We start from the raw sequence: 57,671 nt of genomic DNA on the forward strand, positions 1-57,671 counted from the left end.
GTAATTTTGGTTACTGGGACGAGCACAATTCCAGCTTTGACAGACGCGGTTATCCGACACTATTTAACTGAGTTTAAAACGCTTCAATCAGTTGAGTATGGAATTTCACCCGGAAACCATACTGAGCGGGGTAAAGGAACGGTCGGCTCGATCTTATCCTACACCGGTCGACCTTTTGAAACACTGTCCGAGGGGCAATGGAAATCAGTATTTGGTTGGCAAGATATCAAGCGGTATGACTTTGGTTCGCCGATAGGTAAGCGCTGGATGAGTAATTGTGAGATCCCGGATCTGAAACTACTGCCGGCTATCTATCCTCAAGTAGAAACCGTTCGTTTTCAAGCGGGTTTGGAGCTGGGCATTCTACACATCGGTTTGTGGGTTCTGTCTTGGTTAAGACGAATAAATTTAATCAAAAATTTGTCTCGTTATGCCCATCAGTTACTTCAAATGAGTTATTGGTTTTATCGTTGGGGTAGTGATGTTGGTGGAATGTATCTTAATCTAAAAGGTCTAGATAAAAATGGTAAAGAGAAAGCTATCTATTGGCAATTAGTCGCCGAGAAAGGAACCGGACCTAATGTACCAACGATTGCGGCGGAGTTATTAGTCGAAAAAATTCAGACTGGTCAGTTGAGTGCTGGCGCTCGGCCTTGTATCAACCTGTTTTCGTTAGAGGAATTTTTTCAAGTTGCCCGACGCTGGGAAATTTACCAAAAGGAGGTGAATTATGAGTCTTAATCCGCCTCGAAAAATCCCCAACACAAAAATTAGTTACCGGGCATTACTTGGAGAATCACAATGGCATAAACTTCACCCGCTGGTGCAGAAACGATTTGGTGATGACCAAAACAAAGCAGTGGTATACCAAGGCGTAATGAGTGAAATTTACTTGTCGACGATGGGCAAGTTGTTTGCACAAGTGTGCAGACTAATCGGTCAGCCGCTTGCACTCTATGAAGGAATGAATGTTCCTATGAAGGTCCATGTTTACGAAAATAGCATATTAGGTGGAATGACTTGGGACCGTTTTTATCAATACCAGAACAAACCAGTCAACCGAGTGAAATCAACTAAAGTTATTCAGGCCAATGGTGTATTAGTTGAAGTTGTGGGTTGCGGATTTGGAATGAAACTCAATCCTTCAGAAAGTGCGGGCGCAATCGTATTTGAGAGCGATTACTTTTTTCTTCAGTTAGGCAAAAAGCGAATAAAGATTCCGGATTGGTTAACGCCAGGTAAAATGACCGTTTCCCAGCGGGCATTGTCGGATGAATGGTTTGAATTTAAGTTGGATGTTACCCATAAGCTATTGGGTCGCACTTATTATCAAATCGGTCAATTTTCAGAGTCACAATAGAGCTATTAGGAAAAACGAAGTGATGAATGTTAAAGCAGAGAAGAATCAAATTTTATTGGTTTATGATAAAGAGTGCCCTTTGTGTGATAACTACTGCCGGATGGTTAGGATTCGTGAAGATATCGGCGAGTTAGTTTTAGTTAATGCACGCGAAAATTCAGAAGTGATGGCTCAGATTACGCAAATGGGGCTCGATATAGACCAAGGTATGGTATTGCAAATGAATGGTAATATTTTCTATGGCTCGGATGCTATTCATGCACTCGCAATGATCAGTAGCCGGTCAACATTCTTCAATCGTGTAAATTATTGGATGTTTAATTCGAAAAAGCTTTCAATGATTTTGTATCCGCTCTGTCGATTTTTTAGAAACTTATTATTGAAAGTTTTAGGGGTGAAAAAGATTAATAATTTAGCGCTAAAAAGTAATCAGAAGTTTTAAAAAATAGGATTCGCCTTTTATGCTCAACGAGTTAACTCAAGTTAACTGTTTGAATTGTGTTTTCTAAATTATGTAGGATCTATCTTTGAGAATGCGGGTTCTCGAAATCATTTCAAAAGTTTTATCATACACGCTGAAAGATTATTTTTTATAACTTAATCTTATCAAAAGCGTTAAAAATATTTGCCTCCTTTGACGATTTCAAAATTTAAAAAATTTTTCGGTTTAACCAAGTTAGGCAAGAGTTAAGTGTCTAATGCTTTGCCTAAGATACTCAAGAGCGCTTCTTAAAAAGCAGTTTAAAATAGAGTTATCAACCCAAAAGAATAGAAATGTTAAGTAAATTTTTTCGAGCAATTGTTCGGTTGTAACGAACTGTTGAGAAGAATTTTAGGCGAAACTGTTTTGCCTAAAAATAATTTTAAAATTCCGTTCAAATTATAGTGATCTTCGGACCTTTTTCATATAGGATCGCCGCTGTTTGAACCTAGGGTAATGAGAATCATTACTAAAAGTGTGGTTATTGCTGTCACTAACCCAATAGGATGAAGTAAAAGCGAATGGTTAATCTAGCCAAGACTCTTGTAGTCGTCTCTCTCACTGTGCTTTTAAGTGCTTGTGACTTTAAACTGTTTGATCCAAAAGGGCCGATCGCCGAGGGTCAGATGGACCTCTTAATAATTTCTGCGTTGGTCATGTTAATAGTCGTTATTCCGGTAACGATCATGGGCGTGTGGTTTCCGATACGTTATCGAAAGAACAATACCAAGCAAGAATACAAACCTGATTGGGAGCATTCTAACGTTATCGAAGCTATCGTGTGGACGATTCCTATCCTGATCATCATTGCATTAGGAATCATTACCTACACTACCAGTTACTCAATGGATCCGCGTAAACCGATAGAATCTGACAAAGAGCCTATGGTCGTTCAAGTTGTGGCCATGGATTGGAAATGGTTATTCATTTACCCAGAGCATGAGATCGCTACAGTGAACGAAATGGCGATCCCCGTCGATAGACCCATCGAATTTTTAGTGACGTCAGATACCGTGATGAACTCGTTCTTTATTCCGCGATTGGGTTCGCAAATCTACGCAATGTCAGGCATGGAAAATCGAGTTCACTTGATGGCGAGCGAAGAAGGGACATACGAAGGTCTGTCGGCAAATTACAGTGGTTTCGGATTTTCTGGAATGCGGTTTAAAGCAATTGCCACTTCAGAAGTGGGATTTGATGAATGGGTCAAGAAAGTGAAGTCTTCGGCAAACCCACTAGATGAAGCCACGTTAAAACAGTTACGAGTTAAGTCGCGTGACGTCAAACCAATTCACTATTCATCTGTTAACCCATTGTTATTTAGTGAAATAATCGAGCAGTACGCAGGAGCGTTAGATGGCCAGTAATTATACTCTCGTTACCGATCCTCATCCGTTATACGGCAAGCTAACATTAGATTCATTCCCGTACCATGACCCTGTCTTGGTGACCACTTTTGCTGCGGTTGTTATTGGCAGCATCGGAATTTTAGGTGCGATCACCTATTTCGGTAAATGGAAGTACCTGTGGAAAGAGTGGTTTACTACTGTCGATCACAAAAAGATTGGCATCATGTATATCATTACCTCTCTGATCATGCTTATCCGCGGATTTTCTGACGCATTGTTAATGCGCTCTCAACAAGCCATGGCGGTTGCGAGCGAATCCGGTGCCGGATATCTACCGCCGGAACATTACGACCAAATTTTTACGGCGCACGGCGTAATCATGATCTTTTTTGTGGCGATGCCGTTTATTGTTGGTCTGATGAATATCATTGTGCCACTTCAGATTGGCGCGCGTGATGTTGCTTTCCCATTCTTGAATAGTTTGAGCTTTTGGTTGTTTGTGGTTGGCGCATTATTGATTAACGTTTCATTGTTTGTTGGAGAGTTTGCGGCTACCGGATGGTTAGCCTATCCACCACTCTCGGGGGTTGACTATAGTCCCTGGGTCGGGGTCGATTATTGGCTCTGGAGTCTGCAGATCTCTGGGATAGGGACGCTGTTAACCGGGGTCAACTTTGTTGTCACGATTTTAAGAATGCGTGCACCAGGCATGACGCTAATGAAAATGCCAGTATTTACTTGGACATCTTTCTGTGCCAACGGACTTATCGTTGTTGCTTTCCCAATCTTAACGGTCACCTTAACGTTATTAACACTCGATCGTTATATGGGTACTCATTTCTTTACCAGCGATATGGGTGGTAATCAAATGATGTATGTGAATCTGATCTGGGCTTGGGGACATCCTGAAGTTTATATTTTGATTCTTCCTGCGTTTGGTATTTTCTCGGAGATAACAGCGACCTTCTCGCGAAAACGGCTCTTCGGTTATACCTCGTTAATTTGGGCAACAGTGGTCATTATGTTGTTGTCTTTTGTAGTTTGGTTACATCACTTTTTCACCATGGGGGCAGGGGCAAGTGTTAACGCTTTCTTTGGAATTGCGACGATGGTGATAGCAATCCCTACGGGGGTAAAATTGTTCAATTGGCTTTTCACCATGTACAAGGGGCGAGTCGAATATACCTCACCCATGTGGTGGACAGTGGCTTTCTTCTTAACCTTCTCGATCGGCGGAATGACGGGCGTGATGTTGGCCATTCCAGCGGCAAACTATGTATTACATAACAGCTTGTTCTTGGTTGCTCACTTCCACAATGTAATCATTGGTGGTGCGCTCTTTGGATATTTTGCTGGTCTCACTTACTGGTTCCCGAAAGCGACCGGGTTTAAGCTCGATGAGACCCTAGGGAAGTGGGCTTGTGGTTTCTGGACCGTTGGATTCTTCCTCGCGTTTATGCCGCTTTACGTACTTGGCTTTATGGGGATGACTCGTCGTCTTAATTACTATGACAACCCAGTCTGGAATGATTGGTTGATGGTTGCCGGTTTAGGTGCGGTGATTATTTTGTTTGGTATCTTGACTCAGTTCTATCAAATTTTTGCAAGTATTCGTGACCACAAGAAAAACCGTGATTTAACCGGCGATCCTTGGGATGCACGAACCCTTGAGTGGACGACTTCTTCGCCACCACCATTTTATAACTTTGCAAAAATTCCTCATGTGAGAGACAGAGATCACTTCCATGACTTGAAAAAGTATGGCTTGGCTCACAAGCGTCCTGAGAGCTATGAACGAATTCACATGCCGAAGAATACTTGGGCAGGAATTGTCATCAGTGGTTTCTCCCTAGTGATGGGTTTTGCCATGGTTTGGCATATCTGGTGGATGGCTATCGCCGGTACTTTAGGTATGTTGGTTTCTTGGATTGTTTACGCTTTCGAGAGAAAGAAAGACTACTACGTTGAAGTAGCGGAAATCGAAGCAATTGAAGAAAAGCGATATGGCAAATTGAAAAAAGGCCAAGAGCTTGAACGTACAGGTCAACAGCCTGGAAAAGATGGTGCAGCAGATGATGCTGTAGCAATCAGTATTTAAGGTAGGGTGGTAATAATGAGTACAGAACTTTCAGCACCGCCAGCAGATTACACAGGGTATGTCGAAAAAGAGCAGCATCATGATTATGGCGGCGATACTGTTTTTGGCTTTTGGATCTACGTCTTATCCGATGTGATTTTATTTGCAACATTGTTTGCAGTGTTTGCAGTACTCGGTGGCAATTATGCGGGTACACCAGAACTGAAAGATTTAGTAGAACTGGATTATGTTTTAAAGGGCACGGCGCTACTTTTATTCAGTAGTTTCACTTTCGGTATTGCTATCCTCGAAGCGAATAAAGGTAACATCAAAGGACTCTTTAGTTGGCTCGGTGCAACTTGGGTTTTGGGTGCTGGTTTCCTTGCAATGGAAATTAATGAATTTATTCATTTTACTGAAGCCGGCGCGGCAGCTTGGTCAAGCGGCGCATGGTCAGCTTTTTATGCGCTAACGGGTACCCATGGACTCCACGTTTTAGCCGGTTTAATTTGGTTAATTGTTTTAGTTTTTTTAATTCAAAAAGAAGGCCTCACTGAGAACAATAAGGTTCGTTTGATGTGCTTAAGTTTGTTTTGGCACTTCTTGGATATCATTTGGGTTTGTGTATTTAGTGTTGTTTATTTAATGGGAGTACTGTAAATGGCCTCAACAGAAAAACATCACGGCGGAGCGGCCCATGGTAGTCTAAAAGAATATACGATTGGTTTGTTACTTTGCATTGTGCTAACGGCGTTTTCTTTTGGGATCGTCATGACTGAAGCGGTCAGTGGTACCACAGCGGTAATTGTTATTTTGATAACTGCTGTGGCACAAATTATGGTGCAGCTGGTTTTCTTTTTGCACATGAATACATCCTCCGATCAAATCTGGAATAACACGTCAGCCGTTTTTGTGGTCGTGTTGGTGGCGATATTGATTGTTGGATCAATTTGGATCATGGCGCACCTCAATCACAATATGATGATGGGTCACTAGATGGAAACGACGCATAATTATTCTAAAAGAATTACTTATGCTGCAATGGTGATCGGCGCGGCGATTGTCGTGATTTTATCCTATGTCTTACTGACCTCTGACGATTTACCTTCTCGCAATGTTGGTGGTGAAGATGGCGTTTTGGGTGGTGAGTTTACACTGAACAGTTTGCATGGTGATGTATCACTGAGTGACTATCGTGGCAAATTAGTGATTGTCTATTTCGGCTTTATCCAATGCTCTCAAGTGTGTCCAGTTTCAATGCGAACTATCCAGCGAACTCTTGAATCGATGGAGCCACAAGAAGTCGACAATATTCAAGTGATTTTAGTGAGTGTTGACGCCGACGACACCTATGAAGCGTTGGATGCGTACGCGAAAAAATATCATCCAAATGTTGTGGGTGTGACCGGTACGCTCGATCAAATCCGTGATGTGATCGATGAATACGGCTCTTATTATGCGCCCAATGATTTAGAAGAATTTGATAAAGGCAGAGCGTTTCGTCATAGCTCTCGCTATTATCTCGTTAATCAAAAAGGTGAGTTGGTCGATGCAATGCGGCATAGTTCAACCCCTAATGAAATCCGCGCGCGATTACGCGAGCTGATTAAAGAAGGAGAAAGTCTTTGATTAAAGCAACTCGTTTTTCGGTATTGTTTTCCGGAATTTGTGCTCTGATTTTGAGTATGGGTATTGCTCGTTATAGCTTGACCCCGATGATCCCGAATTTGCAAGAACAGTTAGGCATCACGCCAAGTGAGGCTGGTTTTCTTGCTGGGATAAATTACTGGGGCTATCTAACTGGTTTGTTTATCGTGTGGTTAGTGAGTGATTTAAGAGCCAAGGACTTCTTTTATCGTTATGGCCTTTTTGTCGCTGCGTTTGCCACGGTAATTATGGCTGCTCATGAACATCAAATCGTGTGGTATGCCAGTCGATTTTTTGCCGGCGTGGCAACAGCGACAGGATTTATGTTGGGTACAGGATTAATCCTTAACTGGTTGCATCACAATGGTTATCGCCAAGAGCTGGGCATCCATTTTGCTGGACTCGGCGTTGGCATTATTGTGAGTGCATTGGTTGTTGAAGCAACGTCGTTAGATTCGTTATTCGAATTAAATTGGCGATGGCAATGGGTGGTGTTATCTACGGTCGGTTTTTTGTTTTTTATTCCTGCGGTGGCATTGCTTCCTATGCCAAAGGAAAATGAAATTGAAATGTCGCGGATGGATCATGCCAATCATGAAGGGAAACTTCCTTCTAAGCGTTGGTTAATGTTAATGTCAGCAGCCTATTTTTGTGCCGGGTTTAGTAATACAGCGAATGTTACTTTCACCTCGCTAATCACTGAGCTTCAACCGCTTGAAGGTTTAGGCGAGCGGATGTGGTTATTGGTTGGTATTAGCGCGACGATCGCTGCCCTGTTGTGGGATCGCATCGCGAGAAAAGTCGGTCGTTTAACGACATTAAAAGTTGTTTTCGGTCTCAATGTTGTCGGGAATATTGTACTTGCAACCTCTACCAGCGTTTATACAACCGCTTTAGCATCCATCCTTTTTGGTGCGACCTTTATCGGTATTATTTCATTAACCCTAAGTACGGTTGGTAAGCTCTATGGTCTTAAAGCGACTCAGGTGATGGCGCAATTGACGCTGGGTTATTGTATTGCGCAAATTATTTCGCCGGTTATGGCGGGCATTGTCGCCGAGCTGACCGGTAGTTTCCGACTGCCCTTATATATCGTTAGCGGCATAATGGTCGTCGGCATGCTCTGTTTACTTGCGCTTCGCGAAGAAAGCAAAGAGTTGTATCCCTACTACAAAAGTTAATCAAAAAGCTAACCATGAAGCGATACTGGCTAATAGCAAGTTTTATGCAAAGCAAAGTGATTGCGCTTATGCTGCTTGCTGTTAGCTTTTCGCTCTACAGTGTTCAAGCAGTTCGGGCGAACGAAAGTTTTGAAGTAACGGATTCTTTTGGCAAACATCAACTCACAGAGTCACCCAAACGCATTGTGGTTACTGATTGGACCCTTTTGGAACAATTACTGGAACTTGGAGTTGAACCGGTAGGCGCGCCAGAATTAGCGTTGTATCGCAAGTTTGTTCAGCAACCGGCGTTACCTCAATCGATAATCGATATCGGTTTACGGCGCTCACCTAAGCTATCGACGATTCGCTCGCTTAAACCGGATGTGATCATTATTGGTACCGATCAAAAAAAATTGGCGCGGCCTTTCTCGAGAATTGCTCCGGTGATGTATTACAACAGTTTCAGTGATAAGTACCGCACTAATGGAAAGAAAAGTCGAGAACGATATTTACAAATATCAGAACTTTTTCAAAAGCGCCAATTCGCAAAATCCAAACTCGCTGAGCGAGACGCTGAGATCGAATCAATCAAACGACAAATTAATCAGCATTTTAATAATCAGCCGCCTAAAGTCACAATCGCTCGTTTTAGCACATTAAACAAAAGCTTAGTGTATGGAGAAAATAGTATTCCTATGCACACCCTTAAATTATTAGGGCTCAAAACCGGTCTACCGATCGGTCGCTCCAAGTGGGGTGAAAAAGATATTACTAACCGCGAACTGATGGCGTTACCAGATGGTATCGTGCTTTATGTCGAACCGAGTGACATAGTAAAGGATTTAAGAAAATCGTCGCGTTGGCAAGATTCGCTAATCGTTAGAGAAAATCGACTATTTGCTATGTCGCCTGCTTGGTCTTATGGCGGTGCAATGTCGGTGCTGTACAATGCGAGAGCAATTCGCGATGCTTTACTTGAAAACACCAGTCCTCAGTAGTTTTCAATTGGCAACGTTAGGCTAGCGCGGGCTAATCTGTGGTCGATAGCTTATAGCCGCTTGTATAAAGTTTTCTCTAACGTGTTTATCGGCTAGTTGATCTTCCTCAATGACCGGCAGCTCTGGGTATCGTCTCATCAATTCTGTTGCAAATATACCTTGTCCATCAGCGACTAAAGCGTTCCCGCGACGAGTTTTCACTTTACTTACACCGCAGCTCGGCGATTTAGTTTTAAAAACATATCCGCAAATTTGCTCAAGCCATGAACTTTGTGAGTCACAGCAAGCGGCTAACTTTTGGGTGTAATCGAGGGTTTCAGTGGCTTGATCCAAACAAATGATTTGACGGTTTCTTTCAACTAGCTGAATTTTGGGACGCGGCACACCGAGTCCAATAGCCATTTCGGGGCAAAAAGTCATCACATTAAAAGTCGTTGTAAGATATTGATGGATTAAGGGCTGATACTGATGTTCACCATCATATCTAACTTTTTGTCCCATCAAGCAACTGCTAATGCCAATCAAAGGTCTCGGTTTTTGAGAATAATCTTGGTGCACTCGGTATCCTGTCGATGAAATTATCAATCTATCATACGACGAAAAAAACGATTATAAAATCGTTCAGCCAAAATAACTTTTAACGAGCAGGAATAATAATTTAACGAGTTATACTAATTTTGATTGGAACTAATCGCAACTAACACTGCCATGCTACAACCACTTGCAATCAAGCCGAAGCTCGTTAGTACGCCATTAACAAGCACTTGATTAACCGTTAACAAAGCTGATGAACCTTCGGCAGTTAAATAAACGATTCCAGCGATGGCAAGCGTAATGTAAAAGCCATAAATTCCCAACTTAGTTGCTAATCTCGCAGTTCGTAGGGTTTTTACATATCGAGTTGACGCGAGTGACGTGAACGGTGTGTATTTCATTTTTCTTTTCCCACATTTTTATAATATTGTTTTATATCGAGCGTTAACTTGAGTTTTTATTAGTGTGCGTTGTTGCAGATTACACAATTTAGACCACGTTATTGTGGCGATGTTAAGCTCGCTATTTGTTGATCAGCGTATTCTTTGACACGCTTTAAAATCAAGGGATCGTTATTATTATTTTTTTGTAGCTGCTCGAGTGTAGCCAAAAAATCCTTGTAGAGTAAAGCAGATCCTGCCTTTTCATCGAAAAAATTCTCATGGCGAAATACTTGCCAGCGATTTTTTTCTGCACTACTGAGTGTCTCTGGCGCATTTCGGGCGCGGTAACGAAATAGCATCTCCGCTAATCGTTCATCAATAAACTGAAACTGGGTATTTGCTAGCTCCTCCCAGGAGGAACGTCTGATCTGGTCCATTTTTTGTTTATCAGCGGGTTTAAAGAAGCCGCCGGAATAAAGGGCATGATCTGGATTCGTAATCGGCTCAAAAGACTTTTGCTGATACACGGTTAACAGTTTCCCGCGAATCTCTGCGATTGAAGATTTTAACTGGGAGGCTGTTGTTTGGCATTGCTTAAGGTTGATACCGAGGCGAGTTTGCGCTTCAGAATTTAACACACCAAGCGGTGCGACTGCCGGGCATTTGTTGTAATGAATTTCTTTAATTGGCAAGCGAGATTCACCTTCAGGTAACTCGTCTTGTCGTGTAAAAATCAACTTCTCTATCTCCTCGGGTTCCAAGCTGGAAAAATCCCCAAAAGGTTTACTTAAATCTATACAAATGACACTATTTTTATTCGTTGGATGGGCGACCAAGGGCATCATCACACCGCAATATTGATGTTCCGGACCTAACATACCTGAGCAGTGTATAAATGGTTTATTGGTGACAAGATCGATCTCCGCCATGACCATTCGTTTATCGCGTAAACCAAATAGAAAGTTGAATAAGCGAGGTTGTTTTTCTTTGACCAGTTTGGCCATGGCGATTGTTGCATACACATCAGACAATGCATCATGGGCGTTTTCATGTTCGATGTGATTTGCGGTGGATAATAACTCTAACTTAAAACTCGGTTTTCCCTCATCATTGATTGGCCAGTTAATACCCTGCGGACGAAGTGCATGGGTCATTCGCAACATGTCGAGGATATCCCAGCGAGAATTTCCATCTTGCCATTCTCTTGCGTAAGCATCATAGAAATTTCGGTAAAGGCCGAAACGTACGACTTCATCATCAAAGCGGATATTGTTATAACCCACTGCGCAGGTGTTGGCTGCCGCGAGTTCCAAATGAATGCGACGAAAAAAATCTCGCTCGCACAGGCCGTTCTCAAGGGCTTGTTGCGGGGTTATCCCCGTGATTAGACAAGCTTCAGGGTGAGGTAAAAAATCATCTGCCGGTTTGCAGAAAATATTCAAAGGCTCATCGATAACGTTAAAGTCGTAATCGGTTCTAATTCCAGCGAACTGTGATGGTCGGTCTTTGGCTGGATTAGCACCAAAAGTCTCAAAGTCAAACCAGTAAAAAGATTGCATTAAGCGGCCTTATATTCATTGCGTTGTTGCACCTTATCGAGGAAAGGTAAAAATTTCAAATATCTCGAGCGCTTTATCTACGTCATAGGCTCTGTTAATAGGTTTTTGGCGTATTAACTGTTATCTTAAGGATTAAAACAAAAATCAAACGCGGAATTTTCGATGGAAGCTCACAGCCCTCTCGGCGCTATTCTTTTCTTTTTAATTGCTGCAGTGATTGCAGTACCGCTATTTCGTAAATTTAAGCTCGGGGCGATTCTTGGTTATTTGGTGGCTGGCATTTTGATTGGGCCGCAGGGTTTTAATTTTATTGATAAACCAGAAAGTATTTTGCACTTTTCTGAAATTGGGGTGGTTTTGCTGTTGTTTGTCATCGGTCTAGAACTCAACCCCGACAAACTCTGGTCAATGCGGCGACATATTTTAGGGCTTGGTCTGGGTCAACTTTTAATTTCAGCGGCGGCGATCGGCGTTTTCATCCTTTTATTTGTCGGCGATATGTCTACCGGCGTTGTCATTGGCTTGGCGTTAGGACTGTCTTCTACCGCCTTTGCGATTCAGCTGATGGCTGAGAAAGGTATTTTAGGGACGCCCATTGGTCGACGTGGCTTTTCCATTCTGCTGTTGCAAGATCTAGCCGTAATTCCTATTCTATTTTTAGTTCAGTCACTCGCAACCGTTTCTACTGGTGAGGCAAAGCCTTGGTGGCTGGGTCTAGGTGCACTTGTTGTTTTATTACTCATTGGCCGATTTGCGCTTAATCCAATGCTGACAATCGTATCAAGATATGGCAGCCGAGAAAGCATGACTGCATCGAGCTTATTGATAGTCGTGGGTGCCGCATACATTATGCAAGAGTCTGGCTTATCCATGGGAATGGGCGCTTTTATTGCTGGAATCATGCTGGCTAATTCGCATTTTAGACATCAGTTGGAAAGTGATATTGAGCCTTTCAAAGGGCTAACCCTGGGGCTATTTTTTATCGCTATCGGAATGACGCTTGATTTGCGATTGTTTATGCAAAGTCCTTTGGTAATCCTCGGTTTAGCTGTGGGGTTAATGATAGTCAAAACGTTTATCATTGCCGGCCTGATGCGGATGGCGCAGGTTGAGTGGCGACAAGGATTAACGATTGGCTTGATGCTGAGTCAGGGTGGCGAGTTTGCGTTTGTTGTAATGGGCACTGCGACCGCCGGTAGTATTCTCTCTCTGGAAACCGCAGGTCAAGTCAACCTGGTCGTAGGACTATCCATGGCATTAACGTCTCCCTTGGTTTCCCTGATTAGTCGACTTCTTAAGTCGAAACCACAAACGACAACAGAATCCGGAAGGATAGAATATTCTGAAGAACCTGAAGTCATGATTATGGGATTTGGTCGTTTTGGTCAGACGACTGGCCGTATTCTTGGGGCGAATAAAATCCCCTTTATTGCTTTAGATAAAGATGCCGAGCATATCGACTTTGTTAAGCGGTTCGGGAATCAAGTGCATTTTGGCGATGCTTCGCGGCTCGATGTTTTAGAAGCTGCTGGTATTGATCATGTTCGAGTCGTTTTAATTGCGATTGATGATTCGAATGTTGCCAAGCATGTCATCGAGCTAGTGAAGCAGCACTATCCAAAAATAAAAATCATTGCTCGAGCACATAACCGTGCTGATTTTTGGGAGCTACAAGCAGCAGGTGCAGATAAAGTGATTCGCGAAGTGTTTAAAGGAAGTCTAGAAGCTGCTACGGATACTTTGGCCTTTATGGGATTCACCAGCGGTGAGGCACTTAAAAGCGCTGATCGTTTTGAGGTTCATGATGAGTTCTTATTACAGGACGCGCTTGAACACCGTGACGATACAGAAAAACTCATTGAGATTGGTCGCAAAGGCCGGGCTGATTTGGAGCGTATCTTTAGCGCCGATCGTTCAAACTAACTTGAGGACAAAACATGGCAATTTTATTGAGTTCGACTTCAAAAGATCTGGGCGGCTTTTCGGTAAAACGAATTTTGCCACATGCCGATAAGCGTACGGTTGGTCCCTTTATCTTTTTAGACCATATGGGACCGGCCGAATTTCCTGCGGGAACTGGCATCAACGTAAGGCCTCATCCTCATATTGGATTAGCAACGCTCTCTTACCTGTTCAAAGGCAGTATGCTTCATCGAGATAGTTTGGGGTCTATCCAAGAGATATTTCCGGGTGATGTTAATTGGATGACCGCAGGTAAAGGTATCGTCCATTCAGAGAGAGAAACGATCGAAACGCGCGGTAGTCATCATCAATTAGATGGCTTACAGTGTTGGATAGCATTACCTGAAGCCAAGGCTGAGATTGAACCCAGTTTTTTGCATGTCCCGAAAACCCAATTACCTTATATCCATAAAGAAAAGTTGTTAATGCGCTTAATTGCTGGAGAAGCCTATAATCGAACGTCGCCAGTCAAAACTTATTCACCCATGTTTTATCTGGATGTGATCGCTGAGCAGGGAGCAAAACTCGGCAGACCTTGTGGTTCATTAGAAACTGCGATGTACCTTCAAATGGGTAAAGTAAAACTTGAAGGCGTTGAGTACAGTGCTGGCGACTTTGTGGTTTATGATGACGCAGACTGTGAACTAGAAGTTGTAGAGAACGCGAGGTTTATGCTTTTAGGTGGAGAGCCATTCGAGCGACCGCCACATATGTTTTGGAACTTTGTGTCTTTTGACAAAACCAAAATTGAAGAAGCCAAACGCCGTTGGAATGAGGGGCTATTCCCCAAGATTCCTGGTGACGATGAAGAGTTTATCCCGCTACCTTGATTCTCAAGCAATTAACCTTTAACGTAAAACGTCGAATGACAATAGATAAACCAAAAGGTCAAAGTTAATTTATGGCGAAGCTTATTTCAGGTGCAATCGGTACGGTTTTCTTAATTATTATTGCGGTTACTTTACCGGTTGCTGTTGGCTTGGGCTTGGTAAAAGCTTATCGCCATTTCTTTCCTATCGAGCAAACCGATTCCGTAGGAATTGATGATATCATTGAACCGAATACCGATAGCTTTTTTAAAGTGTTGATTATTGGTTGGATTGTTTGTGCGCCGTTTTACTACTGGGTTTATTCGGCGGGGCTTTTAAACTAGTCCGAACCACATAAAAAATATTACAAAATGAGCAACGCCCAGACTATCTATCTTTAGCCGCAAGGTCGACGATGGGTCGACTAAAAACCCGATGCTCATCCTGATCTACCGGTTTAAGAACACGCTTTTCGCTTGCAGGATGATGGATAACCGAAACGCCTTCGCGCCACGCCTTTTTAGGACGAATAGGGCGACGAACAAACCCGCCGCCACAATTTGGACACACGTTATTTAAGACATTATCAACACAGTCGCAGCAAAAGGTGCACTCATAACTGCAAATCATCGCTTCGATTGATTCCGCTGGTAAATCTTTATCGCAGTTTTCACAATTTGGTTTCAGTTTAAGCATGATAAACTCCTGTAACACGGATTAAGCCTATTAATCCGTGGATGACTTGGTTCTCCTCCCAACTTTCAAGGGAGATTTGATGAAATGTCGCAAACTCCAATATGCCAAAGTAAATTTCATCGGCAGACTATTATTCGAAAAACATTGGTGCCCTTTTCTTTGGGTGATTGCCAATCTCATTCATTGTTTGGCTGTCATACAAACGTCCGTTCTTCATGACCATATTAACTTTATCTGTCTCATAAATGGATTCGATAGGGTCGATATCCAACACGACCAAGTCAGCAAGTTTACCGACTTCCAAGGATCCCAGGTGTTGCTCCATTCCGAGGTAACGCGCACCATCAATGGTTGATGCACGAATCACTTCTAAAGGTGTCATACCGCCCTGGGCAAACATCCACATTTCCCAGTGTGCCCCCAAACCTTCACGCTGACCGTGAGCGCCGATATGGACTTTGACACCCAGGTCTTGGAGTTCGGCTGCAACTGTCGCATTGTTGATATGGTTGTAGTCTTCTTTAGGGGCCATGGTACGGCGAATTGAGCGGGGATATAAAACGCTTTTGGGGACGAGTTTGGACAGTAAAGGGTGTTTCCAGACTTCACTGTGTTGGTACCAATAATTTTCGCCCCAGATTCCGCCAAACGCGACGGTTAAAGTTGGCGTATAAGCGGTTTCACTCTGTGACCATAGTTGTTTCACATCATCGTATATTTTAGCCACCGGAATAGAATGCTCAATCCCCGTGTGTCCGTCGACTATCATCGTTAAATTATGTTGAAACGTGGAGCCTCCTTCTGGCATAACCATCATTTGATTATTGCGAGCGGCTTGCAAGACTTGTTGTCGTTGATCACGCCTTGGTTGGTTATAGCTTTTAACTGAAAAAGCGCCTTGTGCTTTTAATCTTTTTAAGTGATCGTCCGCATCTTCAAGGCTATTAATTTCTGCAGTAATAGAAGCTTCCGCACCATAAAGAATTGTCCCAGTAGAGAAAATTCTGGGGGCGACAATCTTGCCACTTTCTGCAAGCTCGGCAGCGGAAAAAATTTGTTGGGTATTGTTCGATGGATCATGAAGAGTCGTAACACCGAATGCTAAAGTTGCCAGGTTATACCAGTTTTGTTGCGGCGTTATCTGGTTGGTGCCTTGTCTGCCATGCCAATGAACATCAACCAAGCCGGGGATGATCGTTTTACCGCGAGCGTTTATTCGTTTGGCATTATCCGGCACCGAAAGTGTTCCCGTTTCACCGATAGCTTTAATCCGATTACCGGTGATCAAAATATCTCCCTCGTTAATGACTTCATAGCCTTTCATCGTGATAATTTTCGCGCCAATAAATAGAGTAGAGCCTCTTGGGATGTCACTGTTAACTTTAAAGCCAAGCTCAATGCTTCGGCGATTTGCTGATTGGTCATCTTTCCAATTTTTCGGATCGGGTAAGGTTAAGCGGTAAAGGGTCGAACCGAGGGACCAATTAAGCGCTGCGTCTTGATTGCTCCAAGAAACGTATTGGCCGCCTTCTGTACTGACCTTAAGCAGCGGTAGATTAGTCGATTTGGGTGATAGTTCAATCGCCTGAGCCGCGTGAGTAAAAGGTGTAACATACAGTTGGTAGCGCTCTCTAAACACTAAATATTTTTGATTCGCAGACAATGAAAATTCATTCGCATACTGAGTGGTCGCATGGGTGATCGGATCTTGGCCATTAAGATCGACGCTCACTAAGCTAATTTTTTGTCCCTGACTTCGCGTTAAATAGATGCGATCCATCGAATTGGCGAAGAAAGGCGCGCGACCGTTCTTGGTTACCAGTTGATTATTGCCACCTTTGGCGTCCATTCGATAGACCGCAGGATCGATATCGTAGAGAGGTGAATTTATCCAGCCGCCGGTAATTTTTTGATAAATCACTTGTTTACCATCAGGAGAAAATTTTGGGGCGATGTACTTTCCTTTGGATTTAGTGAGTTTGGTTCCTTTGCCACCTCTTGCTCGAACTTTTTTGATCGCTCCTTGCTGTTGATCATTCCAAGTCGCATAGATTATGTAGTCGCCATCAGGTGAGTAAGATGGATAGAATTCAAATTCATTATCGGCCTTAGTGAGGCGCTTGGGTTTGCCGTTGGGTAGTTTGCGCGTATATAGCTGCCCGAGCGCTTGAAAAACTACCTGATCGCCATCTGGACTCACTTGAACCCAGCGCAGCATGCGGGTATCAAACTTATCAGGTGATGGGTTTACGGGAGATTTAACGGCTTTACGCATTGCTTTACTGGTGGTTATTTGAAAAGGAATTTCTTCAGCCACTTGTGTAGTTATATTCAATTTGCGGATTTTTCCGCCCGCCCAAAAAATAAGGTTTTCGCTATCCGGGGTCCAAGCTAAGGTGGGGTAAACACCATGAATAGCCCAAGTTTCCTGCATATCTCGATCAAGCTTTTGGTAAATTGGAAACTCTTCGCCGGTATTTAAATCTTTTAAGAACAAGCTAGATTGGTTGCGGATCCGTCGTACAAAAGCAATGAGATTGCCATCGGGTGATGGTGTTGGGCGAACGCTCCCACCAAATCCAGAAATTTCCTTCTTGATTTCACCTGTTAGTCGGTCGATAGAAAAGATCTCATAAATTACTTGATTGGAGTCTTTACTATATTCAAATATTTTTCCTGGGGTTGAATCTCGAGAAAAGAAAACCTTTTTACCATTCGCAGAAAATGCCGGTTCTCCGAGATCCTTTTGGTCGTTGGGGCGCTTGTTTAGTTGTAAACCTTTGCCCCCTGCAGTGTGGTACAACCAAATTTCACCGGCACCGAGCGAGCGGCGAGAAGTAAAGTGTTTACGTGCGGCAATATACTGTCCATCTGGACTCCAAGTGGGACTATTGAGAAGCCTAAAAGACTCTTTGGTTAATTGTCGTTGATTAGTACCATCGCGATCCATTAACCAAATATTGTCACCGCCTCCCGCATCAGAGGTGAATACGATTTGTTTTCCGTCTGGACTAAATTGAGGCTGCATTTCCCAAGCGATTGTTTTTGTCAGAGCCTTGGCTTTGCCCCCTTTAATGGGTAGCGTATAGATATCCCCCAATAAGTCGAAGGCAATCGTCTCGCCATCGGGACTCACAGAGATGTTCATCCAAGTGCCTTCATTGACTTCAATATTGGCTTGATACGCTTCTCCAGGCGGATTGTTGACATCCCATTTATTGCCCTCATGCTTTTCGCTTGCTGCGGTAGCCGTTGCAAGCGAGACAAGGCATGCAGTAATCAATGATTTAAAGTTCATAGTCACTCCGTCAGTGGGATTGTTACTTTTATGATGCACAGACTTTACGCTTTTTAGTTTGTTTTGGCTAATGGATCAACCTAAAGGTCGTGTGCTTGAGAAAAAATATCGACCAAGTCTTAATCTGGCCTGCAAAAAGTTGCGTTGAATAAAGGCGAGCTTCTTAGTATCCGCTTATGCATTAAAAACGCCACTAAGTCAGGTTACCGATGTCTTCGAGTGCTTCTTTTTGCGGCTTTGTGTTATGGTCTGCTATAGTTAAGCCGTTGATTTGGATTATAAAAAGTAAAACTCCCGGCTGGCTTCAACATAGTGCCTAGCAACATCTAATTAAAAGAAAGTTATAACGAGTATGCTTCCAGTTAAAAAAGCGAAAGATGCCCAAGAGTTTTTCCTGCCAGACTTTTGTCAGCCGCAGTCGCTATTTTTAGTCGTTCTGGTTGGTGAGCTTTTAGCGGTCATCTTTACCTTGTTGAATTTCCAACCGCAAGCTAACCTATGGAATCTACTTGGTATCTATTCGATTTCAATTCAAATTATTGCATTAATTTCTGTCAGTCTGCTTTGTTGGTTAAGACCGTGGCTCGCGAAATATAGTGATTGGGTTTCAGGGGCGCTCAGCTTGAGTGTGATATTGTTTGCGACGCTCGTATTTACCTATGTTGTTATCCGTTATTATTGGCAAATTCCAATTGACCTGACACAGCAAGCACAAAGCAACATTTTTTTACGTCATGTATTAATCGCTGGCTTGATTGGTGCGGTAGCACTTCGTTACTTTTATTTACAACAACAGTACCGACAAAAACTCGCGTCAGAGGCATCAGCCAGACTTGAAGCGTTGCAAGCGAGAATCAGACCGCATTTTCTTTTCAATAGCATGAATGTTATCGCCAGTTTAACTCGGATCGATCCAGCCAAAGCCGAAGCGGCAATTGAGGACCTGAGTGACTTGTTTAGAGCGACGCTCGAAAACAAACAAGACTTAATCCCTTTTTCCGAAGAGTTACAAAATGCTGAGCGCTATCTTGCCATCGAGAAAATTCGTTTGGGTGATAGGATGCAAGTGAAAAAAAGTGTGAGCGCCGACTGTTTACAAGTTTTAGTACCGCCCTTGTCGGTTCAGCCTTTAGTAGAAAATGCTGTTTATCATGGTATTCAAATGCTTCCCGATGGGGGAACAGTTGATATAACTGCTGAGCTTGAGGGGGACTTGATGAAAATTTGTGTTGCTAACCCGCGTGCACGCGAACCGAGTCACAAAGGTCACGGTATTGCTTTAAAAAATATTGGACAGCGGCTCGAAGTGATCTATTCTGGTAAAGCTAATCTGCATAGGCGATCTGATGAAGATTTTTATAAAGTCACCATGAGTATCCCGCTTAAGCAGGCAGATGAATCAAAGTGATCGAATTTAGAAATCAACTCAAAGCAACCTATCACTTCAGGAGTTTGTGAATGAAAGTATTAGTCGTTGATGATGAACCGCTTGCGCAACAGCGGTTGGAGCAACTGCTGGCACAAATGTCACGAGTTGAGACAATACTCAAGGCCAACAATGGCCAACAAGCAATCGAGGTTTGTCAAACTGAAAAACCCGATCTTGTGTTGCTGGATATTCGCATGCCAGGGATCGATGGATTAGAGACTGCTCAGCATTTAAGTCAAATGGAAAAAAGTCCTGCGATTATTTTTACCACGGCCTATGACGAGTATGCGCTAGATGCTTTTAAAGTTAATGCAGTTGATTATTTATTAAAACCGGTTCGTCAGGAAAAGCTTGCTGAATCGATTGAACGTGCTTCCCAGCTAAACCGGATACAACTCCAGGCGATTAAATCTCAGCCTGAAGGTCGAACCAATATAACGGCTAAGATTAGCGGTAACATTAAACTTATTCCTATCGCCGATATTTTTTATTTTCAAGCGGATCAGAAATATGTCACCGTTAAACATGTAAACGGTGAGACAATTATCGAAGACACCTTAAAAGAGTTGCAAGCGGAGTTTGAAGCAGATTTTATCCGCGTGCATCGGAATGCGTTAGTAGCAAAAAAATATATTACCGGGATTCATAAAAACGCTGCGGGTCACAATTTTGTGACCATGAATGATTGTGACAGTATGGTTGAAATTAGTCGTCGACACTTGTCCGGCGTTAAAAAACTTATTACAAGCATGTAGTCTTTGGTTAGCATAAACGGACGAAAAGCCGCCCGTTTTGGCTCCGCTGATCGGTAATTAAATCTTGATTAAGACAATAAAATTCAACCTAACCTTTCGATTCTAACTTTTGAAATTTTGGTAATACGTCGCTATTTACCATGTCGTCACTACCATCGGGCAAAGCAAGTAAATTCGCTTCGCTATTCGGTATCGCAGCATATTCCAGTCCGAGGCGGAAACAGTCATTGGCATGATCTTGGTCATCGAGCTGCTGCAATGTTTTAGCCATGTAAAGATAGGCTTCTGCATTGGGATCAATTTGCAAGGCGCGTTCTAAAAAGAAACGCGCTTTTCCCCAAAGCTTCGCATGATAAGCAATTTTTCCAAGGGTGAGAAAAGTTTCAACGGGTGTTTGGTTTTTACCTTTCTGCCAAGCTTCTAGAAAAGTCAGTTGTTTTGCGGGATCACTACTAACCACCTTGCCATAAAGACTGATCACTTGCGAGTCGGCTTGCTTTTTAAGTAGCGGTCGAATTAACGCTTCGGCTTCGTCCATTTGATCAAATTCAATTAATAACTCTGCATAGATTAGGATATTACAACGAGTCTTTCGGTATTGCGCCGGGAGGTTTTGCCAAGCGTCTGTGAGCTGTTCAATTTGACCCAGTTCTGCTTGCTTACTCAGTAAACCAGCAATACCGCGTTTTTCGTAATCTTGTAATGCTTCGCCTTGATACACTTGTTGTTTTTTCAACGCAGGTATGAGTTCGATCATTCGTGTCCAGTCTTGCAAGCGCTCGTAGAGCTCGCCGAGGAGTTTTAATACATAAGGGTGGTTGGGATTTATCGCTTTTAGTTCATTAAGGCTGGCGAGCGCTTGTTCATATTGGTTGTGCTGCAATTGGAGTTGCGCTTGGGTGAGCCTAATCGCTGTTTTTGCATCGGGCTCTGCGAGATGCGCCTGACGCAAATAAGCGTCTCGTCTCACTTCAGCATTTTGATGTTGCGCTGCTTGGGCAGCGATCAAGTAATTAATTAACTTGGTATCCGAATTTTTGGCTGCGCCGATCATTGCGTCTTCAGAAGCTTTCCATCGCCCCTCGGTAAAAGCGAGCATCCCTTGCGTCGTTTTTCTTCGAGCACGCTTTGCGCTACGATCGCTACTCCAGCTTTTCACTCGACCAGCGCTTGCAAAGATACTTCGACCAATTTTGATGGTAAAAAATAATAGTACAAACGCCAGTAAAATAAAGAAGACCGCGACCCACAAGCGCATCTCGACACTGGTTTTGTCGTAAGCAATAATAACGAAACCTGGTAGCTCTTTTATTGCCGATCCACCAATACCGCCAACTACCAGAGCGATGAGTAAGGAAAGCTTCCACTTCATTGCGGCTGCTCCTCATTTGCATCGATTGGTTGGGTGGCATCTAACCACTGATAAAGTCTATCCTGATTGATACGCTCAATTTGCTTGCGCGAATCGAGTGACTTAGGTAAATCCATCACAATGTTAGTATCGCGCAGCGTATTCAGTTCAGCTAATAGATTAGTTGCGAGCTCATCTTTTTGAAAAAAAGTTTCAATCCATTCTATCGCATTATCAATTTTTGTCAGATATAAACCTGGCTCAGATCGGAGGACAGCGACTTGTGATTGTTGTAATGCTAGTTGTAAGTTGGCATTGAGCAAACCGCGCTGTTCGAGGGTCATCAACGGCATACGTGGTTCACTGTGATCTTTAATCGTGACAAAGTCATCGAGAAATTGTTGATAAAAATTCGACCAACTTAATGATTCGCGATTTTCGCCTTCGGCTGATTGTTTTTCTTCGACGGGTTTAAATTCAAGCGCAATAAGGCTGAGAGAAGGAATCTGGCCACTAATTGCATCAAGCTGAACGGCGATACCACTGATGTCAGGGGCGATCACTAGCTGGAGGTTCGCGATGTCTTGCGCGATCGATTGGCGTAACTCAATCAGACTGTTATCTCCGATATCTTTAACTTTTTCGTCAGCGGCTTTAAGCAAACCGATTGCCGTCCGTTTATCACCTTCTAGCGTGATTTTAAATTCAGCCAGTTTAATGAGATATTCAGCTTCAGCGAGTAACCAATCTTGATGGCGACGCCCTGACAGATCTTTTAGCCTTTCTTGGGTAATGGTAAGTGAATCTCTTAATTGCTGAATTAATTGTTGTTGTTGATTAACGATCTGTTGATTTTGATTGGCCGTCGCGAGACTCGACTTTGCGATCTGGGCGCTTTCTTGATTTGCGGCAAGCTGTTGAGTAACTTGATTATTGATTTTGGTTTGTAGTTCTTGCCAATTTTGTTGCATCAAAAACTGCTGGTAAGCCGCCCAGCCGACACCGCCAAGCGTAAGTAATGCAAGAATGATTGCCACAATCGAATAAATAGGGCGTTTTTTACTTGGACGGTGAGTCTCCATTTTTGGCATTGATTTATTGTCAAAAATCGGTTGTTGGGTTTTTTCTTCTGCGGGCTTTTCATCAGATAACTTCATGATACTTTCATTGCCACTATTCGAATGATTGTTTTTATCAATCTCATTGTCATCTTTGTCATTTTTAGTGTTGATGTTTTTAATATTACTCGGTTTACCGCTATGATCATCGGAATTTTTGCGATTGACAGCTTCAGGCGTCTGACTATCTACAGTCGAGTTGTCTGTTTGTTTCTTTTTACTGTCAGGTTTGAGGGAACTAGCATCTGTTGAATGAACTTGATCAGTCGATTCTCCGTGCGGTGAATGTTTGCTGTCAGTTTGGTTTGAATCCCTATGTTGAGATTGACCCTTTGATTGGTCTTCAGTCGGTTTTGAGGAGTCCTTGGGATCATCGCTCATTTTCTGCTATTCCTGATTGTAAAAAAGGTTTTTCACACATTGTACCAGTTGTTCTTCTGCGGCGCCTGCTGATTGGCTAACAATTATAAACCCTTTTTGTAATGCAAGTTCTGCTAGTCGCTCACTGGTGATGATAATTTTGGTGTGGTGCTCTGCATTGTCAGACAAGCCAAGGATTCGATGCAGGTTATTCAAAGCTTCAGCACTGCTGATAAGCCACAACGGGCGACGCTTGGCTTTTTCTTGAATCCCTTTTTGCGCCTCAAGTGAAGGTAAACAGCGTTTATACACGTCTATTTCGGTTACCTTCGCCCCCCGCGTTAATAGCACTTCGCGTAGTAGTGCTCTCCCGCCTTCGCCCTTGATGATGAGCCATTGTTGGCCCATTACATTAGTCAACTCGGGTAAGGCCAATAAACCCTCAGCATTCATTTTTTGTGGATAAAAAGCATCTCGCGAGAGGTAATCTTTGACTGACTTTGCGGTATTTTCACCGACAGCAAAAAGCTGGCTGTCAGCGACGGTGAATTTTAGATGCTCGAGATGGGCAAAATGCTTTACCGCATTGCTGCTGATAAAAATAACCATGTCTGGGACTATTGACTCACTCGGGACATTTTGCAAAGGCTCGATACGGATTAGCGGAAAGTGCTCGATTTGAGGTGGTTTATCCAAGCTGGCTAAAGCGTGTTGTAATTTAGCGGCCAATTCCGGGCTCTGGCCCAATGGCCGAGTGACGACTATTGAATCGAATTCTATCGCGGCGTCTGTAGTCACGTCGTTTCTTTCCGATGAAGTTTTTATCAGTTTAGCAGTATTGAATACCGAACTAAATACGCTTTATCTAGCTTGTTGTATTGGCTTATTCGTCGACAGCTCGGCAGCAAGAATGTAGGCTAAACACACTTTATGGTCAATGAGCGCCGATTTGTTGGAGAATTTTGTCAGCGCCCGCAGACAACAAGGATTCAGCGATCTCAATACCAAGCTTCTCAGCAGCGTCAGCATCGCCAGTGATTGAGCGTTGGATAATCGTATTCCCGTCCAACGAACCGACGAGTGCTTCAATGGTAATTTGCTCGTTGTTTAATTGAGCGAATGCGCCGATTGGCACCTGACAACCACCTTGTAGCCGGTTATTAACGGCTCTTTCGGCAAGAACGCGAGTCGCGGTACTTGGATGATTAAGCGGAGCAAGCAATTCAAGGGTTTGCTGATCATCAAGCCGGCATTCAATGCCAACGGCTCCTTGCCCGCCGGCAGGTAAAATAAACTCTGCCGGTATTCTCTCAGCGATCCGTTCAGGCATCTCCAGTCGAATCAGACCAGCAGAGGCAAGAATGATAGCGTCATATTGGCCTTCATCTAACTTGCCTAAACGAGTTCCGAGATTACCTCTAAGGTCGCGAATTTGAAGATCAGGTCGTTTCGCTTTAAGCTGGCATTGGCGCCGTAAACTGGAAGTGCCGACTATCGCTCCCTCTGGTAACTGATCGATGCGGTTAAATTTATTGGAAACCAATGCATCGAATGGGTCTTCTCGCTCGCAGATAACAGCCAGCCCCAATCCTTGCGGAAACACCATCGGTACATCTTTCATTGAGTGAACCGCAATATCTGCGCGGTCTTCTAGCATAGCCACTTCAAGCTCTTTTACAAACAATCCTTTACCACCCACTTTCGCCAGTGGTGTATCAAGAATCTTATCGCCCTTGGTAGACATTGGCACCAGTTCAACCTTGAGTCCTGGATGGAATTTTTGCAGTTCTGCTTTTACAAATTCTGCTTGCCATAATGCGAGCGGGCTTTTTCTGGTGGCAATTCTTATCATGAAGAAAACTCATTAATAAACAACTGGCGCAATTCTATCATTAGCCTATCGGTTGGGAAATGATAAAGATCAGATAGTCTCTAGCGCTGCTTTAGGGAAAAGAAATCACGCCAAGTATCATGGATCGAAATTAATTATTTAGCGGCGGCGAAACTCAAGTAATCGCGCGGTACGAGGCTGTTCAAATTTTCTGACTGGATAATCAACTTGCACGTCGAACTCATTGAGTAATTGATGCAGTTGGTAAAAACTATCCCACATCATTTTAGTAATATCGACACAAGATTTGATAGGGTTGTTTGATTTTTCTCGAATGGCGTCAACTTGAAAAACTAAGCCACGCATTCTGCGCTTGTTTCTTTCGGAGGTCATTTCGATGACTTTTTCCATGTAAAGTCGTCGCGTTAATTCAAATTTTTGAGGGTCAGTTTCGTGCAGAGTTTTCCATTTATCAAAATCGAACCTTTCGCGAAGTATGCTATTCGACTCTAAATCCTTGTTACCGCTTAGCTGCATAGTCGGGCCTCTCGTTCTCAAAAACTAAGCCTGCTTCATTGAAAAATGAAGTCAAGAGACATTGGTTAAATATCATCCTATCAGAAATAATATTGGAGTGAAATTGAATAAACATTCCGGATGTTACTGAATATTTTTTCCTGCAAGCGCTTCTTAGTTAGGCTATTTTTAAAAAGAATCTCAAAAAATCAGCTAACCATTTGATAACTAGTATATTCTTTTGTAATCCAAATCGAGTGAGTCGGCGTCAAAATTAATAACTAATTAGCATAACTATTGCAAAACCAAAAATAAATGATTCTATCAACTTAGTGAGTAAAACCAGAAAAAAACATTAAAAAACACCAACAGACACTAAAAAGGCCGACTTAATGAATATCAGAGATATCTATCGCAACGAATACTTAGCGCTTGGGCAACTGATGGCAGATGTTTATGCCAATCTTGAAGACTTCCCCTCTAAAGAAGAGCAACCGGAGTATTATCAGATGTTACTTGATATCGGTAAATTCTCTGAACAAGAAAATACTCGAGTTATTGTCGCGAAAGATGATGAAAATAATTTACTGGGTGGTTTGGTGTATTTCAGTGATATGGCCCATTATGGTTCAGGCGGTGAAGCGCCAAAAGTAAAAAATGCATCAGGTATTCGTCTGCTCGGTGTTGGCGAAAATGCACGAGGACAAGGCGTTGGTAAAGCCTTAACTGATTATTGTATCCAACAAGCTAAAGCGGATGGAAATCAGCAAGTAATTTTACATACAACGCAAGCAATGGACATTGCTTGGAAAATGTACGAGGGGCTTGGTTTTATTCGATCAGCTGATCTCGATTTTCGTCAAAAAGATTTACCCGTTTATGGGTTCCGATTAGCTATCTAATTTTAATATAAAAAGTAGATTAGCGTACCGATTAACAATCCACTCCAAATAAATACGACGGTACAAAAACCCATGATCTGGCGAATATTTAAACCCGCGATACCAAGCAGCGGCAATGCCCAAAAAGGCTGAATCATATTGGTCCAAGCATCACCCCAGGCAACTGACATCGCGGCATTTTTAACGGGTACTGCAAGTTCTTGTGCCGCTGGAATAACGATGGGGGCTTGTACTGCCCACTGACCACCGCCAGATGGAACGAAGAAATTTACGATTCCGGCGCTAATAAATGTTAAAACAGGGAAAGAGTCTTGAGTTGATATTTCGACAAACCAGTTACTGACTGAATCGGCTAAACCAGATTCTACCATCATTCCCATTAGGCCTGCGTAGATTGGAAATTGTAGAATAATTCCACTTGCCCCGGAGACTGCTTTTTTTAAAGCGGCTAAATAATTAAATGGATTTCCATGCATTAATAATCCCAGCGTTAGTAAGCACAAGTTAATGATGTTTAAATTGAGTCCATTACCTGCTGAAAAATAATTAAATAAATAAAGCCCGCACATGGCTGCAAGTAATAATGTGATTACTGGACTATGTTCTAGTTTTTCGGCTGGCGATAACTCGTGATGGTCCCGCTTAGCGACTTCATCTTTTTGATAATCCAATTCGATAATATTATCTTTTGGCATCATTAAAAAATTGATAACAGGCAAGGTTATGAGTAACGCAAGCACAATAATGAGATTTTCTACGGCGAAAATTGTTTGCGAAACAGCGATGATTTCACCATTCAAAAGGGCGTTGAGAGAGTCTTGGTTGGTGGACGCGATTTTCAGTGGGATAGAGCCTGATAAACCGCCATGCCATACTAAAAATCCGCTGTAGGCTGATGCAATTAACAAAGGAAAATGGACTTGTTTCACTTTGTAGGCGACTTCTCTGGCCACTAAAGCGCCGACCACTAATCCAAATCCCCAATTAATCCATGCGGCAAGTATTGCAACAATCGTAACTAGTACAACACCTTGAGCTGGTGTTGTTGCTAGTGAAGCAATCTTTTGTAGAAATACGCTGACTGGTTTGCTCATCGCTAGAATATGGCCTAGGACAAGAATTAAAACCATTTGCATCGAAAAAGTGAGTAACTTCCAGAAACCGTTACCCCAGTGATCAGCCATTTGAATTAGAGATTGATTTTGAAAAAACATTCCACAGAGAAAAACGATGGCTGAGAGTATGACTGCAAACAAGAATGCGTCCGGTAACCAACGTTGCATAACTCGACTAAAGAAATCAGCACTCGCTTTGATCATTTTTTCTTCTCCGTAAAGATATGTTGACTTATTGTTTAGTTAAAATCTTTATCTTTATTCTAAATCTTGGACTGTCTTGTTTTGTAAGTAGTCAACTATTTCTAAAACTTTATCATGCAAACATTGTGAAGCGTAACTTAGGTTTTTTATAAATTCAGATTCGGATTTATTATCGTGGTCAACTAAATTAGTAATCGATTTTAATGCCATCATTGGAATATTGAATAACATCGCAACCCACGCGATACCAGCAGCCTCCATCTCTTTGGCGACGGCGTTGTGCTCGTCGATAACTAAAATATCTTTGTCACTTTTTTCTAAAGAAGAGCCGGTTGAAATAATACCCGTTTTCAAGTGTAAGTTTTTGGCTAGTCGGCTCACCTTTGCCGCTGGGTATTTACCTATCGAAGAATCATGGTAACCTTTAATCGGTACATGTCTGTCGTGGTAAACGAAGTGTTCTTCGCTGACATAAATTGTTCCAATATCAGCACCTCGACTGGCGAAACCCCCTGCCGTTCCAGCAGAAATAATAAGATCGGGTTGTAATTGTGTGATCGATTCATAGGCCATTAGCGTTGCTGCTTCACTACCGATATTATCGACTTGATGACGGTCGTCGATGCCTGCAATAACCAGTGAAACATTGATCCGACCAATTTGATTCTGATAGCACCTCATCGGTAGTTGTACATGTAAGGCACCTAAGTTCTCTTTGAGTTCAAGCGATTTTATTATAGGCTGCGCTTCATCACGCATGGCCATAAGAATGACCAAGTTGTTGATAGGCTTTAGTTCATCGCTAGTAATCAATGGTATTCTCTGCTGGTTATTGTGTATTTAGTTACTCGTTTAATAGGTAGATAGCATCGCAGTTTCGCCAATAATGATTGTAATCCATACCGGCACCAAACGAGTATTGATCGGGGCCTTGAAGTTCGCAGTAATCAGGTTTCATATTTTTGAAGGCTTTTCTATCATGTAGTTTTTCAATCAATACTAACGTTTTTACTGAAAGTGCACCCATCGACTCACAAGCGGCAACGATACCTTGCAGGGTAAAGCCTTCATCTAAAATGTCGTCGACTACGATGACATGTCTTCCGCTCAGGTCCATTTGCGGCTTAGCGCGCCATTCGATTTCACCACCGGTGGTTGCGCCTCGATAACGGGTTGCGTGACAATAATCGATTTGTATTGGAAAATTCAACAAAGGTAAAATCTTGCCTGCGAATATCAAACCACCATTCATGACCACCAAGAAAATCGGGTTCTTTTCTGCGTAATCACTGGTCAATTGAGACTGAAGTTTGGCTAATGCTTCATCAATCACTTCTTTAGAATGTAATAAGGTTGCATTGCTTTTAATTTGATTGAGTTCGTTTATTTTGTCCATCGTTTCCATGATTCAAACTACGTTAGTCTTTCAATTGGTTGACACGAATGATATTAGATATTTCGACTTTTTTGGGGGCCGTTTTGACTTTGGGTGATTCAGCCTGATTCGATTTATCTCTCTCTTCGGCGGTTTGCGTAAAGCCACACTCGACACATTCTATACTTTGATCGACACTATCCACGAGTAGTGAGTCGAGCTCATTACAACTTGGACAACTTGCGCCGGCAATAAATCGTTGGGTCTTTCTCATCGTATTCTCTTATAGGTTAACTCGCTCATTCGCTAAATCCTTCTATTTTTTCTGATAAATCTAACCACTCTTCTTCAAGTTGTTCGAGTTCCATCTTAACTTGGTTAGATCGATCAACGGTCTGAGTCATTTTTTCTTTATTAGCATCATTGTAGAGCTCATTGTCGGCTAATAATTCTTCAAGCGCTTGGCTTTCATTTTGTAGTTTGGTAATGAGTAGATCAACTTTTTTAAGTCGATTAGTCAGTGGTGCTTTTTGTTGGCGAAGTTCAGCCTGTAATCGTTTTTGTTCCTTTTTAGCTTGGGCAGAATTATTTTTCTCTTTGACATCTGCTTTAGCCGCCGCACCCCATCGGTTTTCGTTTAGCCACTTCTGATAGTCTTGTAAATCGCCATTAAATGGATTGACTTTGCCATCATTGACTAACCAAAACTCATCAACCACACTTTCCATTAAATTTTTATCATGGGCGACTAATAACACAGCACCGTCGTAATCTTGAAGTGCTAGCGCCAAAGCTTCGCGCATCTCGATATCAAAATGATTGGTAGGTTCGTCTAGAAGTAGTAAGTTGGGTTTTCGCCAAGTAATCATGGCTAGCACAAGGCGAGCTTTCTCTCCACCGGAAAAACCGGCTACTTTATCTTGTGTTTTATCGCCATGAAACGCAAAGCCACCTAAAAAGTTCCTTGCATCTTGTTCGCTGATATCAGTACCCAGTGATTGGATATGCCAAACCGGGGATTGATCGAGGTTGAGTTGTTCTACTTGATGCTGAGCAAAATACCCCGCAGCAAAATGTTTATTTCGATTGAGCTCTCCGCCTCTTGCCTCAAGCTCGCCACAAATCAGTTTAATAAGTGTGGACTTGCCTTCGCCGTTACGGCCTAAGAGGCCTATTCTTTGTCCGGCTAATATTCGCATGCGGATTTGATTGATAATATTTTTATCTTCGTAACCAACATTTGCATCTTGAATATTGATCAATTCGGTGATGTTCTTGTTTATGGGGGAAAACTCGAACCCGAACTTGGTTCTAATTTGCACGGCACTGACCCGATCCATTTTTTCCAAAGCTTTTACTCGGCTTTGCGCTTGGGTTGCTTTACTCGCCTTAGCTTTAAATCGGGTGATGAATTTCTCTAAATGCTCAATCTCTTTTTGTTGTTTTTCAAATTGAGCTTGTTGTAACACTTCCCGTTCATGTTTCTGTTTTTCAAAACTGGAGTAGTTACCGCTATAGCAATTGATGTTTTGATTGTCGAAGTGAAGGATATGCGTTGAAAAACTATCTAAAAAATCACGGTCGTGAGAGATAGTCATCAACATTCCTTGATATTTTCTCAAGAAATCTTGGAGCCACAAGACTGCCTCTAAGTCTAGATGGTTGGTGGGTTCATCGAGGAGTAATAATTCTGCCGGTTGAATCAGCGCTTGTGCTAAGTTAAGACGCATCCGCCATCCGCCTGATAAAGCTTTTACCGGTGAAGCCATTTGTGCTTCAGTAAAACTCAATCCTGTCAGCAATTTCGCCGCTTCAGAAGGCAATGACCAGCCATTGATTGCCTCTAATTTAGCGTGAATTTCGGCGATTCGGTGACCATCTTCCTGTTTTTCTGCATCGATCAAAGCTTGCGTTAATTGGAAATATTCTTGATGACCTGACAAGACATAATCGACAGCACTTAAGTCGCTTGCCGGCGTTTCTTGTTTAGCGGAACTAATGCGCCATTTGGGTGGAAATTCGAGGTCACCTTGCTCTGCCGCTAGCTCGTTTTTTAATAGCTGAAATACGCTAGACTTGCCACAGCCATTTTTGCCAACAATCCCGATTTTGTGGTCGGGATAGAGGGTTAAATCGACTTTATCGAGGAGCTGTTTGCTGCCTTGAAACAAGGACAACTTCTTAAAGCGGATCATAATTTAAACAATCAGGTCTTATTTGCCAGGGTATTTATTGATGGCGGATCATAACACACATAAAGAACATCGCACCCCAGGTAATAGTTGAGGTGCGCAATAGCGTGGTGAAAATCAGAGGTGTAGTTTGGGGAAACTTAAAAGTCGACTATCTCAAAATGAGGGTTTTCGTTGATGACTTTCATCGACTTAACTCGATTCAAAACGACTTGCAGAGTCTTACCTTTCTCCTCAATCACGAGGCATTCGTCACGATTATTGTCAATGGTTACATCTAAAGCCTTGCCTTGGCAGGTACTCTCATCATCCAATTTGAGCGTTAAATCGAAGCCATACATACATGCGATTTCGACATAATCATGTACTGCACAATCGATAATGGGATTACTCATAGCTCTCCTCCTGCAACTAGCGTCTTTAAGTTAGCGGTTAAGGCACCTGACGGGTATTAACCTTGCTAAATTTGTGACTAATTAGTTTGTGTTTCGTTACATTGCTCAAATATAATCCGAGAGTCGACTGCTTTTCCAATATATAGGGACTATTTAATCGATAGACCCTGATTGGCCAATAAGTTAGGATGTTCGACAAAACTTATACCAAAATTTCTTTTTCAATCTAAAAGCATGGAGGCTCCGATGAAACGCGGAAACACCTTAATAGCGGGCTTTTTGTTCGCATCAATAGCCATCTTTCCAGTCTCGGCTGGAACAGAAATCAAGATGAAAATTACTGGACCTGACCGCTCACCTGGAAATTCCACGATGATGATAGACGGTGGCAAAATGAGAGTTGATACAGTTGATCCTGCCCAAGACGATAGCACTCAACTGATCTTCGATAGCCAGACAAAAACCATGATAATGGCCGATGTGAATCAGCGAATGTACAATGTAATGGATCAAGCCTCACTTGCGCAGTTAAAAGCAAGAATGGATGCGGCGAAAAAGCAAATGGAAGCACAACTTGCAAATATGCCTCCTGAGCAGCGGGAAATGATGAAGAAAATGATGGCTGGACGCATGGGAATGGCGGACGATTCGGCCCCTAAGCCAACAAAAAATATTGTCAAAACAGGAAAATCTGCTTCCGCAGCTGGATATGATTGTCAGATCCATGAGGTTTATTCTGGTCAAAAGAAACTCAGAGAGTTGTGTGTTACGCCGTGGGGAAAGATTAAAAACGGTGGAGAAATAAAGCAGTCACTGGAAGAAATGAATCGTTTTTTTAGTGCTTTTCTCGACTCCATGAAGGGTATGATGCCTGCCGATGAAGAATCGCCGTTCGCCGAAATTGAAAAGTTAAATGGCTTTCCTGTCATATTTAAAGAGTTTGAAAATGGACAATTATTTGAGACATCGACATTGCAATCAATTTCAAGTAAAGATTTATCCGCCGATATTTTTAAAGCACCTAAGGGATTTACCAAACAGTCTATGATGGAGGGGATGTAGACTGAATTCAGATTACCTGAATCCGTTACTACTAAGTAGTAGCGGATTAATCATCTTTAGGGTAAAAGTATTAACTAATAAAAACGCTTCCAAGTAACCCTTCCAATGCCCGAAATAAAAGACGACGAAAAAGTCAAAAAATCCTTAAAAAATTTACTCCCTATTTTTGCTTTTGTGCTGTCCTATAAAAAGATGTTGGCAGCGGCATTAATTGCATTATTGTTCACTGCGGCTGTCAGCTTATCGCTTGGACAAGGGGTTCGCTTGGTGATTGACAGTGGGTTTGTCGAGGGCTCCAAGGCACAATTAGCAAACGCAATTGGGGTTATTATTGTTATGATTGCTTTATTAGCCATAGGAACTTTTACTCGCTTTTATCTCATGTCATGGCTAGGCGAGCGGGTCAGTGCTGATATTCGCAAAAAAGTCTTTAATCAACTCGTCAGTTTGCACCCAAGCTATTTTGAAGAGAATCGTAGTGGTGAGCTGATGTCTCGACTTACAACTGACACGACGCTATTACAATCAATCATCGGATCCTCTTTTTCGATGGCGTTGAGAAGTGCGTTGATGTTAGTTGGCGGTTTAATCATGTTATTGGTTACCAATTTGAAGCTGTCGCTCATCGTAATCGGCTCGGTTCCGGTTGTTTTATTACCGATGATGTTTTATGGCAAAAAGGTCAGAACATTAGCGAAAAAGAGCCAAGATAGTATTGCTGATATTAGCACCTATGCTGGCGAGATTATTCAGAATATCAAAGTAGTACAAAGCTACACTCATGAGACTCAAGAAAAAGCAGCATTCGGCCAAGAAGCCGAAAACGCATTTGAAGTTGCAAAAAAGCGAATAAAACAACGCTCAGTTTTGATTGCTGCAGCAATACTTTTATCCTATTGCGCGATTAGTGTCATGCTGTGGGTTGGTGGCAGTGATGTTCTTGATGGTGTGATCACTGCTGGAGAGTTAGCGGCATTTGTTTTTTATGCAATTATGGTAGCGATGTCATTTGCGACCATCGCTGAAGTTTATGGAGAACTTCAAAGAGCTGCAGGTTCTGCTGAGCGGCTTATTGATCTGATGGCGGTTGAAAGTGAAATACGCGTACCACTCAAGCTAGCAACAATGGATAGTCAAGCGAAAGAGGTCATTCGATTTAGCGCCGTAAGCTTCCGTTATCCGTCCAGACCAGATGATCCCGCGTTGATAAATATTGATCTTGGTATTGAAAAAGGCAAAGTAATTGCGTTAGTTGGTCCGTCTGGTGCTGGAAAAACAACGTTGTTTGAATTATTACAACGTTTCTATGATCCTCAAGATGGTGAAATACGATTTAACAATGCCCCGTTAACAAAACTTAATCCGACCGATCTAAGGAAACACATGGGCGTTGTTCCGCAGCATCCGATTTTATTTAGTAGCGATGTGTGGCACAACATTCGCTATGGTCGACCAGAGGCAACGAGGGAAGAGGTAATTGCCGCTGCTAAGAAAGCTCATGCTCATGAGTTTGTGTCGATGTTACCTGATGGTTATGACAGCTTTTTAGGTGAACAAGGCGTCAGACTTTCGGGCGGACAGAAGCAGAGAATTGCATTAGCAAGAGCGATCTTAAAAGACCCCGAAGTCCTCTTACTCGATGAGGCTACTAGTGCACTTGATGCTGAAAGTGAACATCATGTTCAAGCCGCATTGAATGAACTAATGAAAGGTAGAACAACGCTAATTATTGCTCATCGACTGGCGACGGTTGTTCATGCTGATCAAATTGTACTGATGGATAAAGGCGCTATTATCGCCACTGGAAACCATAACCAGTTAATTAAAGAATCTGCGCTTTATAAAAGACTCAGTGAATTGCAATTTAAGCGCACCAACGAGGCGATAGAGTAGTTTAGTTGAATCACCCTAACATGGTTAACTTGAATGTTAAATTTTTTCTCTCGTTTATCTTTAAAACTCGGATGGACTAAAGGACTTGCGATACTCTTTGGGAGTGGCTTTCTCGCTTTACTGGGCTTTTCAATATTGAATGAAAACACGAAAGAAAGCGATGTCTATATTATTCCAAGTATTATGGGCTTTATTTGGAGTATGTTGCTTTATTCAATAGCGCAACTGTTTCCTAATGTACCTGCTATTCCAGATCCTTCTGAAAAAATTCTTAAACGGCTAAAAGTGAGAATTAAGAGAGGCTTCTATCATATTCTCAGTATTTTGTTTGTGATGATATCGATCGCGGCAATACTGTTATCGATACGAATGTTTTTAATATGGCTGGGAATCTATGCCAAATAAAAAAGCGCACTCATGGTGCGCTTATTTATTTTATATAAGTTAGTCTTACAGTCGTCGCTCATGCGCGTCGATTTGTTTCACACAAGTCATGCGTTTGATTCGACTTCCCGTTGGTGCTTTTTTGTAACAACTGACTTCCTGTGCCTCTGCACCATATTTTCCGAGATAGTCATCGACATAAGGTTGAAGTGCGACTTTTTGCTGTTCCGATAGGGCATCTTTGATTTGGTCTCTGACTTTACGCCACTTTCGTTCATCGGCTTCAGAAGCAACGTTGAGCCATAAGTAAGCTTCGGTGTAATTTTGTTTAACACCTTTGCCTTCCATGTACATTAATGCGAGTGAAAACTGCGCAACTTTATTGCCCATTTCAGAGGCGGCTCTTAAATGTGTATAAGCTTTGTCATAGTTCTCGTTTTTAATCGCTGCGTTACCTAATTCGTAAGCACGCTCATAATTTTCAACTTCAATAGCACTCGCGGCGTTAGCGTTGAAACCAGCGAGTCCTGTAGCAAATGCTGCACAAATTAATAAATTCTTCACGGGTAGTTACCTTCTATAAGTTAGTCGCCAAATAGTATGACTATTAATACGTAACTAACTTCGCGATAGATGTAACTAAAATTGTAAAATTAGGAATCAGTAAAATATTTTTACAAAAGCTGACAATTAGACGCATGCTGTTGGAACAAAAAGCGCCTCAACAGTGGATATCTTGCCGCTCCCGTCGTTAAAAGCTTCGATTTATCGAACACCATCCCAAATAATATTCACCCGGCGGTTGCGTTTGCCCTTATTTTCAATTTTTGAAACTTTTAATGCGCCAATTTCAGCGGTGTTTTTGACGTGGGTTCCACCGCACGGTTGTAAATCAACAGTGTCGCCGATTTTTAACAGGCGAACCTTGCCCGCTCCTTTTGGGGGTTGCACTGACATGGTTCTCACAAGGTCAGGTGATTGGTCGAGCTCCTGGTCGGTTATCCATTGGGTGGTTACCGTAAGATTTTGATTGACCAAAGCCTGTAATGCTTCACTAATGGCCTGTTTATCGAGTGATGCCTCCCCAATATCGAAATCTAGGCGACTTTTGGCTTCACCAATTTGTCCGCCGGTTACACCGCAAGGTATGACAGAACACAAAAGATGCAATGCGGTATGCATACGCATATGCAGATAACGTCGTTGCCAATCAATACTAGCTTGAACGTTTTCGCCAATCATTAGCTCTGGCTGGTTGTCTGCTGGCACATGGACTATTTCACCTGTATCGCGATCCTTGATGGTTGTAGCGATGTTGATAGTCCGACCATCGATTGATAGAGTGCCGGAGTCACCCGGCTGGCCACCCCCGGTTGGATAAAACACCGTCTGGTCTAAGATAATGCCGCCTCTTTCGTTGATTGCAGTGACCTTAGCTTGGCAAGCTTTAAGGTAGGCATCGTCTGCAAATAGCGCAATTGTCATAGAAATCCCTCAATAGTTTTGTTGCATTGTAGGAGTAAGTAATCGTTCAAGCAATTCAATTTAGTCGCCTTGACCTGTCTATAACTATAGGGTTTATTGTGTTGCTGGGTTAAAAATATTAGTTTTAAATTATTGGTTTTGAATAATGCTATCAGACAGTCAATTTCTCACACAATTTGAAAATCACTCGCTACCGAGCGCTTATTTTGATCACCAAGGACACTTAAGAATAGCTTGGCTTTATCTCAATAGGTTTAGCTGCAAGGTCGCAATTAGAAAGGTTTGTGAGGGTATTAAAAGCTACGCTGTAAGTCTTGGTGCGAAAGATAAGTTTCACCATACGCTTACCGAGTTCACCGTCCGAATGATTGCTCATCGACTAACTACTCAGTCATATGATGATTTCGCAGACTTTGTGAATAAAAATCGTGATTTAGTCGTGGATTTAAGGTCGCAAATTCTTCGTTATTATTCACCCTCATTGCTTAACAGTGATTTGGCAAAAAAAGGCTATTGTAAGCCCGATCTTATCGAGTTTGGTTAGCAATTAATTGGGGTAAATTGACGAAAAATGCTTTGGTCGCTTCATCACTTGGAAAGTAGCTCTCAATGGTCAATTCCTGCATCGTTATATCGATTGGGGTTCCAAATGAAGCCAGTGTTGAGAAAAAACGAAGCGTTTGATTATTGATCTCAAGTATTACATCAACCATTGGCTGGGACTCTTGGTGCGCTGACATATTTTTCCAGCGATCAGGCACGCCGGGATAAGACATTAGTTTTTCCAGTAACCCTGAGTGTCTGTCCTGATACATTATTTTCTCTCGATGAAGTCGTTGCAACAAAACACAGGCAACTTCTTGCCAGTTTTTCACAAACGGTCTAAACCCATTTGGATCAAACAGCATTTCTAAAATATTATTAGTTTGCGGAAAGTTGGGTTGGAGTTGTTTAATGAAATCACTCATTAGGAGGTTGGTTTGATTCATCATGACAATATTCCAGTCCCAGTCAAAAACGACGGCAGGATAGGGTTCGTGGTTTGAGAGCATGATTTCTAGTGCTTGTTTTACCGGCGCCATTTCTGGCTGAGTAATATCGCTGCGAGTGTAGGCCTCTGAAAACCCAGCTGCTGAAAATAAGACATTTCGTTCGCTTAGCGGAATATCAAGCGAGTTAGATAAGCGGATTATCATCTCACGACTGGGCTGTGACCGCCCTGTTTCCAAGAAGCTGATATGCTTACTCGATATGTCCGCTTCAAACCCTAATTCCATCTGACTAAGTCCTCGAGTTTTGCGCCAATCTTTGATAAGTGAGCCGAAATGATTCATTAGTTCTCCGATATTTCACTGACTTCAAGCTATCCAACAAGAGTATTACATCGATCTCTTTTCAACAACATTACCTCAAAGGTAATGGAAACTCTGCACGGAATAATCGATTCTTTAAGCGTCAATATTATTAACACTCAAATTGAGGAATCAATGATGAAAAATATATCATTAAGAAAAGTGTTGTTTTTGAATGCAAGTTTTTCAGTAGTTTGTGCATTTGACTTAATTGTTTTTTCCGAGTTAATCGCCGGCTATATGGGGAGCTTTTCGCCGCTTGTATTAGAGTTTATAGGGTTTGGCTTAATACCATTTGCGGTCTTTGTTGCCTGGGTCGCGTTAAAGACCAATAACCCAAAATTGGTCAAAGAGATTGTCTACATGGATCGAAGTTGGGTGGTTGGTTCAATCGTCTTGCTAGTTTTTGCGAGTAATTATTTAAATCTCATAGGAATCACAATAGTCATGTTGGTCGCTGTGATTGTTGCTGGATTTAGCGAAATTCAGAATAGATTGTTAACAGATTCGATCAAATTAACTTAGTGATTTGGGTTAAAACCGACAGCGCTCTACTTGTCACATTTGTGTTATACTTTGCGCAGCATTTTATCAATGTTGTTGCTCAACAAGCGAGAATATAATGTCTGTTTCCCCCAGTTATGAGACCTACACCCTAACAGAGCTCCAGGATGCTCTTACTCATATTGATCATCTGAAGTTTCCAGAAAGGGTTAAAGAAATCGAAAGTTATATCCAGCAGCGGCTAGAGTCTGGTGACATTGAAAGTCAATTTGCATTGGCCAATAAAAAACATATCAATAAGTCATCAATCTAGATTATTTGGCGATTTCAATGGCGTCAAAACGATCGATTGTCCCAAGAGTTTAGCGCTTTTAATGACAGAAAATTTGCTTTATGACAGAAAATTAACATTGATTAAATATTGTCACAATAAGCGCGAAAACAATCAGATTCTTGGTAATAAATCTGTCATGTAAAAATGTTTTCGCTGCATTTCCGCTGCAAGTAGTTTCAAAAAAATTCTCCGTACGTCAACTGCTGCTCGAGATTGCTGCGGCTGTGGATTAACTTTTTTAGCTAAGCTGTTATTTTATAAGTAGTTAAAAATCACTCTCTTGAGATGTCATCAAACTGTCATCTTTTGTAATCTTTTTGAAATTTACCTTCGCTACCCTACCCCAGTTTTTTTAACAATCTAATAAATCCGTTTTGGAGAATAATATGAAATTTACTCGATTGCTCTCAGTCGGTGCAGTGGCTGGCGTATTTGCGCTAACTGGCTGTGGTGGCGGAGACATTACCATTCAAGAAGGGGATGAAGTTGTTCAACCGCCAGTGGTTCAGCCGCCAGTTGGATTTCAATGTCCAAGTTTTGCGACTCAGCTAACCGCAATCGGTAGCTTTGACAACGTCTGTGAATTGTCAGGGACTTTAACTGCTAATGCGACTCTATCTAATGATGCATTGTGGGTACTAAACGGAAGAGTTGCAGTTGGTGAAGATAGAGCCAACTCAGCAACCTTGAGTATCGAAGCCGGTACTACAATTATGGGTCGTAGTGGTGATGACTTCTTAGTGGTTCGCCGTGACTCTCAAATCAATGCTGCAGGTACAGCGGCGGCGCCAATCACAATGACTTCTTTTGAGGATGTTACTGGTGCACAAACAGGTATCGGCCAATGGGGCGGTTTAGTCCTTCTTGGTAACGCACCGGCAAATCTTTGCGATGGTGACGGTGATAATGTCGCTGACGCGACAGAGCTTGCTAACTGCTCAATTAACGCAGAAGGCGACGCGGGTCTTTACGGTGGAGACAATCCTAACGATGATTCAGGTACGCTTCGCTATGTTGTTGTTAAACACGCAGGTAATGCACTTGGTTCAGGTGATGAACTTAACGGTATTACGTTTGCCGGTGTTGGTGATGCAACAGAAGTAGATTTCATTCAAGTTCACGAAAACCTTGACGACGGTGTCGAGTTTTTTGGTGGTACAGTAAATGTTAAACACGTTGTATTAACTGGCAACGGTGATGACAGCTTTGACTGGGCATTTGGCTGGAGTGGTCGTGCACAGTACGTATACATTCAACACAACGACGTATTCGCTAACCGCGGGTTTGAGTCTGATAACAGTGAAGACTTCCCAACGGCAACACCCCTTACCGATCCAATGGTTTCTAACGTAACAATTGTTGGTGGTAATGTTCCTGATGAAGATTCAGAAGGTGTTTTACTTCGCCATGGTACCGCAGGTCGATTACACAACTTTGTCATCACAGGTCCTGCCGGCATGGGTGAGTGTTTGGAAGTTGATAGCTTCCCTGAGACTCGTGCAAATGCGGCTTCTGGCGCGTTGATTATGACCAACTCTGTTGTGGCTTGTGACAACGGTGAAAACTTCAAAGGTAATGCAACGGATACATTAACAACTGAAGAATGGTTCTTAGGTCAATCAGGTAACTTAGCATTCGATGGCAGCGCTGCACTTAACCTAGATCTAAATGGTTACGTTCCATTGGTTGGTTCACCACTTTTAGGGGCTGGTATTGACGCTTCAACGGTTGATGCTTGGTTCGATTCAACTGATTATATTGGTGCTTTCGATGGTACTAACAACTGGATGGAAGGTTGGACTGTTGGCGTTCGCGGCGGATTCCCAGCTGACGTTCAAAATGCATTACAGCAAGGTCTAGCGACTAACGCATCTGCTGAGTATCCTGAAATTACTGATAAGCCTGTTTACAAGCTTGCAACAGATACGACTTTTACTGCAGACGTTACGCTAACTAATGATGCTCACTGGGTATTAAAAGGTCGTACAGCGGTCGGTAACGACAATGCTGACAATACGACGCTTTATATCGAAGCCGGAACAACTATCTTCGGTGAAACCGGAGACGACTTTTTAGTCGCTCGTCGTGGTTCGAAAATTGAAGCAGTTGGAACGGTTGGTGCACCGATCGTAATGACTTCGGTTCAAGATGTAACTGGTCAAGAAACTGGCATTGGCCAATGGGGTGGATTAGTGCTTCTTGGGAACGCACCGGTTAACCTTTGTGACGGTAATGGCGATGACCTTGCTGATGCGACTGAGTTAGCGAACTGTGGTATCAATGCAGAGGGTGATGCCGGCCTATACGGTGGTGATGACCCGACTGATAACTCTGGTACTTTAAAATTCGTTATTGTTAAGCACGCTGGTAACTCTTTAGGCTCTGGCGATGAACTTAACGGTATCTCTTTCGCTGGTGTCGGTTCTGGTACAACAGTTGACTACATCCAAGTTCACGAAAATCTTGACGATGGTGTTGAGTTCTTCGGTGGTACCGTTGATGTCCGTCACGTAGTTCTAACGGGTAACGGCGACGACAGCTTTGATTGGGCATTCGGTTGGACTGGTCGTGCACAATTCGTTTATGTACAGCATAACGATACAGCTGCTAATCGTGGTTTTGAGTCTGACAACAGTGAAGACTTCCCAGGTGCAGCTCCGCTAACTTCACCAACGGTTGCTAACGTAACAGTTCGTGGTAACAATGCACCAAGCGAAGACTCTGAAGGTGTACTGCTTCGTCACGGTACTGCGGGTATCTTACGCAACTTCGTTATCACCGGACCTGCCGGAATGGGTGAGTGTTTAGAAATTGACAGCTTCCCAGAAACTCGTGCTAACGCAGAAGACGGTAGCCTTATCATGACTCACTCAGTAGTGGCTTGTGAGAACGGCGAGAACTTCAAAGGTACGGCAAATACTTCTGGCGATACTGTTGAAGATTGGTTCCTCGCGCAAACGGGTAACTCAGCTTTCGACAATGCAGAAGCATTGCAAATGTTAGCAGACGGTTTCACGCCAAAATCAGGTTCGCCATTACTTGGTGCTGGCTATGATTTATCGGCCGATGACGACTGGTTCAAAGCGACTGATTACATCGGTGCTTTCGACGGTAACACTAACTGGATGGACGGTTGGGCTTTCGGTATCGATACTGGTATCCCAAGCAACGTAACTGCAGCTGATGCTCAAGGTCTTGCAACTGACGCTTCTGCAACTTACCCAGCAATTACCGACAAGCCTGTTTACTTGTTAAACACAGACGTTGTCTTCACAACTGATGTTGTTTTAACTAACGATAAGCACTGGATCATGAAGGGTCGTACTGCAGTTGGCAATGACAATGCAGATAACACCACGCTTTACATCGAGCCTGGTACAACTTTGATCGGCGAAACGGGTGATGACTTCTTAGTTGCCCGTCGTGGTTCGAAAATCGAAGCACTTGGTTCAGCTTCTTCGCCAATCATTATGACTTCTATCCAAGACATGACTGGTCAAGCAACCGGTATTGGTCAATGGGGTGGATTAGTACTTCTGGGCAACGCACCAGTAAACCTCTGTGACGGTAACGGTGATGACGTTGCCGATGCGACTGAGTTAGCAAACTGCGGAATCAATGCAGAAGGTGATGCTGGCCTTTATGGTGGTGACGACCCTGCAGATAACTCTGGAACGCTTCGTTACGTTGTTGTTAAGCATGCAGGTAACGCACTCGGTTCAGGTGATGAGCTTAACGGTATTTCATTCGCTGGTGTTGGTAACGGTACCACGGTTGATTACATCCAAGTTCACGAAAACCTTGACGATGGTGTTGAGTTCTTCGGTGGTACGGTTGACGTACGTCACTTAGTTCTAACAGCTAACGGTGACGACAGCTTCGACTGGGCATTCGGTTGGACGGGTCGTGCACAATATGTATTGATTAAGCACGATGCAGCTTTTGCAAACCGCGGTATTGAGGGTGACAACAGCGAAGACTTCCCAGCTGCAACGCCGATGACTAAACCAACGGTTGCTAACTTCACAATCATTGGTGCGGCTAACACTGATTCAGAAGGTGTATTGTTACGTCACGGTACTTCAGGTGACCTTTACAACTTCATTATCACTGGTCCAGCTGGCATGGGTGAATGTTTAGAAATCGATAGCTTCGCTGAAACTCAAGCCAACGCGGAAGCGGGTGAGTTAACCATGATTAACTCGGTGGTTGCTTGTGAAAATGGTGAAAACTTCAAAGGTACAGCCAATACCTCTGGCGATACAGTTGAAGCTTGGTTCCTTGCACAAACTGGTAATGCGGTAGAAGCAACTCAAGCTGATGCCGTAACAGGTTATGTCACTAACACCGCTAACGCTGCTGCAGACATGAATGCAGTTGATAGTTGGTTCGACACCACTGACTTTGTTGGTGCCGTCGGTTCAGACAATGATTGGACTGCGGGTTGGGTAACAGTTGGATTAGAGTAATTCAAGCCAACTTAAAGTTACCAATCATTGAAATCAATAAATATTGATTAACGAAAAGGATAAGGCACTTTGTAGCATCACTACATAAAGTGCCTTAACCGATTTTTTAAAGGTTATTAAAGTGGGTTGCTAATTAGTAACTTATCGGAGTAAGCCATGATAAAAAAACACAAATCACAAATGCCAAGCAAGGTTTACCGAGCGGTTTGCTTGGCGTTAATGGCAGGTGGGTTTTCTTTAGGGGTAAACGCGGCTGAAGCAGAAGCGGCTGAAGAAGATTTACAAGATATAGAAATGGAAGAGACGGTTGTCACTGGCAGTCGTTTGCAAGGAAGTGCACAAGCAGTATTAGGTGAGCGTAAAGATCAAGCGTTTGTTGCTGATATTTTAGGTTCAGAACAAATTTCTCGAACGGGTGACGGCGATGCTGCATCTGCATTGCGTCGGGTTACAGGTTTAACTTTAGTCGACGGAAAGTTTATTTATATTCGTGGTCTCGGTGAAAGATACTCAAGCACATTATTAAATGCGGCTTCGGTTCCTAGTCCCGATCCGACGCGTTCGGTTTTGCCACTCGATTTATTTCCGTCGTCGGTTATTGAAAGTTTAAGTGTCCAAAAATCTTATTCTCCTGACTTACCTGCATATTTTGCGGGTGGTAATGTCAATATCCGTACAAAGTCGATTCCTAATGAAAGCATTTTTAAAATTGGTGGCAAGTTAGGCTACAACTTTGATAATGAAAAATCGCCTTGGTATGCAGGTGGCGGTGACGATTCTATCGGTTCTGATGATGGTACTCGTGAATTACCGGCTGCTTTTGAACAAGCGTTTCAAGCGGGTGATATTAGCACCTTAAGTGGCCCAGAGTCAGTGGCTTTATTAGGGACTTTAAACAGAGACATTTCTGCTAGAGCAGAATCAGTTGATCCCGATATTGGCTTTAACGTGACTTTTGGTGACAAGATCGATGTTGCTGACGAGTCTCAATTTGGCTTTCTTGCTGCGGTTTCCTATAAGAACGAATGGCAAGTTGGCAATGAGCGAAATGTTAATAACTTAGCAAGCTCAGGCGGCCAAATTCGAATCAATGAGTTTGCAGACGGTGCTTCAACTGAACATGAAGTAAAGTGGAGTGGTCTCCTTAATTTCGGTTATGACTTTGATGCAAATCATAGCTTCGAATTCAATAACATTTACTTAAAAGATACTAAAGATCGTTTACGTGATCGTCAGTTCGAAAACACAAACACGATTAATGAGCCTGATGAGTCTCGTCGTAAAGTCGACATTCTTTACGAAGAGCGAGAACTCTTCTCTAATCAATTAAAAGGTCGCCACAACTTCCCTGAATGGTACAACGTTGGCGTAGACTGGTACTACAGTCGCAGTGAAACTGAACGTTTTGCACCCGGCGGATTTGAAACAACTTTCCGGTTGGATAGAGCGGGTAGCGGTTTTACATCACAACTAGCGCGTGATATTAACACGACCTACTCATTCCAAAAATTAGACGACGAAGTTGAAAACTGGGGGGGCAATGTTTCCATTCCTTTCTACTTCGACGATTGGAACTTAGAGTTAAAAGCCGGTGTTGACTTTATTGATAAGCAGCGTAACGCTGAGAATATTGGAATTACCGTACAAACTTTCTCAATCCCAGCCCAGTTTTTGCCCGGTAGTGATTTCTCTCAGATCTTTTCTGATGGCAACCTAAGTCAGGCGGATTTTACGGTACGCTTAGACGATACAACCGCCGATGGTGATAAGTATATCGCAGCAACATTAAACGACGCATATTACTTTATGGCGAGTGCAGAAATTGGTGCTGAGTGGAGAGTTACAGGCGGATTGCGTTACGAAGATTTCCGTCAGGTTTCAGTGCCATTCCAACCACATTCCAATTTCTTCTCGGTTGAAGGTGAAGAAATAGCCGAATTACCATTAGCCGAAGATGATGTGTTTGGTTCGTTTGCTGTCACTTACTCAATCGATTCTGAAATGCAGCTGCGTTTTAACGTCAGTCAAACAACGATTCGTCCTGACTTCCGTGATGTTTCAACTAGCTTCTATATTGATCCATTAACGGAGTTCTTGGTCCGTGGTTCGACTTCTTTGCAAGGTTCAGATATTGATAACTTCGATTTCCGTTGGGAATGGTATATGGAAACTGGTGAGAACCTATCGGTTGCCTTTTTCTACAAAGACATCACTAACCCAATTGAACAAATTGAATTACCAAGTGCAACTGAGGGCGCACCGCAGCTATTAACTGCTAACGCAAGTGACGGTGAAGTCTTCGGTCTTGAAGTAGAATTCTTAAAAGATTTCTCTTTTTTGGGTGACGAGTATGCTAACTTCTTTGCTTCTGGTAACTTCACAGTATCTGAGTCAGAGGTAAATATTTGTTCTGATAACGATCCCAATACATTGTGTTTGTTTGAAGAGCAATTAAAAGAAGCTTTGAATACTACTGAAAGTGTTACTTCAGTAATCACAAACAACAGCCGTCGTTTAATCGGACACTCAGAGTGGGTTGTTAACTTACAGCTGGGTTGGGACTCACTTGATGGTGAACACGCCGCGACCCTTGTTTACAATGTTTTTGGTCCACGAATCATTGTTCCAGGTGTTAATGGCTTCGAAGATGCTGAAGAGTTGTCATTCGATTCACTTGATGCCGTTTATACTTGGTATCCGACCTATGATTCAACCTTCAAAGTTAAGTTGAAAAACATTCTTGATGAAGAAAAGACGATTAGGCAGGAAGGTGTCGATATATTAAGAGAAACCGTTGGTACTGAATTCTCAGTTGAATACAGCCATGAATTCTAACCGCTGAGTAGATTGAGCTTTAAAAAAGGGAAACCAAGGGTTTCCCTTTTTTATTATCTATTTTTTCTGTATTCGATTTTCCCTCGATTTATGACAAAAAATCGGTTTCGGACTATTACTAAGCGAGATTTTTTAACTTGCTGATAAGTATAGAAAAAATCTTAAATATTACGGGCTTTCTTATAAGTGTCATAAAAGTGTAAAAAAATTGAAATATTTCATCTCTAGAATTGGCGGTTGATTTTTAGCGTCAATTGTCTTGGATTCAGGTTTTTCGGCGCGAAAACTCATTGAATCAATTTAAACAGATTGTAATAAATGACTCCTTTATACCTTTTTCGGGTTACATAGGAATGTCATTTTTTTGTCATTTTTGAAGTTGTCGGAGTAACTTCAAATAAGGTTTTGGACGCTACGAGTAATTTATTTCTCCGATTAAACTTATTAATTACTCATAGCTAGACACGGAAGTCTATCTAATTTTTAGAGGTGTTTTTTAAAATGAATAAACCTAAGCGGTTTTTAATTATTTTGTCGGCATGTTTTGCGACAACGATAATGACCAATTCAGTCGCAACTGAAGTTAACTTAAAACCAGTGGTTGATCAAAGTGCCAAGATTAACGAGTCTGCCGCGCGTTCTCAGCAAAAAATTGACCGACTAGCTGAGCAAATCGACAATAAATTACAAGCTTTTAAAGCAGTCAACAAAGAGATTGACGGTCTTAAAGTTTATAACGCGCAAATGTCTCGCCAAATCGAGAACCAGCTACTTCAAATGCAATCACTATCTGACTCTATAGAAAAAGTTAGCGTTATCGAACGACAAATTACACCACTAATGTTACGGATGATTGATGGTTTAAAAGACTTTGTTGCATTGGATGTACCTTTCTTAGAAGAAGAGCGTAAAACTCGAATCGACTCATTAGAGACAATGATGGATCGCGCGGATGTTGCAGTGTCTGAAAAGTTCCGTCGCGTGCTAGAAGCCTATCAAATTGAAGTTGATTACGGTCGTACTATTGAAGCATACAGCGGATTAGCTAGCTTAGGTAACGGTAGTGGTGAGCAAGAAGTCAACTATTTGCGCATTGGACGTGTTGCTTTGGTATATCAAACTCGCGATCGCAAGCAAATGGGTATCTGGAATCAGAATGAGCGTCGTTGGGATCCACTTGATGACGATTTTAGATCGCATATCTTAAAAGGTTTGCGAATGGCAAAAAAACAAATGGCGCCTGACATGATTGTCGTGCCCGTATCAGCCGCAGAATAGTTTAGGGAAGTATCAATGAAAACTCTATTTAAAGTTATCGGTCTGGCTGGCGTACTTGCATCGAGTCAGCTAATAGCCGCAGAAAAAAGTGTAAACCTTGACGACTTGTTAAAGAAACTCGAGCAAGGTCAATATCAACAATCACAAGAAAACAAGCGTCGTGAACAAGAGTTTGTGCAAAAACGAACTGAACAAGATCGTTTATTAAAAGACGCTGTTGCGGATAAGCGCAAAGAAGAAAGAAAATCGGAAGAGCTCGAAGTCGCTTCGCGTGATAACGATGTGAAAATTGAAAATTTAGAAAGAGCGCTTGATGAACGTCTTGGTTCATTGAAAGAGCTATTCGGTGTATTACAACAAGTTGCCGGTGACACTACTAGCAAGTTCTCTAACTCAGTTATTTCTGCTGAGTACCCAGGTCGTGGTGAGTTTCTATCTAACTTGGCGCAAAAAATGGGTAACTCGTCTGAACTTGCTTCTATTGAAGAGATCGAGCGTGTTTGGTTTGAACTTCAACGCGAAATGACAGAATCAGGCAAAGTGAGTCGATTTGAAACTGACGTTGTTAAGACTGATGGTGAAAAATCAAAACAACCTGTTATTCGTATCGGAACGTTCAACCTAGTTTCAGGTGGTAATTACTTAGAGTGGAATACGGATACACAGTCGGCTGCGGTAATGACTCGTCAACCAGTTTCACGTTTCCATGATACCGTTGCTGAACTTGAATCAACTACTTCTGGATACGCAGGCTTTGCTCTCGATCCAACCGGCGGTAACATTCTTGGCGCACTCATCCAAACGCCGAGTGACTTAGAGCGCATCGACCAAGGTGGTGCAGTAGGCTACGTTATTCTAGCGCTTGGTTTAATTGCTGTTTTGATTGCTTTAGAAAGATACATTGTTTTGTTTATCACTGAGCAAAAAGTGAAACGCCAATTAAAATCAACGGAACTTCGTGAAGATAACCCATTAGGCCGCGTACTCATGGTGAAAGAAAAGTATAAAGATGTCGCTTCCGATACTTTAGAGCTTAAACTCAGCGAAGCAATCTTAAAAGAAATGCCGAAGCTTACGCGTAGTATTAATTTTATCAAAATTATCTCGGTGGTGGCACCACTACTTGGTCTTCTAGGAACGGTCACGGGTATGATCAAAACCTTCCAAATGATTACCTTGTTTGGTGCAGGCGACCCTCAGATTATGGCTGGTGGTATCTCGCAAGCATTAGTGACTACAGTGCAAGGCTTGATCGTAGCGATTCCAACCGTGTTGTTATTCACATGGTTAAACACTCGAAGCAAAAATATTATTCACATTTTGCAAGAGCAAAGTGCTGGAATTATTGCTGAGCGTTCTGAACAGGAGCACTAATCGTGCTGAGTATTAGCGAAACAATTGATTTAATTCGCGAGTTTCTCGATGCCGGTGGTGTGGTTCTTAATTACATTGGCATACTCATTTTTGTTATGTGGATGTTAATTTTAGAGCGCGTGTTTTATGTAACACATACCTATAAAGTGGAAAAGAAAGCGATTATTGCGCAATGGAAAGGGCGCGCCGAGAGAGAATCTTGGAATGCCATCCAAATTCGCGATGCGATAATTTCTCGCGCGAAAATGTCATTGAATCGTTCGCTGTCAACCATCCAAGCGTTTGTTGCCTTATGCCCACTTTTGGGTTTGCTCGGTACGGTGACTGGAATGATTGAAGTGTTTGACGTCATGGCAACGTCGGGCTCTGGTAATGCTCGCTCAATGGCGAGTGGCGTGTCTAAAGCGACCATTCCGACGATGGCTGGAATGGTCGGTGCTTTGTCCGGCGTTTTTGCGTCAACTTGGCTGAAGCGGACTGCAAAAACAGAAACCGAGCTATTAGAAGATAAATTAACCCTGGACCATTAATCGGTTCAGGCAGTATTAGAGGTAAAGTGCAATGCGTGCCCCTTTTGCAAAATTAATGCAAGAAGAGGAAGAGTCAGAAATTAATATGACACCGATGTTGGATGTTGTATTCATCATGCTGATCTTCTTCATCGTGACGGCTTCATTTGTTAAAGAAGCAGGGATTGAAGTTAATCGTCCAGAAGCGGCAACTGCCGTCAAGAAAGAACGCGCTAATATTCTGATTGCGATCAGTGATAAAGGCGAAATTTGGATTAACAAGCGTCGTGTTGATGTGCGCGCGGTTCAAGCTAATGTTGAACGTCTGAAGGCTGAAAACCCACAAGGTACTGTGGTTATTCAAGCTGATAAAAATTCGAAGACCGATACTTTAATTAAAGTAATGGATGCGTCACGCGCCGCAGGCGTTTTTGATGTCTCGATAGCCGCGCAAGAGATGTAATATGACTCGTTTTATTAATGCAGCTTTAATTGCATTTTTTATTACCGGTGGACTCTTTTTGGGTATGCGCGAGCTAATCATCGGCAGCGATATTGATATTAAAGATCCGGTGAAAGGTCCTGTTATCGACTTTGTACGTCTCAAGCGAGACGAAACTGTTGAGCGAAAAAAGCCTAAGCCAAAGAAGCCACCAAAACCAGAGCCACAACCACAAATGGAACAACCACCAATGCAGGCGGAAGATTTTAGTGCTGATGCAACAAGCATGGCTTTTAGCGGTCTTGATGTCGCTGAGGGCAGTGGTGGTGGATTGGATTTGGGCTCTGGGGATGGAGACCTAATCAATACCTTAAAAGTTAATGCAATGTATCCACGTCGTGCTCTATCGAGAGGCATTGAGGGTTACGTTATCGTGAAGTTTACTGTGACCAGACAAGGTACCGTTCGTGATCCTGTTGTAGTGGAAGCGGAACCTGCAGGGATTTTTAATCAAGCAGCAATAGAGGCAGCTAAAAAGTATAAATATAAAGCCAAAGAGGTAGATGGTAAGGCGGTAGAAGTACCGAACATCTATGAAAAAATCACCTTTAAATTGGATAAATAACCTATGAGCAAATTTACCTTTATCAAACTCGTTATTGCAGTTGTGTTGTTCAATCCGGGATTTATCATTGGTCTTCAATCAACCGATACCTTTGGAAATCTCGCTTACGCAGCCGAAAAGAAAACGCCAAAGAAAACTAGGCGTACGCCGGCAATGCGGGAGAAAATCTATAATCAAATCGCGCGAGCACAGAAGTTTCTTGATGAAGGTAATAAAGCCGAAAGTGTTGAAGTAATCGATCGCTTAAAGCGTCGTATGAAACAATTAAATTCCTACGAGAAAGCAAAAGTATGGCAGTTTGAAGGTTTTATGCACTTTAACGATAACGATTTAATGGCCGCCGTTAAGTCTTTTGAAAAAGTCATTGCGGAAGAAAACATTCCAGAAGCGTTCGAGTTATCAACGCTTTACGGTATCGCACAAATCTACATGCAAGCACAAGATTTTGGAAATGCACTGTTATACATTGATCGTTGGGCTGATCTCAAAGGCGAAATGACTGATAAGTCGCATGCTTTTAAAGCGAGAATCTTGTATGCACAAAAGGACTGGCAAGGTAGTCTCAAAAGTATCGATAATGCTATCGCTTATCGTGAAGCAGAAAAGAAAGTGGCTAAGGAAAACTGGTTAAGCTTAAAGCGTGCGCTTCATTTTGAGCTCAAGCAACCTAAAAAGGTCACTGAAGTTTCAGAGAAACTCGTACGATTATTTCCTCAGAAGGGTAAATACTGGGTAGAGCTTGCCAATATGTATGGTGAAACGAACCAAGTTCGTAAGCAGTTGGCAGTGATGGAAGCCGCCTATCAGCAAGGATTTATTGAGAAAAAGTCGGATTTTAAAGCATTAGCGCAACTCTATTACTTCAATGGTGCGCCATTTAAAGCTGCAACAATTTTAACAGAACAGTTAGCAGCGGGAACCTTGGAAGAAGATATCCAGACTTTGCGGTTCCTTGCTCAGGCATGGTCATCAGCGAAAGACCACGCAAAAGCGATTCCGGTGCTAAAGAGCGCTAGCAAAATTGCAGAAGACGGCAATATGGATGCAAGATTAGTAGAAGTTTATATCAACCTCGAAGACTGGGATAACGCTATCAAAGCGGGACAAGACGCGATTAAAAAGGGTGAGCTGAAGAATCCTGGAAATGTCCACGTTTGGATGGGAAAAGCAAGATACAACCTAAAACAATATGCTTCTGCCATTAAAAGCTTTCAAATGGCAAAAAAAGAGCAAAGCGTTAAGAAAACAGCGGATCAGTGGTTGCGGTTTGTGGAGAAAGAAAAGCGTAATGAAGAGCGCTTAAAATTAGCGCAGTCGTCTGTAGGCGCTTAATAGCCACTTAACATTGATAATCAAAACGCCAGCTTTGCTGGCGTTTTTTGTTTCTGGAATTGTTAAAACCTGTCACTTGCATATCAAAAGGAAGCATTTGAGTTTTTTGACTAGAATAAGTAGAGTAGAGAGTCTGGTCGGAAACCCTATGATTCAGATACCAAAAGCACTCGCGATGGAAACTTTGACTTAATTAGGCAATATAATGAGCGATAAGAAACAAACACAAACTGAAGCCAGCTCTCCGTCAGAAGATAAGCTGATTACCGAATTCGATAACAATTGCTTTATCAATCGTGAAGTCAGTCATATGCTGTTCAACGCTCGAGTTCTGGAGCAGTCTCTCGATCAGCGACATCCTTTGCTGGAACGACTTAAATTTTTGTTAATTTTTAGCTCTAACATGGATGAGTTTTTTGAAGTCCGAATCGCTAAATTAAAACGTCAAGTATTATTCGGTAGAGAGATATTTGGGCCGGATGGTCTTTCGCCAAGAGCGACTTTGCGGAAGTTAAGTGAAATGTGTCACGCCTATGTGCAGAAACAATATCAAATTTTAAATGATGTGTTGCTGCCACAGTTAGAAAAAGAAGATATTTATTTTATTAAGCGAGAAGATTGGACTAAGCCACAAAAAGAATGGATCAAAGGTTATTTTGAAAAAGAAGTCGCCCCGATCATTAGTCCAATTGCACTCGATCCATCACACCCTTTCCCCAAACTAGTTAACAAAAGCCTTAACTTTATCGTTACTTTAAAGGGAAAGGACGCGTTTGGTCGTGAGTCGCGAATGGCAATTGTTCCTGCGCCACGTTCATTACCGAGATTGATTAAATTACCGTCGGACGATGAGAATACTCGTGATGAGTTTGTCTTTCTATCAGCAATTATTCATGAGTATGTATCGCACTTTTTCCATGGAATGAAAGCAACTGGTTGTTATCAATTTAGAGTAACCCGGAACTCTGACCTTGATGTTAACGAAGAAGAAATGGAAGATATTGCGGCTGAGGTGAAAGGCAAACTACTCAATCGGCGATATGGTAATGCTGTGCGCTTGGAAGTCGTTGAGAACTGTCCACAACATATTAAAGATTTCTTATTAGAGAAGTATGAGCTAACTGAGAAAGATCTCTATGAGACTAACGGGCCGGTGAATCTTCAAAGAATGTTTTCAGTGTTTGGAATGCTTGAGAAGCCACAGTTAGAATATCCAGAGTTTTCACCTGAGTTACCGAGTAGTTTGGATTCTACGAGTAATTTATTTGACTCGATTAAAGCACAAGATTATTTATTGCTTCACCCCTACAGTTCTTTTAACCCTGTGCTGGATTTACTCCGTCAAGCTGCGAACGATCCCAATGTTATGTCGATTAAACAAACGTTATATCGGGTTGGACATGATTCAGAAATTGTCAATATACTAGTTGAGGCGGCGCGACGAGGTAAGGAAGTCACTGTTGTTGTTGAGTTAAGAGCGCGCTTTGATGAGCAAGAAAATTTATGGTTAGCGAGTCGTTTGCAAGAAGCCGGCGCTGTCGTTTGTTATGGTGTTGTTGGCTATAAAACGCATGCTAAGATGATGATGATTCTGCGCAAAGAAGATGGCGAGTATTGTCGATATATTCATTTAGGTACCGGAAATTATCACGCTCGTAATGCGAGGCTTTACACCGACTATAGTTTATTTAGTGCAGATAAAAATCTTTGCGAAGATGTTCATAATATTTTTCAACAGTTAACCGGCATGGGTAAAACACTGCCGATGAATTCTGTCTTTAATGCACCGTTTACGTTGAAGAAAAAAATATTGAGGCTAATCGATGGTGAAATAGAGGCTGCTAAATCCGGAAAGTCGGCAAGAATTATTTTTAAGGCTAATTCGATCACTGAGAAGGAAGTGATTAAGCGATTGTATATCGCCTCGCAAGCTGGAGTAAAAATTGATCTCATCATACGCGGTATTTGTGTTCTGCGCCCTGGAATGCCGGGAATATCAGAAAATATTACCGTTCAATCTATTATCGGAAGATTTCTTGAGCATACGCGCGCTTTTTATTTTGAGAATGCTGAAAACAAAGTTTATGCATCTAGTGCTGATTTGATGGATAGAAATCTTAAGAATCGAGTCGAAGTGTGTTTTCCCATTCTTTCACCCAAGTTAAGAGATAGGGTAATCAATGATCTAATGATGTTTATTGAAGACGAAGGGCAATCTTGGATCCTCGATCAACATGGAGATTACCGCTTGATAACCGATAAACCTAACCAAAAGTTTGTGCAACAAATCCTACTTGATAAACACTGTGAGACAGCAAAGGCTGAGTAGAGCCATAAGGCTCGGCTTGCTAGGCGCTATGGTTTTTATTGCTGACTGCGCCGAAAGAACGCTTCAACTATACGAAAATAAAAAAGTCGTTGGTGAATGTATTGCGGGGTATGACTGGCACTTGTAAGGTTTACAAGATTCGATTGACTATATGTTGTACCTTTGCGCGAAGGACGCTATCGAAAAAGGTTTGTCTCTATCTGATCCATCGCTTTTAGGAAAAGATTTTAGTCTACCACAGCATCCACAAGGTCTTGTTTGGAATAAAAAACTCGCGATGGAAGCCTCTAAAAAAATGGAACGATCACCGAAACTAAACTTGGCTACATCTTGGCGGACGTTGAACACCTTTATCGAATCAAGGTACGCAACCTGCAAAAACAATTAGAAGCAGCTAAGCTAAGTCAAAAAGACTTTGATCAAAAAGTGAAGCAAGCTGAGAGTGTTTGGCTAGGTGAATAAGCACTAAACTAAGCTAATTTTCACGTTAAAATCGGCTTTACTCCAATACATAGACTCTAAAGCCAGTGCATGTTGAATCAAGGGATGTTTACTTAGCCACTTTTCTTCAACACATAGTATAATCGTACTCGACTTAAATTCAACGTTGAGATGGTTGCTTCGATTTGGTTTGCCGTTTTTTCCAATAATCGAAGCAAGCCTCAGTAAAAAAATTACTTGAACAAGCTTATACTTTTCTTTAACCGTTAAATCGATTAAGTCGAAAGGCGCAAGATTAACTTTTCGTCGTTGGTTTGCGACAATAGCGGCGAGAATTTTCCTCTCTCTTATCGAAAAACCACTCAGTTCTGAGTTGCGAATTAAATAAGCACTATGGTTTTGGAATTGACTGTGATTAATCGCAAGACCTATGCGACAGCATTGTGCACTCCATTTCAATAGCTTTAAATGAAAGCCTGAAAGCGGATATTTACTGGTTGTATTTTTAGCGAGCTTCTTACAGATTCGAGCGAGTAAATTGCTTCGGAATTCGGGAACATTGTATCTTCTACAAATAGCAGTGATACTTCTTTGCCTAACATCCTCACTTTTCAAGCGACCTAAGAGATCATAAAGGATCCCTTCTCGTAATCCTCCTCGAGAAATATGAAGTTTTTTGATGTTAAGGGATTTGAATATAGCCATAGTAATGGCTAGTCCAGGAACAATAGTTTTTTGCCTAGAAGGTTTCAAGCCGACGATATCAAGTTCGTGCATCGATTTGAATTCTAATACTTGCTGCTTAAGCGCTTTTAGGCCTTTGTAGGTAATTCCTTCTTTGGTGAGACCTTGCTCCACCAGAATTCGTTCAAGGGCCTTGAAAGTTCCTGCCGATCCGATTGAATAGTCCCATGTTGATTCATGATAATCGGATTTAATATTGGATAACTCGAACTTTGCTGCTCGGACTGCACGAGAAAAATACTTGTTGTTGATTTCCAAGTTAGGGAAATAACGCTGAAATGCGATACACCCCATGCGTAAACTCTCGGCTTGTTTAAGTTTAAAGTTCTTACCGATAATAAACTCTGTTGATCCGCCGCCAATATCAATCACTAAGTTTTTAGTAAACTGATCCAGACCACTCCAACTGTGATTGACTCCGAGAAAGATCAATCGTGCTTCCTCAATACCCGATACGATATCAATACGGTTAACACCGAGAACTTTTTCGATTTCATCCACATATTCTTGAGCATTTATTGCCGCTCTTAAGGTATTAGTACCTACAATGCGAATGTTGTCTTTTGGTATAGCTTCTATCCTTTGAGCAAAACGCGCAATACAGTCGAGTCCGCGTTGCATGGCATCAGGGTGGATTCCATGGGTTTTATCTAATCCTTCTGCGAGCATAACCTTTTCAGAGGTCGATTCGAGAATTTTGATTTCATGGTGCTCAAGCGCCGCGGTAAGCATGTGAAAACTATTGGAGCCTAAGTCAATGGTTGCATAAAGTTCGCGCATAGATAAAAAGCGTTTAATACTATCATTGGAGAAAAGTATAAACGCTTCTTAGAATAAATGTAAAAAATCAATGAATTAGTTAGGTTTCGAGGTGTCGAGCTTCCCTCAAAATGTTACCTGTTTCGTCGACGGCACAAGAGAATTTGAGCCGCTAGTTGATTCTTAGCTAGCATAATCATGCGAAACCTAAATCTTAATGTAGAGATTAGCTTGTTTAATTTTTATCCAAAGTCACAGATTTTCATTGCTTCGCAGGTGCTTTAAACTCAACCAGAGGTATTACTAGTCAAGTGATTAACTTGATTGATGGCATAAACCACTGCTCCTTACTCTTTGCGAACAGGGCTTGTTCCGTATTCAATATTTCCCTATCAGGTTCTTTTTTAGAATCAATTCAATACCTGATATAGTGATGTTTTGGATATGAAACTGAAAAAGACTTAAAAAACAACGAGTAGGGATAAGGCTTGGAGTATTGGGTTGAGTACATGAAGAGAGTCCGTAAACAGAATAGTAGGGCAAGAGGATAGTTAATCGATGAGTCGACTTCTGCACTACCAAAAATATAAGCTGCATTATGAGATCGCGGTTATTTTGGCGTTTTTTATCATTAATGGGGCTATTTTGGCCACCTCTGTCATTATGGAAGATAGCCGTGATGGATCGCTTGGTAATAAGCTTTGGGAGCCTTTCGTTTGGGAATATTCAAGCGCAATTGGCACACTGCTGTTACTTTATCCTATTTTCAAGTTAATCCAACGATTTCCAATATTTGGTCAAGCTTTCGTTCTGACGCTGTTAATTTATCTGTTAGCGAGCATTGTTTTTTCATTACTGCATGTTGGGATTATGGTCGGTATTCGTCATATCGTATACTGGCTTGTTGGTAGCCGTTATAGTTTTGGTGATGTTTGGTTTGAATTGCTCTACGAATACCGAAAAGATTTAATGTCGTTTATTTTTATTATCACTGCTTATTACAGTTATCAGTTTATTTCGAGCCGTTTAATCGGCGAAGCGAACCCTGTAGGCGATAGTGAAGATTCTCCGAATAACCAGTCTTGTGATAGATTGTTGGTCAAGAAATTAGGTAAAGAGTTTATTATTAAGGTTGAAGATGTTGAATGGTTGGAGTCGTCAGGCAACTACGTTAATTTGCATCTTGGCGGACGAATTTACCCAACTCGGGCGACATTGTCGGGTCTAGTCGCCCAGATCAGTGAAAAAGGGTTTTGCCGTATCCATCGATCGCATGCGGTTAACTTAGATGCAATCGACTCAATCACGCCGCTCAATAGCGGAGATAGTGAGGTCAAGCTGACCAACGGAAAAGTCTTAAACCTATCCAGACGATATAAAGATGAGTTAAAAGCGAGGCTTCACTAATGCTGTTTAAAAAAACTTTAATGCTTTGGACGGTTACATTAATCAATTTATCCATTATCGGCTCGCAGGACCTGGTGGCCGATGAAGTTGACTGGAGTATGCCGCTTAACTATGAGGGCATCTTTATTTTAGGTGATTCAGGTAAAGAAGTGCTTGAGCAATGTGCCAGACCGTCAGTCAAAGCCAAGGTAGTTTGGCGACCAACCTATGAGCAGGTTAAGCTGATTGATATTCGATTACGCAAGCATTTGAAA

53 protein-coding genes (2 of these 53 running past the window's edge) are annotated in these 57,671 nt (G+C 42.2%); 33 read left to right on the forward strand and 20 right to left on the reverse strand.

The genetic code is table 11. The annotated features are described in order from the left end of the window. From FLL45_RS18030 to FLL45_RS18075, 10 genes are all read left to right on the forward strand, one after another. Positions 1-741, forward strand: the 3' portion of a protein-coding gene (locus FLL45_RS18030) for a saccharopine dehydrogenase family protein (RefSeq protein ID WP_142943448.1). 393 nt of this gene lie to the left of the window's left edge; only the last 741 of its 1,134 coding nucleotides appear in the window; its start codon lies off the left edge, out of view; it ends in the stop codon at positions 739-741. Next, the gene (locus tag FLL45_RS18035) at positions 731-1,360 is read left to right on the forward strand and encodes a DUF4166 domain-containing protein (RefSeq protein WP_142943449.1); all 630 of its coding nucleotides are present in this window, start codon (positions 731-733) and stop codon (positions 1,358-1,360) included. The genes FLL45_RS18030 and FLL45_RS18035 overlap by 11 nt, the downstream gene beginning before the upstream one ends. A gap of 22 nt (positions 1,361-1,382) precedes the next feature. Then, positions 1,383-1,802: a DCC1-like thiol-disulfide oxidoreductase family protein gene (locus tag FLL45_RS18040; RefSeq protein ID WP_142943750.1), complete on the forward strand. Its 420-nt coding sequence runs from the start codon at positions 1,383-1,385 to the stop codon at positions 1,800-1,802. 560 nt (positions 1,803-2,362) lie between these two features. Then, the gene (gene cyoA / locus FLL45_RS18045) at positions 2,363-3,208 is read left to right on the forward strand and encodes a ubiquinol oxidase subunit II (protein WP_142943450.1); all 846 of its coding nucleotides are present in this window, start codon (positions 2,363-2,365) and stop codon (positions 3,206-3,208) included. Then, positions 3,198-5,288 carry a cytochrome o ubiquinol oxidase subunit I gene (cyoB, locus tag FLL45_RS18050; protein ID WP_142943451.1) on the forward strand — a complete coding sequence of 697 codons (2,091 nt, stop codon included), beginning with the start codon at positions 3,198-3,200 and terminating at the stop codon, positions 5,286-5,288. Before cyoA ends, cyoB begins: the two co-directional genes overlap by 11 nt. Positions 5,289-5,303: 15 nt before the next feature. Further along, complete coding sequence (gene cyoC / locus FLL45_RS18055) at positions 5,304-5,927, forward strand: cytochrome o ubiquinol oxidase subunit III (RefSeq protein WP_142943452.1); 624 nt, start codon at positions 5,304-5,306, stop codon at positions 5,925-5,927. Further along, positions 5,928-6,263: a cytochrome o ubiquinol oxidase subunit IV gene (cyoD, locus tag FLL45_RS18060; protein WP_142943453.1), complete on the forward strand. Its 336-nt coding sequence runs from the start codon at positions 5,928-5,930 to the stop codon at positions 6,261-6,263. Beyond that, positions 6,264-6,896 carry an SCO family protein gene (locus FLL45_RS18065; RefSeq protein WP_142943454.1) on the forward strand — a complete coding sequence of 211 codons (633 nt, stop codon included), beginning with the start codon at positions 6,264-6,266 and terminating at the stop codon, positions 6,894-6,896. Continuing rightward, the gene (locus tag FLL45_RS18070; protein WP_142943455.1) at positions 6,893-8,095 is read left to right on the forward strand and encodes a YbfB/YjiJ family MFS transporter; all 1,203 of its coding nucleotides are present in this window, start codon (positions 6,893-6,895) and stop codon (positions 8,093-8,095) included. Before FLL45_RS18065 ends, FLL45_RS18070 begins: the two co-directional genes overlap by 4 nt. A 14-nt stretch (positions 8,096-8,109) precedes the next feature. Then, complete coding sequence (locus FLL45_RS18075; RefSeq protein ID WP_142943456.1) at positions 8,110-9,075, forward strand: ABC transporter substrate-binding protein; 966 nt, start codon at positions 8,110-8,112, stop codon at positions 9,073-9,075. A gap of 21 nt (positions 9,076-9,096) precedes the next feature. On the opposite strand, the gene FLL45_RS18080 is transcribed toward FLL45_RS18075, so the two are convergent. The 3 genes from FLL45_RS18080 to sbcB all read right to left on the reverse strand — a co-directional run bounded on the left by FLL45_RS18080 (position 9,097) and on the right by sbcB (position 11,551). Continuing rightward, positions 9,097-9,633: a 2-thiouracil desulfurase family protein gene (locus tag FLL45_RS18080; RefSeq protein WP_281282215.1), complete on the reverse strand. Its 537-nt coding sequence runs from the start codon at positions 9,631-9,633 to the stop codon at positions 9,097-9,099. Positions 9,634-9,746: 113 nt separating this feature from the next. Next, positions 9,747-10,010 (reverse strand): hypothetical protein, encoded by a 264-nt coding sequence (locus FLL45_RS18085; protein ID WP_142943458.1) that lies wholly within the window; start codon positions 10,008-10,010, stop codon positions 9,747-9,749. A 98-nt stretch (positions 10,011-10,108) separates the two neighbouring features. Further along, complete coding sequence (gene sbcB / locus FLL45_RS18090; protein WP_142943459.1) at positions 10,109-11,551, reverse strand: exodeoxyribonuclease I; 1,443 nt, start codon at positions 11,549-11,551, stop codon at positions 10,109-10,111. 162 nt (positions 11,552-11,713) lie between these two features. Between sbcB and FLL45_RS18095 the strand changes: the two genes are divergently transcribed. The 3 genes from FLL45_RS18095 (at position 11,714) to FLL45_RS18105 (ending at position 14,666) form a co-directional block, all read left to right on the forward strand. Further along, positions 11,714-13,474: a monovalent cation:proton antiporter-2 (CPA2) family protein gene (locus FLL45_RS18095; protein ID WP_142943461.1), complete on the forward strand. Its 1,761-nt coding sequence runs from the start codon at positions 11,714-11,716 to the stop codon at positions 13,472-13,474. 14 nt (positions 13,475-13,488) lie between these two features. Then, positions 13,489-14,343: a pirin family protein gene (locus FLL45_RS18100; protein ID WP_142943462.1), complete on the forward strand. Its 855-nt coding sequence runs from the start codon at positions 13,489-13,491 to the stop codon at positions 14,341-14,343. A 71-nt stretch (positions 14,344-14,414) separates the two neighbouring features. Next, entirely contained in the window at positions 14,415-14,666 is a 252-nt protein-coding gene (locus FLL45_RS18105; protein ID WP_142943463.1) for a hypothetical protein, read from the forward strand. A gap of 43 nt (positions 14,667-14,709) precedes the next feature. On the opposite strand, the gene FLL45_RS18110 is transcribed toward FLL45_RS18105, so the two are convergent. Together FLL45_RS18110 and FLL45_RS18115 are read right to left on the reverse strand one after the other, a co-directional pair. Then, the gene (locus tag FLL45_RS18110) at positions 14,710-15,018 is read right to left on the reverse strand and encodes a DUF1272 domain-containing protein (protein ID WP_142943464.1); all 309 of its coding nucleotides are present in this window, start codon (positions 15,016-15,018) and stop codon (positions 14,710-14,712) included. A gap of 130 nt (positions 15,019-15,148) precedes the next feature. Then, positions 15,149-18,316 (reverse strand): amidohydrolase family protein, encoded by a 3,168-nt coding sequence (locus FLL45_RS18115; RefSeq protein WP_142943465.1) that lies wholly within the window; start codon positions 18,314-18,316, stop codon positions 15,149-15,151. Between the two features lie 352 nt (positions 18,317-18,668). On the opposite strand from FLL45_RS18115, the gene FLL45_RS18120 reads away from it, so the two are divergent. Both FLL45_RS18120 and FLL45_RS18125 read left to right on the forward strand, forming a co-directional pair. Continuing rightward, positions 18,669-19,724, forward strand: coding sequence for a sensor histidine kinase (locus tag FLL45_RS18120; protein WP_142943466.1), 1,056 nt, complete (start codon positions 18,669-18,671; stop codon positions 19,722-19,724). 50 nt (positions 19,725-19,774) lie between these two features. Further along, positions 19,775-20,500: a LytR/AlgR family response regulator transcription factor gene (locus tag FLL45_RS18125; protein ID WP_142943468.1), complete on the forward strand. Its 726-nt coding sequence runs from the start codon at positions 19,775-19,777 to the stop codon at positions 20,498-20,500. Positions 20,501-20,588: 88 nt separating this feature from the next. Here the strand turns inward: FLL45_RS18125 and FLL45_RS18130 are convergent, their stop codons facing one another. From FLL45_RS18130 to FLL45_RS18150, 5 genes are all read right to left on the reverse strand, one after another. Beyond that, positions 20,589-21,872: a heme biosynthesis HemY N-terminal domain-containing protein gene (locus tag FLL45_RS18130; RefSeq protein WP_142943469.1), complete on the reverse strand. Its 1,284-nt coding sequence runs from the start codon at positions 21,870-21,872 to the stop codon at positions 20,589-20,591. Beyond that, complete coding sequence (locus tag FLL45_RS18135; RefSeq protein WP_142943470.1) at positions 21,869-23,350, reverse strand: uroporphyrinogen-III C-methyltransferase; 1,482 nt, start codon at positions 23,348-23,350, stop codon at positions 21,869-21,871. Before FLL45_RS18135 ends, FLL45_RS18130 begins: the two co-directional genes overlap by 4 nt. 6 nt (positions 23,351-23,356) lie before the next feature. Further along, positions 23,357-24,127, reverse strand: coding sequence for a uroporphyrinogen-III synthase (locus FLL45_RS18140; protein ID WP_185964536.1), 771 nt, complete (start codon positions 24,125-24,127; stop codon positions 23,357-23,359). Positions 24,128-24,263: 136 nt separating this feature from the next. Beyond that, complete coding sequence (gene hemC, locus FLL45_RS18145; RefSeq protein ID WP_142943472.1) at positions 24,264-25,181, reverse strand: hydroxymethylbilane synthase; 918 nt, start codon at positions 25,179-25,181, stop codon at positions 24,264-24,266. A gap of 138 nt (positions 25,182-25,319) precedes the next feature. Then, positions 25,320-25,697 carry a DUF3135 domain-containing protein gene (locus FLL45_RS18150; protein ID WP_142943473.1) on the reverse strand — a complete coding sequence of 126 codons (378 nt, stop codon included), beginning with the start codon at positions 25,695-25,697 and terminating at the stop codon, positions 25,320-25,322. A 371-nt stretch (positions 25,698-26,068) separates the two neighbouring features. On the opposite strand from FLL45_RS18150, the gene FLL45_RS18155 reads away from it, so the two are divergent. Next, a complete protein-coding gene (locus FLL45_RS18155) occupies positions 26,069-26,578 on the forward strand; it encodes a GNAT family N-acetyltransferase (protein WP_142943474.1) in 510 nt (169 codons plus the stop codon). Positions 26,579-26,580: 2 nt separating this feature from the next. On the opposite strand, the gene FLL45_RS18160 is transcribed toward FLL45_RS18155, so the two are convergent. The 6 genes from FLL45_RS18160 to FLL45_RS18185 all read right to left on the reverse strand — a co-directional run bounded on the left by FLL45_RS18160 (position 26,581) and on the right by FLL45_RS18185 (position 31,859). Beyond that, positions 26,581-27,897, reverse strand: a complete 1,317-nt coding sequence (locus FLL45_RS18160) for a short-chain fatty acid transporter (protein ID WP_142943475.1) — start codon at positions 27,895-27,897, stop codon at positions 26,581-26,583. A 54-nt stretch (positions 27,898-27,951) separates the two neighbouring features. Beyond that, positions 27,952-28,710, reverse strand: a complete 759-nt coding sequence (locus FLL45_RS18165; RefSeq protein WP_142943476.1) for a phosphorylase family protein — start codon at positions 28,708-28,710, stop codon at positions 27,952-27,954. A gap of 31 nt (positions 28,711-28,741) precedes the next feature. Then, positions 28,742-29,302 carry a hypoxanthine-guanine phosphoribosyltransferase gene (locus FLL45_RS18170; protein ID WP_142943477.1) on the reverse strand — a complete coding sequence of 187 codons (561 nt, stop codon included), beginning with the start codon at positions 29,300-29,302 and terminating at the stop codon, positions 28,742-28,744. A gap of 13 nt (positions 29,303-29,315) precedes the next feature. Then, the gene (locus FLL45_RS18175; RefSeq protein ID WP_142943478.1) at positions 29,316-29,546 is read right to left on the reverse strand and encodes a YheV family putative metal-binding protein; all 231 of its coding nucleotides are present in this window, start codon (positions 29,544-29,546) and stop codon (positions 29,316-29,318) included. A 25-nt stretch (positions 29,547-29,571) separates the two neighbouring features. Continuing rightward, a complete protein-coding gene (locus tag FLL45_RS18180; protein ID WP_142943479.1) occupies positions 29,572-31,467 on the reverse strand; it encodes an ATP-binding cassette domain-containing protein in 1,896 nt (631 codons plus the stop codon). 137 nt (positions 31,468-31,604) lie between these two features. Continuing rightward, the gene (locus FLL45_RS18185; protein WP_142943480.1) at positions 31,605-31,859 is read right to left on the reverse strand and encodes a Rho-binding antiterminator; all 255 of its coding nucleotides are present in this window, start codon (positions 31,857-31,859) and stop codon (positions 31,605-31,607) included. Between the two features lie 246 nt (positions 31,860-32,105). Here FLL45_RS18185 and FLL45_RS18190 point away from each other — a divergent pair, with 246 nt between their 5' ends. The 3 genes from FLL45_RS18190 (at position 32,106) to FLL45_RS18200 (ending at position 35,219) form a co-directional block, all read left to right on the forward strand. After that, positions 32,106-32,921, forward strand: coding sequence for a hypothetical protein (locus FLL45_RS18190; RefSeq protein WP_142943481.1), 816 nt, complete (start codon positions 32,106-32,108; stop codon positions 32,919-32,921). 105 nt (positions 32,922-33,026) lie between these two features. After that, positions 33,027-34,814: an ABC transporter transmembrane domain-containing protein gene (locus FLL45_RS18195; protein ID WP_142943482.1), complete on the forward strand. Its 1,788-nt coding sequence runs from the start codon at positions 33,027-33,029 to the stop codon at positions 34,812-34,814. 33 nt (positions 34,815-34,847) lie between these two features. Then, positions 34,848-35,219 carry a hypothetical protein gene (locus FLL45_RS18200; protein WP_142943483.1) on the forward strand — a complete coding sequence of 124 codons (372 nt, stop codon included), beginning with the start codon at positions 34,848-34,850 and terminating at the stop codon, positions 35,217-35,219. Between the two features lie 45 nt (positions 35,220-35,264). Here the strand turns inward: FLL45_RS18200 and FLL45_RS18205 are convergent, their stop codons facing one another. Then, a complete protein-coding gene (locus tag FLL45_RS18205; RefSeq protein WP_142943484.1) occupies positions 35,265-35,762 on the reverse strand; it encodes an SEL1-like repeat protein in 498 nt (165 codons plus the stop codon). A gap of 201 nt (positions 35,763-35,963) precedes the next feature. After that, positions 35,964-36,683, reverse strand: a complete 720-nt coding sequence (locus FLL45_RS18210) for an alanyl-tRNA editing protein (protein ID WP_142943485.1) — start codon at positions 36,681-36,683, stop codon at positions 35,964-35,966. Positions 36,684-36,828: 145 nt separating this feature from the next. Here FLL45_RS18210 and FLL45_RS18215 point away from each other — a divergent pair, with 145 nt between their 5' ends. Then, on the forward strand, positions 36,829-37,227 hold the full coding sequence (locus FLL45_RS18215) for a hypothetical protein (RefSeq protein WP_142943486.1): 399 nt from the start codon (positions 36,829-36,831) through the stop codon (positions 37,225-37,227). Here FLL45_RS18215 and FLL45_RS18220 read toward each other — a convergent pair. Further along, positions 37,211-38,017 carry a helix-turn-helix domain-containing protein gene (locus tag FLL45_RS18220; protein ID WP_142943487.1) on the reverse strand — a complete coding sequence of 269 codons (807 nt, stop codon included), beginning with the start codon at positions 38,015-38,017 and terminating at the stop codon, positions 37,211-37,213. The two genes, FLL45_RS18215 and FLL45_RS18220, sit on opposite strands and share 17 nt — an antisense overlap. 156 nt (positions 38,018-38,173) lie before the next feature. Here FLL45_RS18220 and FLL45_RS18225 point away from each other — a divergent pair, with 156 nt between their 5' ends. From FLL45_RS18225 to ppk1, 11 genes are all read left to right on the forward strand, one after another. Continuing rightward, positions 38,174-38,560, forward strand: a complete 387-nt coding sequence (locus FLL45_RS18225) for a hypothetical protein (RefSeq protein ID WP_185964537.1) — start codon at positions 38,174-38,176, stop codon at positions 38,558-38,560. Positions 38,561-38,657: 97 nt separating this feature from the next. Beyond that, the gene (locus tag FLL45_RS18230; protein ID WP_142943489.1) at positions 38,658-38,852 is read left to right on the forward strand and encodes a hypothetical protein; all 195 of its coding nucleotides are present in this window, start codon (positions 38,658-38,660) and stop codon (positions 38,850-38,852) included. 407 nt (positions 38,853-39,259) lie between these two features. Continuing rightward, positions 39,260-43,342 (forward strand): hypothetical protein, encoded by a 4,083-nt coding sequence (locus tag FLL45_RS18235; RefSeq protein ID WP_142943490.1) that lies wholly within the window; start codon positions 39,260-39,262, stop codon positions 43,340-43,342. A gap of 156 nt (positions 43,343-43,498) precedes the next feature. Beyond that, entirely contained in the window at positions 43,499-46,177 is a 2,679-nt protein-coding gene (locus tag FLL45_RS18240) for a TonB-dependent receptor plug domain-containing protein (RefSeq protein WP_210247231.1), read from the forward strand. A gap of 501 nt (positions 46,178-46,678) precedes the next feature. Continuing rightward, positions 46,679-47,455 carry a DUF3450 domain-containing protein gene (locus FLL45_RS18245; protein ID WP_142943491.1) on the forward strand — a complete coding sequence of 259 codons (777 nt, stop codon included), beginning with the start codon at positions 46,679-46,681 and terminating at the stop codon, positions 47,453-47,455. A 15-nt stretch (positions 47,456-47,470) separates the two neighbouring features. Beyond that, a complete protein-coding gene (locus FLL45_RS18250; RefSeq protein WP_142943492.1) occupies positions 47,471-48,829 on the forward strand; it encodes a MotA/TolQ/ExbB proton channel family protein in 1,359 nt (452 codons plus the stop codon). Between the two features lie 2 nt (positions 48,830-48,831). Further along, complete coding sequence (locus tag FLL45_RS18255; protein ID WP_142943493.1) at positions 48,832-49,359, forward strand: MotA/TolQ/ExbB proton channel family protein; 528 nt, start codon at positions 48,832-48,834, stop codon at positions 49,357-49,359. 31 nt (positions 49,360-49,390) lie between these two features. Next, entirely contained in the window at positions 49,391-49,801 is a 411-nt protein-coding gene (locus FLL45_RS18260) for an ExbD/TolR family protein (protein WP_142943494.1), read from the forward strand. Between the two features lies 1 nt (position 49,802). Beyond that, positions 49,803-50,405 (forward strand): energy transducer TonB, encoded by a 603-nt coding sequence (locus tag FLL45_RS18265; RefSeq protein ID WP_142943495.1) that lies wholly within the window; start codon positions 49,803-49,805, stop codon positions 50,403-50,405. A gap of 3 nt (positions 50,406-50,408) precedes the next feature. Beyond that, positions 50,409-51,737 carry a tetratricopeptide repeat protein gene (locus FLL45_RS18270; RefSeq protein ID WP_142943496.1) on the forward strand — a complete coding sequence of 443 codons (1,329 nt, stop codon included), beginning with the start codon at positions 50,409-50,411 and terminating at the stop codon, positions 51,735-51,737. 205 nt (positions 51,738-51,942) lie between these two features. Then, entirely contained in the window at positions 51,943-54,066 is a 2,124-nt protein-coding gene (gene ppk1, locus FLL45_RS18275; RefSeq protein ID WP_142943497.1) for a polyphosphate kinase 1, read from the forward strand. Between the two features lie 465 nt (positions 54,067-54,531). Here ppk1 and FLL45_RS18285 read toward each other — a convergent pair whose 3' ends face one another. Then, entirely contained in the window at positions 54,532-56,031 is a 1,500-nt protein-coding gene (locus tag FLL45_RS18285) for a Ppx/GppA phosphatase family protein (RefSeq protein WP_142943498.1), read from the reverse strand. A 537-nt stretch (positions 56,032-56,568) separates the two neighbouring features. On the opposite strand from FLL45_RS18285, the gene FLL45_RS18290 reads away from it, so the two are divergent. Together FLL45_RS18290 and FLL45_RS18295 are read left to right on the forward strand one after the other, a co-directional pair. Next, positions 56,569-57,417, forward strand: a complete 849-nt coding sequence (locus tag FLL45_RS18290; protein WP_142943499.1) for a LytR/AlgR family response regulator transcription factor — start codon at positions 56,569-56,571, stop codon at positions 57,415-57,417. Beyond that, on the forward strand, positions 57,417-57,671 hold the start of the coding sequence (locus FLL45_RS18295; RefSeq protein WP_142943500.1) for a hypothetical protein. Its footprint extends 267 nt past the window's final position; only the first 255 of its 522 coding nucleotides appear in the window; its start codon is at positions 57,417-57,419; the stop codon falls past the right edge of the window. Before FLL45_RS18290 ends, FLL45_RS18295 begins: the two co-directional genes overlap by 1 nt.

The sequence above is a fragment of the Aliikangiella marina genome (assembly GCF_007004765.1).
In the GTDB taxonomy this organism is placed as follows: domain Bacteria; phylum Pseudomonadota; class Gammaproteobacteria; order Enterobacterales; family Kangiellaceae; genus Aliikangiella; species Aliikangiella marina.

Coding starts and splice junctions, on each gene's coding strand:
- FLL45_RS18035 (WP_142943449.1), top strand. CDS start 731: ATGAGTCTTAATCCGCCTCGAAAAATCCCCAACACAAAAATTAGTTAC.
- FLL45_RS18040 (WP_142943750.1), top strand. CDS start 1,383: ATGAATGTTAAAGCAGAGAAGAATCAAATTTTATTGGTTTATGATAAA.
- cyoA (WP_142943450.1), top strand. CDS start 2,363: ATGGTTAATCTAGCCAAGACTCTTGTAGTCGTCTCTCTCACTGTGCTT.
- cyoB (WP_142943451.1), top strand. CDS start 3,198: ATGGCCAGTAATTATACTCTCGTTACCGATCCTCATCCGTTATACGGC.
- cyoC (WP_142943452.1), top strand. CDS start 5,304: ATGAGTACAGAACTTTCAGCACCGCCAGCAGATTACACAGGGTATGTC.
- cyoD (WP_142943453.1), top strand. CDS start 5,928: ATGGCCTCAACAGAAAAACATCACGGCGGAGCGGCCCATGGTAGTCTA.
- FLL45_RS18065 (WP_142943454.1), top strand. CDS start 6,264: ATGGAAACGACGCATAATTATTCTAAAAGAATTACTTATGCTGCAATG.
- FLL45_RS18075 (WP_142943456.1), top strand. CDS start 8,110: ATGAAGCGATACTGGCTAATAGCAAGTTTTATGCAAAGCAAAGTGATT.
- FLL45_RS18085 (WP_142943458.1), bottom strand. CDS start 10,010: ATGAAATACACACCGTTCACGTCACTCGCGTCAACTCGATATGTAAAA.
- sbcB (WP_142943459.1), bottom strand. CDS start 11,551: ATGCAATCTTTTTACTGGTTTGACTTTGAGACTTTTGGTGCTAATCCA.
- FLL45_RS18095 (WP_142943461.1), top strand. CDS start 11,714: ATGGAAGCTCACAGCCCTCTCGGCGCTATTCTTTTCTTTTTAATTGCT.
- FLL45_RS18100 (WP_142943462.1), top strand. CDS start 13,489: ATGGCAATTTTATTGAGTTCGACTTCAAAAGATCTGGGCGGCTTTTCG.
- FLL45_RS18105 (WP_142943463.1), top strand. CDS start 14,415: ATGGCGAAGCTTATTTCAGGTGCAATCGGTACGGTTTTCTTAATTATT.
- FLL45_RS18110 (WP_142943464.1), bottom strand. CDS start 15,018: ATGCTTAAACTGAAACCAAATTGTGAAAACTGCGATAAAGATTTACCA.
- FLL45_RS18115 (WP_142943465.1), bottom strand. CDS start 18,316: ATGAACTTTAAATCATTGATTACTGCATGCCTTGTCTCGCTTGCAACG.
- FLL45_RS18120 (WP_142943466.1), top strand. CDS start 18,669: ATGCTTCCAGTTAAAAAAGCGAAAGATGCCCAAGAGTTTTTCCTGCCA.
- FLL45_RS18125 (WP_142943468.1), top strand. CDS start 19,775: ATGAAAGTATTAGTCGTTGATGATGAACCGCTTGCGCAACAGCGGTTG.
- FLL45_RS18130 (WP_142943469.1), bottom strand. CDS start 21,872: ATGAAGTGGAAGCTTTCCTTACTCATCGCTCTGGTAGTTGGCGGTATT.
- FLL45_RS18135 (WP_142943470.1), bottom strand. CDS start 23,350: ATGAGCGATGATCCCAAGGACTCCTCAAAACCGACTGAAGACCAATCA.
- hemC (WP_142943472.1), bottom strand. CDS start 25,181: ATGATAAGAATTGCCACCAGAAAAAGCCCGCTCGCATTATGGCAAGCA.
- FLL45_RS18150 (WP_142943473.1), bottom strand. CDS start 25,697: ATGCAGCTAAGCGGTAACAAGGATTTAGAGTCGAATAGCATACTTCGC.
- FLL45_RS18155 (WP_142943474.1), top strand. CDS start 26,069: ATGAATATCAGAGATATCTATCGCAACGAATACTTAGCGCTTGGGCAA.
- FLL45_RS18160 (WP_142943475.1), bottom strand. CDS start 27,897: ATGATCAAAGCGAGTGCTGATTTCTTTAGTCGAGTTATGCAACGTTGG.
- FLL45_RS18170 (WP_142943477.1), bottom strand. CDS start 29,302: ATGGAAACGATGGACAAAATAAACGAACTCAATCAAATTAAAAGCAAT.
- FLL45_RS18175 (WP_142943478.1), bottom strand. CDS start 29,546: ATGAGAAAGACCCAACGATTTATTGCCGGCGCAAGTTGTCCAAGTTGT.
- FLL45_RS18180 (WP_142943479.1), bottom strand. CDS start 31,467: ATGATCCGCTTTAAGAAGTTGTCCTTGTTTCAAGGCAGCAAACAGCTC.
- FLL45_RS18185 (WP_142943480.1), bottom strand. CDS start 31,859: ATGAGTAATCCCATTATCGATTGTGCAGTACATGATTATGTCGAAATC.
- FLL45_RS18190 (WP_142943481.1), top strand. CDS start 32,106: ATGAAACGCGGAAACACCTTAATAGCGGGCTTTTTGTTCGCATCAATA.
- FLL45_RS18195 (WP_142943482.1), top strand. CDS start 33,027: ATGCCCGAAATAAAAGACGACGAAAAAGTCAAAAAATCCTTAAAAAAT.
- FLL45_RS18200 (WP_142943483.1), top strand. CDS start 34,848: ATGTTAAATTTTTTCTCTCGTTTATCTTTAAAACTCGGATGGACTAAA.
- FLL45_RS18210 (WP_142943485.1), bottom strand. CDS start 36,683: ATGACAATTGCGCTATTTGCAGACGATGCCTACCTTAAAGCTTGCCAA.
- FLL45_RS18215 (WP_142943486.1), top strand. CDS start 36,829: ATGCTATCAGACAGTCAATTTCTCACACAATTTGAAAATCACTCGCTA.
- FLL45_RS18220 (WP_142943487.1), bottom strand. CDS start 38,017: ATGAATCATTTCGGCTCACTTATCAAAGATTGGCGCAAAACTCGAGGA.
- FLL45_RS18225 (WP_185964537.1), top strand. CDS start 38,174: ATGAAAAATATATCATTAAGAAAAGTGTTGTTTTTGAATGCAAGTTTT.
- FLL45_RS18230 (WP_142943489.1), top strand. CDS start 38,658: ATGTCTGTTTCCCCCAGTTATGAGACCTACACCCTAACAGAGCTCCAG.
- FLL45_RS18235 (WP_142943490.1), top strand. CDS start 39,260: ATGAAATTTACTCGATTGCTCTCAGTCGGTGCAGTGGCTGGCGTATTT.
- FLL45_RS18240 (WP_210247231.1), top strand. CDS start 43,499: ATGATAAAAAAACACAAATCACAAATGCCAAGCAAGGTTTACCGAGCG.
- FLL45_RS18245 (WP_142943491.1), top strand. CDS start 46,679: ATGAATAAACCTAAGCGGTTTTTAATTATTTTGTCGGCATGTTTTGCG.
- FLL45_RS18250 (WP_142943492.1), top strand. CDS start 47,471: ATGAAAACTCTATTTAAAGTTATCGGTCTGGCTGGCGTACTTGCATCG.
- FLL45_RS18260 (WP_142943494.1), top strand. CDS start 49,391: ATGCGTGCCCCTTTTGCAAAATTAATGCAAGAAGAGGAAGAGTCAGAA.
- FLL45_RS18265 (WP_142943495.1), top strand. CDS start 49,803: ATGACTCGTTTTATTAATGCAGCTTTAATTGCATTTTTTATTACCGGT.
- FLL45_RS18270 (WP_142943496.1), top strand. CDS start 50,409: ATGAGCAAATTTACCTTTATCAAACTCGTTATTGCAGTTGTGTTGTTC.
- ppk1 (WP_142943497.1), top strand. CDS start 51,943: ATGAGCGATAAGAAACAAACACAAACTGAAGCCAGCTCTCCGTCAGAA.
- FLL45_RS18285 (WP_142943498.1), bottom strand. CDS start 56,031: ATGCGCGAACTTTATGCAACCATTGACTTAGGCTCCAATAGTTTTCAC.
- FLL45_RS18290 (WP_142943499.1), top strand. CDS start 56,569: ATGAGTCGACTTCTGCACTACCAAAAATATAAGCTGCATTATGAGATC.